This window comes from Bradyrhizobium sp. 18BD (assembly GCF_054185225.1).
On sequence record NZ_JAVAYL010000009.1, the window covers coordinates 1 to 57,320 of the forward strand.

Here is a 57,320-nt window from a genome sequence, read left to right on the forward strand (position 1 = left end):
AACCTGACAGCGCCGTTCGTCCGCACGAAGTTTTGGGCTCACGGAGAGCAATCCGCCCTGCCCAATCCTCTCGCACCCGACGCTGCCGCGTCCACCGCAGGCCCGGCTCGCGAAAATGACGACCACATGATCGCCCCTCAAGGATGAACCGGGATGGGCAACAAATACGATAAATCCGAATTCTTGTAAAGCGAAATCTTTTTGCCTGATAGCGTTGACAGCAGGACGAAACAGGCCGGGCCGCGGCGTAACGCGCCATACGAGCGAACCTGTTGCACCGCGGAACAATTTGCGACGCACCATTCAAAATGAGACTGCCCGTTAAGCCGCACATGGCTCCAACGCGTGCGCTGCATCCGAGTTCGGTTAGCCTCCATCCCAAGAACTGCACGCCTTGCCAAAACGCCGCAACGCGCGGCGATGCGCGAGCGTGCGGCGAAAAACAGCGACACGAAGGCCCCAGGGAGGAGAGCAATGTTGAAAGGCAGTCTAGGACTGATCGCGTTGAGCAGCCTGTTGTTGTCGGGCACCGCATTCGCGCAGGAGAAGATCAAGGTCGGCGTCACCGCAACGCTCGAAGGCACCTACACCGTGCTCGGCGAGGACGGCATCCGCGGCTTCCAGACCGCACTCAACGTGCTCGGCAAGAAGGTCGGCGACAAGGAGCTCGAATTCATCATCGCCTCGACCGACGCGACGCCCGATTCCGCGGTTCGCGCGGTGCGAAAGCTGATCGAGCAGGACAAGGTGCAGATCCTGCTGTCCCCGCTGTCCGGCGACGAAGGCATCGCGGTCAAGAACTTTGCAAAAACCCATCCGGAGCTGACCTTCGTCAACGCCGCGTCCGGCGCGCAGGAGACGACCTATGTCGATCCGGCCCCGAACTTCTTCCGCTACAACATGGACGGCGCGCAGTGGCAGGTCGGCCTCGGCAAATACGCCTATGACGAAAAGAAGTATCGCAAGATCGCGACGGTCGGCGAGGACTACTCCTTCATCTACACCCAGGTGTTCGGGCTCGTGCTCGAGTTCTGCGGCGCCGGCGGGCAGGTCACCAACCGGCAATGGGTGCCACTCGGGACCAAGGACTTTGCCTCGGTGATCGCCGCCCTGCCCGACGACGTCGACGCGATCTATCTCGGCCTCGGCGGCGCCGACGCCGTCAACTTCCTCAACCAGTACCAGCAGGCCGGCGGCAAGGCGCACCTGATGGGCGGCTCGATCATGATCGACCAGACCATCCTGTCGTCCAAGGGCAATGCCAAGAGCGCGCTGGTCGGCACGCTCGCCGCGAGCGGCCAGGCTGACACCTGGGAGGATCCGGGTTGGCAGAAATTCGTGAAGGACTATCAGGACGCCTTCCCACCGAACAAGCGCTTCCCGAGCCCCTCGCTGCTCGCCACAAACTATTACGGCTCGACGATGGCGCTGATCCTCGCGCTGCGTCAGGTCAATGGCGACCTCAGCGACAACCAGTCGAAGTACAAGGCCGCACTGGCGAAGATCGAGCTCGATGCGCCCAACGGCAAGATCAAGCTCGACTCCAACCGCCAGGCGATCGGCACCAACTTCGTCACCGAGGTCGTCGACGACGGCAAGGGCGCGCTGTTCTCGAAGGTCGTGAAGGTGATCCCGAACGTGAACCAGACGCTGGGTTACGACCCCGCGGTGTTCGCCAAGATCGGTTTGCCAAGCCGTACAGTACCGGAATGTAAGAAGTACTGACGTAGTCGCATCAGCGACGCCATGACTGACCGGGGAGAGATTTGCAAGGTGCGGACATTGTGCGCCCTTGCATTCTCTCCCCGGTTGTTGAACGCTATCAAAAAAGACAAGAGCTTCTGGGAGGGAAGGCATGAGCCGGGCGCTCGCCGTCTTCCACGGCCGCTTCGGCCGGGCGACGGTCTATCAGTTGAACCGCCCCTTCAACATCCACGCACATCGCGAAGGTCATTTGATCTTCCATGTCGGGGGACGTCCCGCATGCATCGACGTCAACGATGGACGTTACGAGCTCACTGAAGGTTCCGTCGTCGCGATCAATCCATGGGAACCGCATAATTTCCTGCCGTCCGATCTCGACGGCGGCGCCGTTTTCTTCGTGCTCTATGTCAACGCCGAGTGGTTCGCGCCCGATGCGCCCGGCGCCGACCGCCTTCGCTTCGGGCGCACGCAGTTTTCGCGATCGATCGCGCTGGACAAGCAGATCAGGCACGCGGCCGCCCTTGTGTGCGGCGCACCCTCGCTCAACAGCCTCGACGGCGAGCTGAGACGTCTGATCGACGTCTGCTACGACGAAAGCTGGCAGCAGGCCGAGCTCACGCGCGATCCGCGCGCCAACGGCTCGGTCACCGATTTTCGCGTACGCAAGTGCATCAAGATGATGTCGGAGAGTCCCGGCGCCGAGATCGAGCTCGACACCATCGCGCGCGAATCCGGCCTGTCGCGCCCGCATTTCTACCGGCTGTTCCGCACCCAGACCGGCGTCACCCCGCACCTCTATCTCAACACGCTGATGATGGAGCAGGCGCTGGAAGCGCTGGTGGCGAGCGAAGCACCGATCGCAGATATCGGCTTCGATCTCGGCTTCTCCTCGCAGAGCGGTTTCACCCGCTTCTTCGCCGCCAATGTCGGCATGGCGCCGACCGATTATCGTCGCGCGGCCAAGGTTTTGCGCGGCTGAGGGACGCGCGAAAAGATACTCACGATCAAATGCGCCCCCGACAGCCGCTCTAGGATGTGCGCAACGCGATCCCGACACGAGGATTGCGGTCGATAGGGAGCGCACGTTCATGGCAGGGCTTGCGGCCGGCAACGGTCTGCGTGCCCCCTCACCTCGCTTGCAGGGAGAGGGTTTGAATGACGCGACGACGGAGCGGCCATCATGACCCGCTTTGTCGAGCGCCATCCCGCCTGGGCTTTGGTCATCATCATCGCGATCGCAGTCGCGCTGTGGCTGATCTTCGCGGTGTGGCCGCCCGGCCTCGAGGAGGCGCTCGGCCGCAAGCGGGTGTTCCTCAACGCCCTCTTCAACGGCATCACGCTCGGCGGACTCTATTTTCTCGTCGCCAGCGGCTTCACGCTGATCTTCGGCCTGATGCGCAACGTCAACCTTGCGCACGGTTCGCTCTATCTGTTCGGCGGCTATGTCGGGTACGCCATCAGCGCCTCGACCGGCTCGTGGATCCTGTCGTTCATCGTCGCCTTCATCCTGACGGCGCTGGTCGGCGTACTGCTCCAGGTCCTCGTGTTCCGCCGCATGGAGGGCCAGGATCTGCGCCAGACCATGGTCACGATCGGGCTCTCGATCGTGTTCGCCGATCTGATGCTCTGGGCCTGCGGCGGCGACTTCTACCAGATCCAGACCCCAAGCTGGCTGATCGGTCCGATCGAGCTGCCGCTGCTCACGGCCGTCAAGTCTTCCGGCGAGCCGGTTTACCTGCGCTACCCGCTGGTACGGCTCGTGATCTTCCTGGCGTCCGTGATCATCGGCGTCGCGATGTGGCTCGCGCTCAACCGCACCCGGATCGGCATGATCATCCGCGCCGGGGTCGACGATCGCGATATCCTCGCCGCAACGGGTGTACGCATCCAGATCGTTTTCGTGCTCGTCTTCGCGCTCGGCGCCGGGCTTGCCGGTATCGCAGGCGTGGTCGGCGGCACCTTCCAGTCGCTCTCGCCGGGCGAGGACATCCGCTTCCTGCTTGCCTCCCTCGTCGTCGTGATCGTCGGCGGCATGGGATCGATCCCCGGTGCCGCGCTCGGCGCGCTGATCATCGGTCTCGCCGAGCAGCTTGGCTCGGTCTACATCCCGACCTACGCCATCGTCGTGACGTTCCTGATCATGGTGCTGGTGCTGGCGCTTCGGCCGCAGGGCCTGCTTGCGAGGCGCTGACATGTCGGTCACCCACGACGCTCGCATTCAGGTCCGCACCCCCGCCTCAACAGCGCAGCGCCCGGCCATGCGCGGCTGGCCCGACGTCAACAATCCCGCGGCCTGGATCGTGGCGATCATCCTCCTGATCATGCCGCTGATCGCCAACGGCTTCTTCCTGATCGAGATCTTCGCGACGACGTTGATCCTGGGCACCATCGCCCTCAGCCTGATGTTCCTGGCCGGTTATGGCGGCATGGTCAGCCTGATGCAGCTCACCATTGCCGGCTTCTGCGCCTACATGGTCGCGGTGTTCGGCGTCAGCGGCAACGCCAATATCAGCCTGGGCTGGCCGTGGTGGCTGGCGGTGCCGATGGCGCTGGCGCTCGCGACCATCTTCGGCACGCTCGGCGGCGCGCTCGCGGTGCGCACCGAGGGCATCTACACCATCATGATCACGCTCGCGATCGGCGCGGCCTTCTATTACTTCACCAACCAGAACTGGGCGATCTTCAACGGCCACACCGGCATCAACAACGTTTCGACGCCGCACTTCTGGGGCGTCAACTGGCGCGCCGACATTCCCTTCTATTACATCGTGCTCGCGGTCGCCGCGCTCTGCTATTTCGCGGTCGACTACATCTCCCGCGCGCCGTTCGGCCTGGCGCTGCAGGGCGTGCGCGACAATCCGCGCCGCATGGCCGCACTCGGCTTCAACGTCAATGCGCACCGTGTCGCCGCCTATGCGGTGGCGTCCTTCATTGCCGGCCTCGCCGGTGTGCTTCAGGTCTGGAACTATCGACAGATCTCGCCGGGCACCGTCAGTGTCGGCGCCTGCATCGACGTCCTCATCATCGCCGTCGTCGGTGGCATCACGCGGCCGATCGGGCCCTATATCGGCGCACTGGTATTCGTCCTCCTGCGCACCTTCGCGCTCGACTTCCTGGTCAAGATCGGGCTCGACGGCAACCGCTTCCGGCTGCTGATCGGACTCGGCTTCCTTGCCATCGTGTTCTGGTCGTCGGACGGCGTGATCGGCCTGTGGCAACGCTGGCGCCAGAGCCAACGTCGCGAGGCGGATCGCCCGAGCGGAGGGCGCGGCCATGGATAGCGTCGCCCGGCGCCTCTCCGCCGTCGGTGCCGGTGCAGCTTTGGAGCTGCGCGGGGTCACGCGGCTGTTCGGCGCGCTGGCGGCACTCACCGACGTCACCATCACCGTGCGCCCTGGCGAGCGCCGCGCGGTGCTCGGCTCCAACGGCGCCGGCAAGACAACGCTGTTCAACTGTATCACCGGCGACTTTCCGCCCTCTTCGGGCACGATCCGCTTCTTCGGCGAGGACGTGACGCACTTCCCGCCCTATGAGCGCATCCGCCGTGGCCTCAGGCGGACCTATCAGATCTCCGCGCTGTTCCCCGGGCTGACCGTGCAGGACAATGTCTATCTTGCCTGCCGTGGCGTCTCGCGCGGCCGCTTCTCGTTCCTGCGCCCCGGACAGAATGACGCGTTGATGCACGCCGCCGACGGTCTGGTGCAGGCCGTGCACCTCACCGCGGTGAAGGACCAGCGCGTCGCCGAACTCGCGCACGGCCAGCAGCGCCAACTCGAGATCGCGCTGGCGCTTGCCGGCGCGCCCCGCTTCGTGCTGTTCGACGAGCCCGCCGCCGGCCTCTCGCCGACCGAACGGGCCGAGCTGGTCGAGATCCTGACCTCGCTGCCCGCGCATATCGGCTACATCATCATCGAGCACGACATGGACGTGGCGCTACGCGTCGTCGAGAGCGTGACGATGATGCACAACGGCCGCATCTTCAAGGAGGGCCTGCCGGAGGAGATCCAGTCCGACTCCGAGGTGCAGGAGCTTTATCTCGGAGGCGGCCATGAGTGAGGTCCGCCGTTCCCCCGCAGCGCTCGAGGTCCGAGGCCTCGACGTCTACTATGGCCATTCGCACGCGCTGCAGGGCGTCGACCTCTCGCTCGACGCCGGTGTGTTCTCCGTGGTCGGCCGCAACGGCATGGGCAAGACCACGCTGTGCAAGGCGATCATGGGCCTTGTGCCGGTCAGCGGCGGCTCGATCCGCGTCCGCGGCGAGGACATCACCCGGCGGCCGCCAGCCCATATCGCGCGGCTCGGCGTCGGCTATGTGCCGCAGGGACGCCGGCTCTGGCGCTCGCTCAGCGTCGACGAGCATCTGCGGCTGGCCGGCGGGATGCGGCCCGGCGCCTGGACCGTCGAACGCATCTACGACACTTTTCCGCGGCTCGCCGAGCGCAAGGACCATGGCGGCGGCCAGCTCTCCGGCGGCGAGCAGCAGATGCTCGCGATCTCGCGCGCGCTGCTGACCAATCCGCATCTCCTGATCATGGACGAGCCGACCGAGGGGCTTGCCCCCGTCATCGTCGCCCAGGTCGAGGACATGCTGCTGCAGCTTGGCGAGGACGGCGACATGTCCGTGCTCGTGATCGAGCAGAATATCGGCGTCGCCACCGCGATCTCGCGCAACGTCGCGATCATGGTCAACGGCCGTATCAACCGCATCATCGATTCCGTGCGGCTCGCGGCCGATCGCGAGCTGCAGCAGCGCCTGCTCGGCGTCGGGCTGCACGCCGAGCTTGAATCCGACCTCGATGTGCCGGCGGCCGGCGGTGAAGCAAGGCCGGCCCCACAGCCTGCACGCGCGAGCGGCCCGATCCGGATCTACATCTCCAACCCCACACCGCCAACGCGCTGGTCGCAGCCGGTCCCAATCGGCCGCATTGAGGCTGCGGCCCGTACACTGTCGACGCAGGTCGCCCGCCTAGACGAAACCGCGCGGCGCAAGCGCGAGCCGATGACGGCGCAGACATCGGGCCCGCCGGTGGTGCTGGTCGTCGGCACGCTCGACACCAAGGGTACGGAACTCCGCTTCATCCGCGACATCATCGCCGAAAGCGGCCTGCGCACGCGGCTGGTCGACGTCTCCACCAGCGGCAAGCATGCGACCTGCGATGTCTCCGCGCAGGAGATAGCCCTGAACCATGGCCGCGGCGGCTCGGCCGTGTTCGGCCCGGACCGCGGCGCCGCGGTGACGGCGATGGCCGATGCGTTTGCCAATTGGATCAAGCGCCAGGGCAATATCGCCGGTGTGATCTCGGCCGGCGGCTCCGGCGCGGCCTCTCTCGTCGCGCCCGGCATGCGCACCCTTCCCGTCGGCGTGCCAAAGCTGATCATCTCTTCGGTCGCCTCGGGCGACGTCGCGCCCTATGTCGGTCCGGCCGACATCACCATGATGTACTCGGTCACCGACGTTCAGGGCCTCAACTCGATCTCGCGCGCGGTGCTGTCGAACGGCGCCAACGCCATCGCCGGCATGGTCAAGGCCCGCCTCGACCAGCGCGAGGCCAAAGAGCGAGTGGCGAGTGCAGGCCTGCCGTCGGTCGGCATCACCATGTTCGGTGTCACGACGCCTGCGGTGCAGAAGATCGCGGCCGAGCTGCGCGCTGACTTCGAATGCCTCGTGTTCCACGCCACCGGCGTCGGCGGGCGCTCGATGGAGAAGCTGGTCGACTCCGGCCAGCTCGCGGGCGTCATCGATCTCACCACGACCGAGATCTGCGATCTCCTCATGGGCGGCGTGTTCCCGGCGACCGAGGATCGATTTGGCGCGATCATCCGCACCCGCCTGCCCTATATCGGCTCGGTCGGCGCGCTCGACATGGTCAATTTCGGCGCGCCCGACACTATTCCCGAGCGCTATCGCGGCCGCAAATTCCACGTCCACAATCCGCAGGTGACCTTGATGCGGACCACGGCCGAGGAAAGCGAACGCATGGGCCGCTGGATCGGCGAGCGGCTCAACCAGATGGATGGACCGGTACGCTTCTTCCTGCCTGAGGGCGGTGTCTCCGCGCTCGACGCCCGCGGCAAACCGTTCTGGGACCCAGAGGCCGATGCCGCCTTGTTCCGCGCGCTGGAGCGCACGGTGCGTTCGACCGGCAATCGCCAACTGGTCCGCGTCAAGCAGAACATCAACGATCCCGAGTTCGCCTCGACCATCGTGATCGCGTTCCGAACGCTGTTCGGCCGCGCCGGGGCGCGCCGGAGACTAGCGAGGTGACCGATGGCCCGGTTTGAACGCACTACTCTCCTGAAACGGTTTCGCGAGATGGCGAAGCGCGGCGAGCCGATCGTCGGCGGTGGCGCCGGCACCGGCCTGTCGGCCAAGTGCGAGGAAGCCGGCGGCGTCGACTTGATCGTGATCTACAATTCCGGCCGCTATCGCATGGCTGGCCGCGGCTCGCTTGCGGGTCTGATGCCCTATGGCGACGCCAACGCCATCGTGCTGGAGATGGCCGGCGAAGTCTTGCCCGTGGTCAGCAAGACGCCGGTGCTCGCCGGCGTCAACGGCACCGATCCGTTCCGCGACATGGACGTGTTCCTCGACCAGCTCAAGACGCTCGGCTTCGCCGGCGTGCAGAACTTTCCGACCGTCGGCCTGATCGACGGCGTATTCCGCGCCAATCTCGAAGAGACCGGCATGTCCTACGCGCTGGAAATCGACATGATCGCCAAGGCACGCGAGAAGGATCTGCTGACGACGCCCTACGTCTTCAGCGAGAAAGAAGCCGCCGCGATGGCGATCGCCGGCGCCGATATCATCGTCTGCCACCTCGGCCTGACCACCGGTGGCACGATCGGCGCGCAGACCGCGCCGAAACTGAAGGATTGCCCGGCGCGCATCGACACCTGGGCCTCGGCGGCGCTCAGCGTCAATCCGGACATTCTGGTGCTCGCCCATGGCGGCCCGATCGCGGATCCAGCGGACGCCGATTTCATCATGAAGAACACCCGTTACTGCCACGGCTTCTACGGCGCGTCCTCGATGGAGCGGCTGCCGGTGGAGCGGGCATTGACGGACCAGGTACGCAAATTCAAGGCGATCGGCGCTCGCTGACGCCTGCAAGATCGAGGGAGGGAAACATGTCAGGGATCCTGGTCGGCGAGCTCATCCTCTGGCTGATCGTCGCGATCATCGTGATCGTTGTTGGCGTGTACATCGTCAACTGGCTCTACCACCGCTCCTCCAAGGAGGTGTCGTTCGTCCGGACCGGTTTCCTCGGCGAACGTGTGGTGATCAACGGCGGCGCCTTCGTGCTGCCGTTCATCCACGCCTACACCCCCGTCAACATGAACGTGCTGCCGATGGGCATCGTGCGTTCGCGGCAAGACGCTGTCATCACCCGCGACCGCATGCGCGTCGACATCGAGGCCGACTTCTATGTGCGCGTGCAGCCGACCCGCGAGGCCGTCTCGATCGCGGCCGCCACCCTGGGCCGCCGCACCATGGAGCCGGAACAGCTGCACGCACTGCTGGCCGGCAAGTTCATCTCGGCGATCCGCTCCGTCGCCTCCGAAATGACCATGGAGGAGATGCATGAGCGCCGCGGCGACTATGTCGCGCGCGTCAAGACCAATGCGGCCGAGGCCCTCGCCCAGAACGGCCTCGAGCTCGAATCCGTCGCCATCACCGATCTCGACCAGACCGACCTCGAATTCTTCAACCCCTCGAACCGTTTCGATGCCGAAGGTCTGACCCGTCTGATGGAGGACATCGAGGCCAGGCGCAAGCTGCGCAACGACATCGAGCAGGACTCGATGATCAAGATCCGTACGCGCAATCTCGAAGCCGAGCGGCAGGCGCTCGAAATCGAGCGCGAGAGCGAGACCGCGCGGCTGGAGCAGGAACGCGACATCGAGATGCGCCGCGCGCTGCAGCGCACCGAAGTCGCCCGCGAACGCGCCCTGCGCGAGACCGAGGCCGAGCAAGCCCAGATCTCGGCGCGCGAGGCCATCGAGCGCTCCCGGATTGCCAACGAGCAGGCGATCGCGGAGGCGCGCATCGCCTCCGAGCGCGAGACCCGCCAGAAGGAGATCGAGCGTACCCGTACCATCGAGGAGAAGGAGCTGCTGGCGCGCGAGGAGATCGAGAAGACCCGCATCGCCAACCAGCGCTCGATCGACACGACGCGGATCGCTTCCGAACGCGAGGTCCGCCAGCGCGAGATCGAGCGGATGCGCACGGTCGAGGAAGCCGAGATCGCGGCCCGCGAGGCCATCGAGAAGGCGCGGATCCAGCAGGACCGCGTCGTGACCGACGCCCGCATCGCCAACGAGGAAGAGACGCGCCGCCGCGAGATCGAACGCACCCGCGCCGTCGACGAGGCCGAGATCGCCGCGCGCGAAGCCACCGAAAAGGCCCGCATTGCCCAGACTTTGATCGTCAATGTCGAGCGCATCTCCTCCGATGAGCGCACCCGTGCCCTGGAGATCCAGCAGGTGCGTACCATCCAGGAGGCCGAGATCGAGGCGCAGCGCGCCGTCGAGGCGGCCCGGATCGCCCGCGAACGCACGCTCGCCGCCGAACGCATCGCCGCCGAGCAGAACACGCGGCAGCTGGAGATCGAGCGCAACCAGACGCTCGAGGTCGCCGGCATCGCCGCACGCGAGACCACCGAGGCCTCGCGCATCGCCCAGGAAGAACGCGTCCGCTCGCTGGAGATCGCCCGCAACCGCGCCGTCGAGGAAGCCGACATCGCCTCCCGCGAGGCCATCGAGGCCGCCCGCATCGCCCAAGAGAAGGCGGTCGCGGCCGAGCGCATCCAGGCCGAGCGCGCCACCCGCTCACTGGAAATCGAGCGGACCGGCATTCTGGAGGCCGCCGAGCTGAAGCGGCGCGATGCCATCGAACGCCAGCGCATTACCGTCGATCTCGCGCTGGAGGCCGAGCGGATCAATTCGTCGAAGAAGCGCGAAGTGCTCAATATCGAGCAGAAGAAGGCGATCGAAATCGCCGATGAGGACCGCGTCATCGCGCTGTCCGCCAAGAAATCCGAGCGGATCGATGCTGACCGCCAGGTCCGGCAGGCCGAGATCGTCGCCCGCAAGGAGGTCGAGACCACCGACGTCTCGCGCGAGCAGGCGCTGGAAGCCGCCCGCCTCGAACGCCGCCGCGCGATCGAGCAGCTCGAGGTCGCCCGCGTCCAGTCATTGCAGGAGGCCGAGATCTCTTCCCGCGAGGAAGTCGAACGCGCCCGCATCGCCTCCGACCGCGGCCTCGACGAGGCCCGCATCGGCCGCGAGCGCGAACTGCGCAAGCTCGAGGTCAACCGCGAGAAGGAGGTCGAGACGGTCCTGATGGAGAAGGCGATCGCCATTCACCAGAAGTCGCTCGAAGAATCAGCCGCCCGCGCAGCGGCCGAGGAAGCCCGCATACGCGCCACCGAGGCTGCCGAGCGCGTCGTCACCGCCCGAGAGAGCGAAATCGCAAAACGTCGCAAGACCGTCGAGGTGCTGCTCGCCGAGAAGCAGGCCGAGGAAACCCGTATCGCCGCCGAGGCCGAGCGCGTGCGCGCCGCCGTCGAGGCCGAGGCGCAGCGGATGCTCAACGAGGCCGAGAACGTGCTCACCGACCAGGCGCGCTACTCGCTGTTCCGCAGAAAGCTGCTCGACCGTATCGAGGGCATCGTGCGCGAGAGCGTCAAGCCGATGGAAAAGATCGAGGGCATCCGCATCCTCCAGGTCGACGGCCTCAACGGCAATGGCCATGGCGGCAATGGCGGCCGCAGCGCCACCGACGAGGTGATCGACTCGGCGCTGCGCTACCGCGTGCAGGCGCCGTTGATCGACTCCATCCTCTCCGACATCGGCGTCGAAGGCGGCAGCCTCGCGAAGATGCCGGGCCTGATCCGCGAGGCCCGCGACATGCAGGGCATCAAGGACTCCGCCCGCAAAGGCGGTGGCGACAAGCCGGCGGCGCCCTCGCCTGCGGCCGAAGGTGGCGGCGAGCCGCCGGCCGAGCGCGGTCCGCGGAAGAAGAGCTGAGGTCCGACCCATGCCCCGCGTCTACGTCTCCACCGTCGTCAACGCGCGCAACGACCGCGTTTGGGCGCGGGTGCGCGATTTCAACGGCCTGCCGAACTGGCACCCCGCGATCGCCGAAAGCCGCATCGAGGGCGGCGAGCCCTCCGACAAGATCGGTTGCGTCAGGGACTTTCGGCTGCGCAACGGCGACCGCATCCGCGAGAAGCTGCTCGGCCTGTCCGACTACGACATGTTCTGCACCTATTCGATCCTGGAATCCCCGATGGGCGTCGAGAACTACGTCGCCACCTTGCGGCTGACGCCTGTCACCGACGGCGACCAGACTTTTGTCGAATGGACCGCCGAGTTCGACTGCGCGCCGGAGCGGGAGACCGAGCTCGTCGGCAATATCGGCGGCGGCGTATTCCAGGGCGGGTTCGATGCCCTCAAGCGCGTGTTCGGAGGCTGATGTGATGATCGCAAGCGTTCACGCCGCGGCACACTGCGCCCCCTCGCCCCGCCTCCGGGGAGAGGGTTGGGGTGAGGGGGAGTCTCTCCGGGGACGGACGCAGTTGGACTCGCGGAGACTCCCCCTCACCCGCGCCTTCGGCGCGACCTCTCCCCGCAAGCGGGGCGCGGTGAAGAAAGCAACCGAGGTCTAGCGGTGCCGCATATCGTCAAAAGCACGATCCTGGACGCGCCGACCGATGCGGCGTGGGCCATGCTGCGCGATTTCAATGGACACGATCGCTGGCACCCCGCGGTCGCGACCTCCTCGATCGAGCGCGCGCACGCCTCCGACAAGATCGGCTGCGTCAGGCGGTTCAAGCTGAAGGACGGCGCGGAGCTCCGCGAGCAATTGCTGGCGCTGTCCGACCTCGAACAAAGCTTCAGCTACTGCCTGCTCGATACCCCGATCCCGATGTTCAACTACGTCGCCCATGTCCGCCTGCTGCCGGTGACCGACGGCGACCGCACGTTCTGGCACTGGGAGTCGCGCTTCACGACCAGGCCCGAGGATCGCGAGCGCATCACCCACATGGTCGCAGAAGACATCTACCAGGCCGGGTTCAGGGCGATCCGCCGGCATCTGAAGGAGGCCGCCTAGATGGCCGTGACAGTGAAGACTTTTACCAGCGCCAGCGAGGCGGCCGGCGCGCTATCCTCGGACCGCACCGCGCGCTATCTCGGCGGCGGCACGCTGGTGATGCGGGCGCTGAATGAGGGCGACGTCTCGATCTCGACCGTGGTCCGCGCCCAGGACCAGGCGCTGACCCGGATCGACGCCTCCGGCCCGCGCATCACGCTCGGCGCCGGCGTTACCTTCGCACGCGTCCTCGCGGAACGCGACCTTGGCTTCCTGCATGGCCCAGCCCGCTCGATCGGCGGCCCAGCGGTGCGCAACATGGGGACAGTCGGCGGCAATCTCTTCGCCCCAAACCCATATGGCGATTTCACCGTCGCGCTGCTGGCGCTCGATGCCACCGTTGCCGTGCAAGGCGGCTTCGGCTCGCGCGACATCCCGATCGAGGAGTTTTTGCAAGCACGCGACCGGCAGGCCGGAACATTGGTCCTCTCAATCTCGTGCACCCGGCCGGCCAGCACCGAGGCGTTTCGCTATCGCAAGATCGCCCGCATCAAGCCGAAGGGCGGCTCGGTCATCACGCTCGCCGCGCATCTGCCGATCTCCGGAGGACGGATCGCGGGCGCGCGGATCGCGCTGGGCTCGATGGCGCCGACGCAGATCCGCGCCCGCGCCGCCGAGCGGGCGCTGGAGGGACGTTCGCTCGACGCTGCGACCATTGCGGCCGCCGCATCGGCCGCCACTGAGGGAACATCGCCCTCCGACAACGCGCTCGGCAGCGCCTGGTATCGCCGAGAGATCGTGGGGGTGCATCTGCGCCGCCTGCTGTCGGGACAGGAATAAACGATCATGTCCAAAATCCCTCTGCAATTTCGTCACAACGGCCGCGACGTCGCGATCTTCGTCGATGGCGGCACCAATCTGCTGGTGGCGCTGCGCGAGTTGATCGGCGACATGACGCCGAAATTCGGCTGCGGCCAGGGCGGCTGCGGCACCTGCAGCGTGCTGATCGACGGCGAGCTGCACCTCTCATGCCTGACGCTGGCGGAGACCGTGGCTGGCCGCAGCATCGAAACGCTCGACGGCATGAAGCAGGGCCCGAACCTGCATCCGCTCCAGCGCGCCTTCGCCGACAATTTTGCCGCCCAGTGCGGCTATTGCACGCCGGGCATGCTGATGGCCGCGAAGGCCCTGCTCGACCGCAATCCATCGCCAAGCCGTGACGAGGTCATCGAGGCGATCTCCGGCAACATCTGCCGCTGCACCGGCTACGAGCCGATCATCAATGCCATCCTCGCCGCCGCCGGCGGCCGGGTCAGCGCGTAAGGGAACGCGACCATGCTGGAACTGCGCAAGGACATTTTCGCCGACGAGCGCGACGATAATCTCAAGGAGATCGGCAAGGGCACCCAGCGCCAGGACATGCTCGGCCATGTCACGGGCACGTCGAGCTATTTTGGCGATCACAAGCTGCAGGGCATGCTGCATCTGAAGGTCGTGCGCTCGACCCAGGCCCACGCCAGGATTCGCCGCATCGACACCACCGACGCCGAGCGTTCGGCGGGCGTGCGCCGGATCATCCGTGGCGCCGATGTGCCGGTCAATCTCAACACGCTTCTCAGCCTGATCAATTTCGGCAAGGACGATGAGCCGTCGCTGGCCGTCGACAAGGTCCGCTACAAGGGCGAGCCGATCGTCGCGATCGTCGCCGACAGCGAGCGCGAGGCCTTTGAGGCCGTCGCGAAAGTCAAGGTCGACTACGAGCTGCTGCCGGCGGTGTTCGACGTCGAGGAGGCGCTGAAGCCCGGCGCGCCCGTGGTCAACGAAACCTATCCCAAGAACACGTTCACCTATCACGAGACCTACGATCATCAGAAACTACGCTTCGGCGATGCCGACGCGGCGCTGGCGACAGCCGATCACGTGCTGGAGCAGCGCTACCAGATGTCGCCGATCGAGCACGCCCCGACCGAGACCAACGGGGCGATCGCGGCGCCCGACACCAATGGCCGCTATGTCGTGTACACCTCGACGCAAGCGCTGTTCTTCTCGGTCGACACCTGCGCCAAGATCCTGGACGTGCCCTCCAACACCTTCCATTTCATCGGCGGCACGGTCGGCGGCGGCTTTGGCGGCAAGGTCGACACGCTGACCGAGCCGCTCGCCATCCTCGGTGCGATGTTGACGGGCCGCCCCGTGCGCTACGTGTTCGGGCGCGAGGAGGAGATGCAATACGGGCCGCCGCGCGGCGCCGAGCGCATCTACATCAAGGACGGCGTGATGCGCGATGGCCGCATCGTCGCGCGAAAGATCCGCGCCTATTTCGACAGCGGCGCCTATACGCGGCTGTCGAGCTACGCCGCCGTGAAATGCGCTGCGCATCTGCCGGGCCCCTACACCATCCCCAACGTCTATGGCGACGTCTATTGCGTCTTCACCAACCGTACGCCGGCGACCGCCATGCGCGGCTTCGGTGTCACCGCGATGGACTTTGCGATCGAGTGCCAGATGGACAAGCTGGCGCATCTGATCAACATGGATCCGATGGAGTTCCGGATTCTGAATGCCTATCGCGACGGCGACATGAAGGCACATCGGCGCGAAGCGAAGAACACCGCGCTGATCGAATGCGTCCAGGTCGCGGCCGAGAAAGCCAAGTGGCCGCTCCGCGAAGAGTTCAAGCGGGCGTCCTCGCGCAAGGACGGCGGCGGCAGCCGCGCCGTGATCCCGCCCACTCCGACGGATGGCCGCGCACGGCCCACCGCTCCGGCGCAGCAGCGCACCAGCTACGACCGGCTTCCGCCCACCGTCACGCGCGAACCGCCGCGCGAGCCACCACCGCCGGCTCCGCCACCACCTTCGCCGCGGCCGACCGCGCCCTCGCATGGCGCGACCCGTTTCTCCTCCGTCTTCGGCACCAGGAGGCGCTAGATGACCCGGCATCGCGGACGCGGCATCGCGTCGATCAATTACCCCATCGGCATGAATCTCGGCGGCGACCCCAGCCAGGCGCTGGTGCATTCCAACCCGAGCGGCAAGTTCACGGTGGCTCTGTCGTCCATCGACTTGGGACAGGGCATGAAATCGGTGACGCGGCAGATCTGCGCGGAGACGCTCGGCGTGCCGGTCGAGGATGTCTATGTCGATACGGCAGACTCCGACACCGGCCCGCACTGCATGGGCTCGTTCGCCTCGCGCGGCACCCACCGCGTCGGCAATGCTGTGATGGCAGCGGCCCGGGAAGCGCGTGGCGTGATGATGGAAGCCGCCGCCGAGGAGCTTGAGGTCAACGCCGCCGATCTCGACACCGACGGGCGCGGCAACATCCACGTCAAGGGCGCGCCGCACCGCTCGATCTCGACCAAGGACGTCGCGATTGCGGCGCAGTTCAAGCAGGGCAAGACCATCTCCGGCCGCGGCATCTTTCTCGTGCCACTCTCGAACGTCGACCCCGAAACCGGCGAGATGTCGCCCGCGACCTGCTACGCCCATGCCTGCCTGGTCGCCGAGGTCGACGTCGACGACGAGACCGGCGAAGTCGCGATGGTACGGATGGATTCGGCCTATGAACTCGGCCGCGCACTCAATCCACGCCTGGTCGAACAGCAGCTCGTCGGCGGTGCCTGGATGGGCGTCAGCCACGCGCTCTACGAGACGCCGGAGCCTTACTATCCCGAGCCCATTCATGGCCCGCGCGACTTCGTCGAATATCTGATGCCCGGCCCCGGCGACATCTGCCCGCACGATATCGCCGTGCTGGAGCGCCCTGCCCCTGACGGCCCTTTCGGCGCCAAAGGTCCCGGCGAGATGTGCGCCAATCCGGTGCTGCCCGCCGTGGCGAACGCGATCTTCAACGCGGTCGGCGTGCGCATCGATGATCTGCCGATCACCCCGGAAAAGGTCCTGCGCGCGATAAAGGCCCAGGGCGGCGCGCGGCAGCAGGCGCGGCGCTAGAGGTTTCGGTTCATGGCGGTCCGCAGCAACATCGTCGGCATCGACAGCCCCGAGGCGCTGGAGAAGGCGCTGCGCGCGGCCTATTACCTTGCCGACGAGGGCCTTGCGACTGCGTCCTATCTTGGGTTGGCACTCGGCAAGCCGCTACTGCTGGAGGGCGCGCCGGGCGTCGGCAAGACCGAAGCCGCAAAGGCCATTGCTGCCGTGCTCGGCCGCCGGCTGATCCGCCTGCAATGCTATGAGGGCATCGACGCCTCCGCAGCACTCTATGAGTGGAACTACCCGCGCCAGATGCTGGCGATCCGCCAGGCCGGCGACGAGAGCATCGATATCTATGGCGAGACCTTCCTGATCGAGCGACCAATGCTGGCGGCGCTGCGCGCGCCTGACTCCACCGTGCTGCTGATCGACGAAGTCGATCGCGCCGACCAGGAGTTCGAGGCCTTCCTGCTCGAGTTTTTGTCCGACTTCCAGATCTCGATCCCCGAGCGCGGTACGGTGCGCGCCGCCGAGCGGCCCGTCGTCGTGCTGACGTCAAACCGGACGCGAGACCTGCACGAAGCCTTGCGCCGCCGCTGCGTCTATCACTGGATCGATTATCCCACCGAAGAACGCGAAGCACGGATCGTGATGCTGCGGGCCTCCAGCGTGGCCGAGGCGACCGCACGTGCCGTCGTCGCGGCCGTCGGCAAGCTGCGGCGCGAGCCGCTCAGCAAGGCGCCGGGTATCGCCGAAGCTGTCGATTGGGCCGAGGCCGCAACTCTTCTCAACAAAGGCGGCGCGCGCTGGCCCGACGCGTTCAAGCGCTCGATCGGCGTGGCGTTGAAAGATGAGGAGGATCTGCACTTCATCTCGCCTCGCCTCGACGCGATGCTGGCGGAGGCGACCGCATGAGCATCGAGCCCCAACTGCCGCAGGCGGCCCGCGTATTCGTCTCCTTTGTCGGTCTGCTGCGTGCCAACAGCTTTGCTGTTGCCCCCGAGCAGACCACTGCATTTCTCACCGCGATCGAGCTAGTCGGCCCGCGCGACCTCAGGGATATCAGGCAGGCGGCGCTCGCCACCCTCGCCCCGCCGCCCGAGCGCCGCGCGACTTTTGACCGCCTGTTCGACCTCCACTTCCGCGGCAGCGAGGCGATCGAGCATGCCGACGACGGCGAGGACGACGAGACGGTCCGGCTTCAGGAAGAAGGTCGCGGCGAGCAAGAGCCGCTGCTGTCCGACGAGGCCAATGAGTCGGGCCTGACAGCCACGCGCGCCGAAGCGGTGGTCGAGCGCCGTTTCGTCCAGCTTTCCACGACCGACGCACTGAGGCGTCTGACGCGCGAGGCCCCGCGGCGCCTGCCCCGGCGGCGCGGCCATCGCCGCATGCGCGCCCGACGCGGGCCGTTCGCCGACCTCCGCCGCACCTTGCGCAACAGCGTCCGCAGCGACGGCGAGATCCTGCGGCTGGGTCACATGAAGCGGCGGCAGCGACCGCGAAAATTCCTGCTGTTGATCGATGTCTCCGGCTCGATGAAGAGCCGCACCGAGGAGAACATGAAGCTGGCACACGCGCTGGTGCAGGCCGCGCCCAATGTCGAGGTCTTCACCTTCGGCACGCGCCTGACGCGCGTCACCCGCGCGCTGCGGCTGAAGCGCCGCGAACAGGCACTGAGCGCGGCCGCCCATCTCGTCAGCGACTGGGACGGCGGCACCCGTATCGGCGATGCGCTGCAGGCCTTCCTCGCGGTGCCGCGCTTCGGCGGCTATGCACGCGGCGCGGCCGTGGTCGTCGTCTCGGACGGCCTCGAGCGCGGCGAGCCGGATGCACTGCGCGACGCCGTGGCAAAATTGTCGCGGCGGGCCTGGCGCGTGAGCTGGCTGACGCCGCTCGCGACAGGCCCGGGCTTCCGTCCGCAGACCGAGGCGCTCGTCGCCATCGAGCGCTTCGTCGACGACCTCGTCGACGGCGGATCGAGCGCGTCGATCGTCGCGCATGTACTGGCACTGGGACGAAGGAGAGTTGCGTGACCGAGATTGTCGACGGCCATCACCACATCTGGCGGCAGACGGACCTGCCCTGGCTGACCGGCCCCATGCAGCCCCGCATCTTCGGACCCTACGAGCCGATCAGGCGAGACTATCCGATCGAGGAATATCTCGACGACCTCAAGGGCTCCGGCGTGACCCGCTCGGTCTACGTCCAGACCAACTGGGCCAACGACCGTTTCGAGGACGAGACGGCCTGGGTGCAGCAGACCGCCGACGAACATGGCTGGCCGCACGCCATCGTCTCCTATGCCAACTTTACCGTGGACGACGTGCGTCCGCAGCTCGACCAGCTGAAACGCTATTCCCTGGTGCGCGGCGTGCGCATGCAGCTGCACTGGCACGAGATCCCGCTCTATCGTTTCGCGGCCAGGCCCGACCTCTGCCTCGATCCCCTGGTCCGCCGCAACATCGCGCATCTCGCCGATTACGGCTGGAGCTTCGACCTCCAGGTCTTCACGCCGCAGATGCCGGATGCCGCTCAGCTCGCGGAGTCATGCCCCAAGGTGATTTTCATCCTGCAGCATGCCGGCATGCTCGAAGATCTCTCGCCCGCGGGACGCGCGGCGTGGCGCGCCGGGATGGCCCGGCTCGCGGCCTGCCCGAACGTGGTCTCGAAGCTCTCCGGGCTCGGCACCTTCATCCACCGCAACGATCCCGCGCACATCGCGGCCGTGGTCATGGATACCGTCGCGATCTTCGGCGCCGAGCGCTGCCTGTTCGGCTCCAATTTCCCGATCGAGAAATTGTGGACCAGCTATCGCGAGCTCGTCGACGCGTTTCGGGCGGCGGCAGCGCCGCTGAGTCCAGAGCAGCAGGACGCGATCTTCAGGGGCACCGCGACGCGCGTCTACCGGCTTTGACAGACAAGAATCCGATGAGGGAGGGAAACGAATGGCGCTGGAGATCAAGATCCTGGACTATGGCGATATCGAGCTGGAATCGAGCTTTCTGGTGCTTGGCCGCGACTGCGGCCGCACCCGCCGTGTCCTCACGCTGGGCTTTTTGATCCTCGGCGGCAAATATCCAGTCGTGGTCGACACCGGCTATCGCTCCAACCAGATCATGGAAACGCTGGGCATGCGCGGCTTGCAGTACCACGAGAACATGATCGAGAACCAGCTCGCCCGCCACGGCGTGCGCATGGGCGATGTCCGCTTCGTCTGCCACACCCATCTTCACATCGACCACGCCGGCAAGGACGATCTGTTCCCGATGAACACGACCGTCGTCCTCAACCGCAAGGAGCTGGAATACTCCGTCTCCGGCCTGATGCATCCGCAATATCCGGCGCCCGACATCAAGCACCTGATCGACCGTCTGCACACCAAAAGCGCGCTGCGCTTCCTCGATCTGGAGATCACCGGCCCGATCGAGCTGATGCCCGGCGTCTATTGCGACGCCGCCGGCGCCCACACCGAGGGCTCAATGAACATCATCGTCGAGACTGCGGACGGCATCGCCACCATCTGCGGCGACGTCATCTACGATTTCAACGACCAGATCGTGACGCCCTTCAACGAGATCCACGACTGGGAGCCGCGCACCACCGGCAACCATGGCACCAGCAAGCGCGCGGAGAAGGCTGCGATCAAGAAACTGCTCAGCAACTCACGTTACCTGCTGCCGGTGCACGACCGCCCTGCCAAGATCGAAGGCGGCAACGTCGTAGGTCGGCTGCACGACCAGGTCCCCGGTCCGATTGTGCAGTCCTTGCCGGCGCGCAACTGGTTTCCGGCCTAGGGCCCTTTTTGTTTGCACATGATCTTGTCGGAAAACCGCTTCACACTTTTCCGGATCATGCGCTTGAGGATCGACCGATGACGCACGTCACCTTGCGCTCCGAATTCGAGACCCTGATCGATCCCTACGCGCCCGTCGCGCAGGTCGGAACGGGTTTTGACTTCACGGAAGGACCGATCTGGCATCCGGTCGATCATTATCTGCTGTTCTCGGACATGCCGGGCGACGTGCGACGGCGCTGGGATCCGCGGCGCGGCGTCACCGAGGTCAAGCGCCCGTCGAACAAATGCAACGGCATGACCTACGATGCCGAGCTCAATCTGATCGTCTGCGAGCACGCGACCTCGTCGCTGATCCGCGAGCGGCCGGACGGGCGGCGCGAGGTGCTGGCCTCGCACTTCCAGGGACAGGAGCTCAACAGCCCGAACGACGTCTGCGTGCACTCCACAGGCGCGATCTATTTCTCGGATCCCTGGTATGGCCGCATGCCGGTCTATGGCGTCGAGCGTCCGCGCCAGCTCGGCTTCCAGGGCGTCTATCGTGTCGTGCCCGGCAGCGAGCCGAAGCTCGTGGTGGAGCGCAATCTGTTCGACCAGCCGAACGGGCTGTGCTTCTCACCCGACGAAAAGCTGCTTTATGTCAACGATACCGTGCAGGCGCTGATCCGTGTGTTCGACGTCAATGCCGACGGCGCGCTGTCGAACACGCGCGTGTTCGCAAGCGGCATCCGCTCCGAGCTGGAGGCGGGCCTGCCGGACGGCATGAAGTGCGACCAGCACGGCAATGTCTGGGTTACCGCGCCCGGCGGCGTCTGGGTCTATTCGCCGCGCGGCGAGCTGCTCGGTAAAGTTCGCGTGCCCGAGATGGTGGCGAACCTCGCCTGGGGCGGACCGGATTTTCGTACGCTGTACCTCACCGCGACGCATTCGGTCTACGCCATTCCGACCAAGGCCGGCCCCCGTCACGAGCCCTATATGAGCGGCCGGCGCGGCAGTGGCGGTGCCGCGAACGCCGGCCCCGCGGCCGCGGCACCGATCCTCGCCGACGGCGAGATGCGGCTCGAACCGGGCCGCTGCGCCATGATCATCCAGGACCTCCAGAACGACGTCATCATGGATGGCGGTGCGTTTGCTGACTCCGGTGCGCCTGGCCATGCCAAGCAACAGCATGTCGTCGAGAACGTCCGGCGCCTGGCGGAAGCAGCGCGGGCTCGCGGCGTCGCCATCATCCATGTCTGGTTCGTGGTCGAGCCTGGCGCGCCCGGCGTGACGTTGAATGCGCCGCTGTTCGAAGGTCTCGTCGACAGCAAGGCCATGGTACGCGGCAGCTGGGGCGCGGCGCCGGTTTCCGGCCTCGAACCGCGGCCCGGCGATTTCGTCGTCGAGAAAATGCGGATGAGTGCGTGGGAAGGCACGCGGCTGGAGACGATCCTGAAAGCCACCGGCCGCGACATGATCATCAACACCGGCGCCTGGACCAACATGTCGGTCGAGCACACCGCGCGCACCGGCGCCGACAAGGGCTATTTCATGATCGTGCCGGAGGACTGCTGCTCGACCATGAACGCCGACTGGCACTCGGCCTCGATCAACTTCGCCATGCAGAACGTCGCCGTCGTGACCCACGCGGACGCCGTCATCAGAGCGCTGGGATGAGCGGTGGCAAAGCTCTTCCACCTCTCCTGCTCGCCGCGCGCCGACTCCGAGTCGAGCGCCGGCGCGCGCATCTTCCTTGATGGTTTTCGCCAGGCCCGGCCGGATTGGGACATTGACGTTGTGGACCTCTGGCGCGAGCGCATGCCGGAATTTGCCGGCCCCATCGTCGAAGCCAAATATGCGCGGATGAAAGCGCAGGCCTTCAACGACGCGCAACGCGCGAGCTTCGCCGAGGCGGAGCGGATGGCGCTGCGCTTCTCGCTGGCTGATCGCGTACTGATCTCGACGCCAATGTGGAATTTCGGCATCCCCTACAAGCTGAAGCAGTGGTTCGACATCATCATCCAGCCCGGCCTGACGTTCCGCTTCGACCCGGCACTCGGCTATCTTCCGCTGCTGAAGGATCGTCCGACCATCGTCATCCTCGCCTCGGGCAGCGATTTTGCCACCGGCATGAACCGCGGCCGCGTCGACATGGCGACACCGTACCTGCGCGAGGCGCTCCGCTTCATCGGCGTCAGTGACGTGCGTTTCGTACCGATCGGACCGACGACAGGCCCCGCCGAACCGGTCCGCGCCGCCCGCGATACCGCGCACCGTCGTCTCACCGACATGGCAAAGCGGTTCTGAGCCGCATTACTCGACCCCATTTGCTTCACGCCGACTCCAATCGGTCCCCTATGCGATTGGACCGATAGAGGATTCTTATTTGACGCGCGGGATTTTACAGAATGTCCTTTCAATCCGGCGATCCGCCGCGCGCATTGACTCGCTTGGAGAGCATCATCTCAAAGCCGGGCCCGCCTTCGCGTCCACACCCGACGCATCTTCGGTCATGAACCAACCAGAATTGCGCACGTCTGCAGCAACGACAAAACAGCTGTTGCGCGCACGGCCCGGATCCCGAGGGATTTGTTGTCCATCTCACGAGAACTTTGGAATGGCCAGGTGCGCTCGTTTCGCTTCTGCTAGGCGGAAACGGCTGATCGTACCGACCATCGAGGTCGTGCCCGATCGATGCCACCAATCATCAGGGGCTGACCATGACCGCACGCTTCCCTTCGCTTTCGTTCTCCCGGCGCCGCCTGCTGGCCGCGACCTCCGTCGTCGCAGCAGCCGCCTTGACGGCCATGGCGGGCTTGTCCCCGGTCAGGAGCGCCGGCGCTCCGCAGAATGGCGGCGACATCACGTTCCTGATCGATTCACTCGGCAGCACCTGGATCCCGAACAACAGCTCCATCTCCAGCTTCCAGGGCCACATCTGGGGTCATGTGACCGACAAACTCGTCTATGTCGACGCCGACGGCAAGGTCAGTCCGTGGATCGCGGAGAGCTGGGAGCAGAACGAGGATGCCACCCAGTTCACTCTCCATCTCAAGAGGGGCGTGACGTTCTCCGACGGCAGCCCGCTCGATGCGGCGGCCGTCGTCGCCAATCTCGACATCTGGTACGCCGGCCGCAAGAACGAAGGCATCAACCCGGTCGGCCTGTTTCCGAAAACCTACACCCGTGCCGAGGCAATCGACCCGGCCACGGTCAAAGTCTTCTTCAAGGCGCCGACGCTCGGCTTCATCCCGACGCTCGGTTACCACGGCTCCATCCTCATCTCGCCGAAGACGATCGCGCAGCCCGCAGCGCAGCAGGCCGATCTGTCCAAGACATCGGGGAGCGGGCCGTTCGTGGTCGCCTCCTGGAAGGAGGGCGACTTCGTCAAGCTGGTCAAGCGCAAGGACTACAATTGGGGTCCGGCCGCGGTCGGTCATACCGGCCCGGCCTTCCTCAACTCGATCACCTACAAGCTCGTATCGGAACCATCGCTGCGGGTCGCCGCCGTGCAATCCGGTCAGGCCGAGATCGCCTACAGCCCCTCGCCCCAGGAACTGAAATCCCTCAAGGACGCCGGCTTCACCATCGCGACACCGCGCTATCTCGGCTTCGTCAACGGCCTTGCCGTCAACACCAAGCTGGAGCCGTACAACGACGTGAAGGTGCGTCAGGCCTTCCAGGCCGGCCTCAATCGCAAGGAGATCATCGAGACCGTCTACACACCCGACTGGAAGCTGGCGACGTCCTTCATCCAGAGCAATGTCCCCGGTGCGACCGACCACAGCGATCTCCTGGCCTACAATCCCGCCAAGGCCGAGAAGCTGCTTGACGAAGCAGGCTGGATCAAAGGCGCCGGCGGTATCCGCAGCAAGGACGGCAAGCCGTTGACGTTGACGCTCTATTCAAATCCGTATCTCGCGACATCGAAGGCGATCGACGAACTGATCGCCCAGCAGCTCGGCAGGATCGGCTGGAAGGTCACGATCCGCGCCTATGACGTGGTGACGTTCGGCGAGAAGGTCCGGTTCGGCGGTCCGGGCGTTGCAGCCTATGAGGTGACGCGCAGCTTCATCGACGCCGGCACGGTGGCGAGCATCCTGACCAATGCCAACAATGGCGAGGACTGGTTCGCGCTCGGCGAAAGCGACGCAAAACTCAACGATCTGCGTGACAAGATCGCGGGCGCCGGTTCTGCCGAGATTCGCGCGCCGCTCCTCGACGAGCTCCAAAAATATGTGCTGGAGCAAGGCTACTTCATTCCGCGCACGCAAATCGTCCAACGCATCTACGTGCAATCGCCGAAGCTCAAGGGCGAGGTCTACAACGGCGTCGCCTATGCCAGCTATTACACGGCGACGATCAGCGAATAGGAGCTGACCGGCATGAACAATGCCTACCTGTTCTATGCCGCCAAGCGTCTGGCGCAGGCGCTCGTCGTCATCCTGCTGGCTTATGTCTTCACCTTCGTGGTCGTCAGCATCCTGCCCGGCGATCCCATCACCAACGTTCTGCGCGATCCCCAGAACGGCTTCACCGAGGAGGAGATCAGGCAGATCATCGCCGCCCAGGGCCTGGACCAGCCGATCCCGGTCCAGCTCTGGACGTCGCTATCGCACTTCGTGACCGGCGATCTCGGCCTGTCGATGCGGTCCAACCGGCCGGTGACGACCCTGATCGCCGAGGTTCTTCCCTCGACGCTGATCCTCGCGTCCTCGGGCTTCGCCGTCGCGCTCCTGCTCGCGGTGACGATCGCCTACGGTACACAGTTCGTTCCCAGACGCTTCGGCCAGGGCCTGCTGCGCGGCTTCCCGTCGCTGTTCCTGTCGGTGCCGAACTTCGTGATCGGCCTGGTGCTGATCCACACCTTCGGCTTCCAGCTCGGCCTGTTCCGCGTGATCGAGCCCAACAGCTTCTGGGCGACCTTTTTCGCCGCGATTGCGCTCGGCATTCCCATCTCCGCGCAGATCGCGGAGGTGCTGATTGCAAATCTCGACCACGAATCCCGGCAGGAATACGCCGCCGTCGCGCGCGGCCGCGGTCTCGGGCAGGCTCGCCTGTTCGTAAAGCACCTGCTCAAGCCGTCTTCGCTCCCGGTCGTCACCATCATCGCACTCACCATCGGCGAGCTGCTCGGCGGCTCGCTGATCACCGAGACGGTCTTCGGACGCACCGGCATCGGCAGCCTGGTGCAGCGCTCGGTGAGCACACAGGATCTGCCGGTCCTGCAGGCCGTGGTGTCACTGGCCGCGGTGGTGTTCGTGCTGGTCAACCTGATCGCCGACCTCGTCTATCCCCTGCTCGATCCGCGCGTGAAGCTCTTGGGCGGCGTGAGGCAGCGCCCGAGCACGGCGCAGGACAGCTCGGCCGAAGCGACCCAGGCAGCGACATCATGAGCAGCATCCCCTCCACCCCGCGGGCTTCGGCGACCGGCTGGCTGACGGCTTTCAGCGTCCCGCCAAGCGTCGCGCTCTCGTTCGCGGTCATCGTGCTCGTAATCGCCTGGTCCCTCGCTCCAGGCTTGTTTTCGAGCCAGAGCCCGGTCAACGGCATTCCCGCTGAGAAGCTGCTCGCCCCCGGCACCGCGCACTGGTTCGGCACTGATCATCTCGGCCGCGACCTCTACACCCGCGTCGTCTATGGCACCGCGTCGTCGGTCAGGAGCGCGCTCATTGCCGTCACGATCGCCGCAATGACCGGCGGGCTCATCGGTCTGCTGGCCGGCTTCTTCGGCGGCTGGGTGGATATCGTGTTCGCCCGGCTGGTCGATGTGTTGCTGGCGATCCCGAACTTCCTGCTGGCCGTCATCGTCGTCACCGCGATTGGTTTCGACACGACCAACGCGGCGATCGCCACCGGCATCTCGGCGGTGGCCGTGTTCGCCCGGGTGATGCGCTCGGAGGTGATCAAGACGCGGCAGGCGACGTTCGTCGAGGCCTCGTTCCTGCTGGGCGGGTCGCGCTGGCATATCCTGCTGCGGCATGTGCTGCCGAACGCGTCACGCTCGGTGTTCCCGCTCGCGGTCCTGCAATTCGGTCTCTCGATCCTGGTGATCGCCAGCCTTGCTTTCCTCGGCTACGGCGACCCGCCCCCCGCTTCCGATTGGGGTCTGCTGATCTCGATCGGCAAGGACTACCTCAAATGGCCATGGCTGGTGTACGCGCCCGCCGTCGTCACGATCGGGACCGTGCTCTCTGTGAACAGGATCAGCCGATGGCTCCGCAAGACGGACTAACCTCCATATTCTCCCGCGCCGAACTGGTCGCGCCGACGCCGCTACGCTCGATTCCGCTGCTCCGCGTCGACGGCCTGTCGGTCTCCTACGGGCGGCACGAGGTCGTGACCAAGGTGGGATTCGAGCTGGGCCGCGGCGAGAGTCTCGCCCTTATCGGGGAGTCCGGCTCGGGCAAATCGACGATCGCCCGCGCGGTGCTGCGGCTGCTCCCCCGCGACGGGCACGCCACCGGCCGGATCGTGTTCGACGGCCAGGAGGTGCTGGGGATCTCAGAGCGCGGTTTCCGGCCGCTGCGGGGCCGGGCCATCGGATTTGTCCCGCAGGATCCCGCCAACTCACTCAACCCGGTGCGTACGATCGGCGCGCAGGCGCAGGAAGCCGCCGCGCTGCTCGACGAGCCCGACAGGAAGATCCGCAAGCAGCTCATCCTGGAGACATTCGCGCAGGTCGGGCTCGATCATCCGCAGCGCGTCTACGACTCCTATCCTCACCAGCTCTCCGGCGGCATGCTCCAGCGCGTGCTGATCGGCCTTGCCGTTCTTCCTCGTCCGGCGCTGCTGGTGGCGGACGAGCCGACTTCCGCGCTCGACGTCACGATCCAGAAGCGGATTCTCGACCTGCTTTCGCGGCTCCAGCAGGAGCTCGACATCAGCCTGCTGCTCATCACCCATGATCTCGCCATCGCCGCCGAGCGGGCCAAATCGCTGGTGGTCCTCAAGGACGGCGTCGTTCAGGAGGCGGGCAAGACCGCGACGGTGTTCTCCTCGCCGACCTCGTCATATGCAAGGAAGCTGCACGCCGATGTGCCGGCGCTGAACCCCGACCGCTACGCCGGGCTGCGCGACCCCGGCTTTCGTAAAACCAGCGTCGGCCAGACGCCGAAGATCGACGTCCACGCCGTCACGAAGACTTTTACCGTCGACGGCAAAAGGCTGACGGCCGTCGATGGCGTGTCGTTCAGCGTCCCCTCCGGAACGACGCACGCGCTGGTGGGCGAGTCGGGCTCGGGCAAGACGACGGCGATCCGGCTGCTGCTCGGGCTGGAGCAGCCCGAGACCGGGACCATCGCGGTCGCCGGCGAAGAGCTGACCAACCGTTCGCCGAATTCGCTCCGCGCCGTGTGGCGTCACCTTCAGCTTATCTACCAAAATCCGTTCACCTCGCTCGACCCGACCTGGACGATCGAGCGGCTGGTGCGCGAACCGCTCGATCGGTTCGAGATCGGATCCCGCAAGGACCGAGACGAGCGTGTCCACCAAGCTCTGGCCGATGTCGGACTCGGCGAGCACTTGCTCGGCCGCAAGCCCGGGGCCTTGTCGGGCGGCCAGCGCCAGCGCGTGGCGATCGCTCGCTCCCTGGTCCTCAAGCCTGACGTGATTGTGCTGGACGAGCCGACCTCCGCGCTCGACGTCACCGTTCAAGCTGACATCATCGAGGTTCTGCTCTCACTGCAAGCCGACCTCGGCCTGACCTATGTCTTCGTCTCCCACGACCTCGCCCTGGTTCGCCAGTTCGCGCACACCGTCTCGGTGATGCACCGCGGGCGCATTGTCGAGCACGGGAGCGTCACTGGGGTCTTCGACAATCCCCGGCAAGCCTATACAAGGTCACTGCTGGCCTCGATCCCGTCAGGTGGCGCCGATGTCCCGCATGCGACGGAGCGGCTGAGCATCGCCGCCGAATGATCGGAACGCAGAGCATCACTCAATTCTCGTCGTCAAGCGCAAGAACAGCAAAACTCGCCAGCCAGTGCTCGCCCATGTAATGACTGGCGAGATGGGGAAGACCTGCAGCGAGATGCTCCTGTGCCGCCTCGTGCGCAGCCCCACGCCGCACGTCGCCTGCCGGCAAGGCCTCGCCGAGAGCGCGCCAGCACCAGGCCCGGCTGAGATTGAGGCCGTCGAGATGGGCGATCTTGCCATCGGTGCGATCGGTCACTGTCGCAGGACGGAACAGCGTTGCCGGCTGCCTTTCGGCGAGACACGGCAGAAACCGGTCGAACCACGGCAAGAACTCGCTTGACGGCAGCAGGCGCCGCATGCACTCGGCCTCGATCAGGGCGGAGGATTGGAAATCGTCGCCGCTCGGCTCGCCCCAGGCCGGGCAATCGCGATCCTCGCCATACCAGCGCCACCCGGTCTCGCGCAGCAGCCCCGCCAGCCCTTCATCCTTCTTGAGGCTCGCGTAGTCCGCCGCCATGCGCAAACCGAACGCGGTGTTGAAATGGGTCCCGACGCGGACGGGATAAGTCGCTCGCGGCAGGAAATCACGAAAGCGCTGCGCGATCACCTCAGCCAGCGGCGCAAGATTGCGCGCCCAGCGATGGTCGGATTGGAGCTCGAGCTCAGCCGCCAGTTTCAGCAACCAGGCCCAGCCATAGGGCCGCTTGAAGCCGCGGGCGGTCGGGCGGGCAAAGTAGGCGCACTCCGCGGCGACCTTGTCCGGGACGAACTGCGCGTCGAACAGTGCGCGAATGTCGGATGCTCCCGCGACGTCGGGAAAGCGGCGCAGCAGCCGCGCCAGCATCCAATAGCTATGGACGCAGGAGTGCCAGTCATAACTACCGTAGAAGATCGGGTGCAGCTGGCGCGGCGTGCGGGCGTCCGCGTCTTCGGCCAACGCGTGATCGACATTGTTGGGATATTCGCGCCCGACATGGCCGAGCGCGATGGCGGCGAACTGCGCGGCGTGCTCGCGGGTGAGACGGGACGTGGTCATGCTCTGGCCTTTCGCTTGTGACGGCCGATCAAGCTCTCGATCAGGCGCGGCAGGATGTAGATCGGAAACTGGGTCGCGGCAAAGTATAACGCCATGCGTGGCGAGGCGGCAGCGCCGAGGGCCGACCAGACCAGCCCGACATTGCGATTGCCGAGAATGAGCCCGACCGTCAGGCGCTCAGGCAAAGTTCCGGGCAGCAACACGGCACCGGCCATTTGAAGGGCGATATTGCTGGCGAAGGCCAGCGCAACACAGAGCGTTGCGGCCGGCATATCCGCTGCGATCTGCACCCGGATGCCGGCCATCGTCGCCAATGCGAAGACGAGCAGCGCTGCGACGATGATGCCGTCGACGAGGCCGCCATGGGCGGCCAGAACCGGCGCCGCATGGCGGCGGAGCAGAAAGGCAACACCTTCCGCGCTGCCGATCAACACCGCCAGCCGCAGCGCGAGCTCGAGCGCGCTGATCTCGAGCCCGCCGAACCAACCGGCGAGAAGCGGCACGGTGACCGGAGCCAGCACCATGGACAACACGGTCACCACCAGCGGCACTGCACCATCAAGCCCGAGCATGCGCGCCACCGCCGCGGTCCCGCTCGATGGCGGCGCCGAGACAGCGAGCACGATCGCAAGCGCAAGCTCCGGCGCAAGGCCCAGCGCATGGCCGGCAGCGCCCATCATCAGCGGACAGGCGAGCATGACGATTGCGGGCAACAGCACGGACAGCGATGGTCGGCGCAGCGTGGCGACGACGGCCTCGCCATCGATTCGCAGCAGCGTCCCGAGCACGATCACGAAGATGGTCACCGGCATCACGGGGCGCGCCAGATCCGCCAGCGCCGGACATACAAGGCCGAGCAGAACGCCGAACACCAGCAAAGTCGGTCCGCGCGGGATGAGGCGCAGGAGGGAGGATCGCATACGCCCCGTCCAATCAGGTCTTCCGCCCGAATAGACCACTCCCAGCAACATTCTTGAAATCGATTTTTAGCATGCATATCATTGCTCAAATGAATTTGGCTTCCGTCGATCTCAATCTCCTGGTGGCCTTCGAGGCACTGATGGAGGAACGCAATGTGACCCGCGCCGGCGCGCGCGTGGGCCTCGCGCAGCCGTCCATGAGCAGCGTTCTGACGCGCCTGCGGGCGCTGTTTGGCGACGATCTGTTCGTACGATCGGCTTCGGGCATGCAGCCCACCGCCAAGGCGCTGTCGCTGGCCCGGCCGGTCAGCGAGGCGCTCGGACAGATCAGGGGGGTGCTGGCGCCTGGATCAAGCTTCGATCCCGCAACCGCCCGCCGCCGCTTCTCCATTGCGGTGACTGACTACGGCGACCTCGTCGTCGTGCCGCCGCTGGTCGCAGCACTGCGACGGGAGGCACCCGGCATCGATCTCGTGGTGCGTCCCATCATCGACACGGCCTTGAGCGTCGCGAGCCTCGAGCACGGCGATATCGACGCGCTGATCGGCGGCCATCTTCCGGCCTCCGCGCGCATCACCCGAACTACGCTGTTCGAGGAGCATTTCGTCTGCATTCGTGATACCAAGCGCGCCAGGCAGAAGGTGCGGCTCAGCAAGGACGATTACAGCCGCCTTCCGCACGTGCTGTTCTCGTCGGCCGGCGGCGACGGACTTCCCGGCGCGATCGACACCATGCTGGCCCGGCACGGGCGCAAGCGACGCATCGCGGTCACATTGGCTCATGTCGTTGCCGTGCCGTTCGCAGTCGCCGGCACCGATCTCGTGGCGACCATGGCCGAACGTATCGCCCGCCGCTTCGCCCCATCGGCGGGCGTGTCCGTCGTTCCGCTGCCCTACGAGGTCGATGCGTTCACCATCGATCTCCTCCACACCCGCCGCGCCATGGCCGACCCCGCGCTGCGCTGGTTCGTCGAACTGGTCAGTCGTGTGTGCAGGAAGCTCTGACGATCCACGAGCCGACGAAGCCGTTATTTCCGTTCAATCAGCTGAGCGATCTCCCAGACATGACCTGACGGGTCGGCAAAGGACGCGGTTCGCCGCCCCCACGGACGGTCGATCGGGCCATTGAGCAGTTCGACACCGATCTGTCGAAGGGCTGAACACACCTGATCGACGTCAGCGACCCTGATCGTCAGGAGCGCGCGCGCCCCCGCGGAGGACTGCGCCACACGCAACGGCTCGACGAGCGTCGGTGCCTGAGATACGTCAAGAAGATTGATCAGAAGTCCGCCAAATCTCAGCACGGACGAGACCGCGTCCTCCCAGACCGTCTGAGACCCAAAAACCTTGGCGTAGAACGCTTTCGACGCTGCAATGTCATCGACGAACAGCGTGATGACTTCAACTTCGTTTGGCAGTCCAATGGTCATGTCGCCCTGCTCCTCGCCGCTGCGGCGTCAGCCCGCATGAACAACACAAGCCGCGCACCGTGATATCTCACGATGTCGCGGCCTGACGCAATTCCGGCGAGCGGGGGAGCTGCCCTGCCTAGTTGAACAGGTCCGGTTCCGCCTCGGTGATCCAGTCCCACAGCGGCTGGAAACTGAAATAGCCGCCCTTGTGCGTGCCGACCTGAAGCGAGGTCAGGCTCGCGACCTCATGCGGGATCGGCTTTGGCGTGCCGGCGGCCTCGGCGAGCAACTGGGCGCGGGCGGCATTGTCCATCGCAATGTACCACCAGGCGGCGGCCTCGATGGTCGGCCCCACCGTGAGCAGGCCGTGATTCTGCAGGATCGCAGCCTTCTTCGATCCCAGCGCCTGCGCGATCTTGCGGCCCTCCTCCGCCTCCAGCACGACGCCGGAGAACGGATCGAACAGCACGTGGTCCTCGTAGAAAGCGCAGGAATCCTGCGTCAACGGATCGAGCAAGCGGCCGAGCGCCGACCAGGCCTTGCCATAGGTCGAATGAGTGTGGGCAGCCGCGATCACCTCGGGACGCGCGGCGTGGATCGCCGAGTGAATCACGAAGCCGGCCTGGTTGATCGGCTTGTCGCCGATCAGGATGTTGCCGTCGTGGTCGACGAGCTGAAGGTCGGAGACCTTGATCTGGCTGAAATGCTTCGACAGCGGGTTGATCCAGAACCGCTCGGGAAACTCCGGATCGCGCACGGTGACATGACCAGCGAGGCCCTGATCGAAGCCATAGCGCGAGAACAGCCGGAACGTCGCGGCGAGACGCTGCTTGCGGTGCAGCCTCTCCTCCTCGAACGTCGCCGCGGGCGTGCGCTCGACCAGGGAATACTTCTTGGGCTTCTCGACGACCTTGTTCATGGTTGCGGCTCCTGTTCTAGTATTCGAGGTTCTTGTCGAAGACGTCGGCCAGCGACACGCCATGCGCATAGGCGTCGAGATTGACCAGCGTCTTGTCGGCCAGCCGCTTGACGTCCTCGCCTCCCGTCCACGAGACGTGCGGGGTCAGGACGATCTTGGGGTGATCGTAAATCGGATCGCCATCCAGCGGCGGCTCGGGGTCTGTGACGTCGAGCGTGGCGCCGGCGATCCGCCCCTCATCGAGCGCCTGCAGCAGGGCGGATTGATCGACAATCCGGCCGCGCGCGACGTTGATCAGATGCAGCGATGTCTTGGCCCGCGCCAGCACGTCGGCGTTGATGAGGTGTGCCGTCTTCGTCGTCGCCGGCAGCGCCAGGACGAGATGATCGGAGACCTCGACCAACTGCTCGATGCTGTCCACGGGCTGAATGCCCGGAAGAGCGTATGGCCAGGCCGACCGCCTGAGCACTTTGATGTTGACGCCGAACGGCTTGACCCGCTCGGCAACGGCGCGGCCGATCGCGCCAAAGCCTGCGATCCCGACCGTCTTGCCGCCGAGCGAGCCCAACGGGACGATCTTCCATTGCTCGCGACTGCGCGGCCGGATCTCGTGGATGCGCTTTTCAAAGCCGAGGATTGCCGCGACCACATATTCCGCGATCGGATCGGCCGAGATGCCGCGGCCGACCGTGACCACGGGACCGTCGAGCAGCCACGACGGAAAAAAATCGACGCCGGTCGACGCGGTCTGGATCCAGCGCAGGCCGAACGGCCAACCCGCAGGCTTCTGCGCAGGCGCCTTGCTCCAGCCCGCCAGCGGCCGCGTCAGCAGCACGTCGGCCTCCGGCGCGACCTCCCACGCCGCACGATCGGCGGGATGATCTATAATCAGCGGGCGCGACCAGTGATCGACGAGCGCGGCGCGAACCTCCGCGCCGAGCTGATTGACAATGATCGGCGATCGCACGCTGGTGGAGGTGCGCTTGCTTTCAATTCGGGGAGTGTTCATGTCACGCGTTCATGATGGCCTTGATGCGGACATGCTAGGCGCACGAGGCAAGATAGTCTTTTCAAAGATCATCGGCATCGGGCAACAACAGGACGACGCTTCCGACCGAAGCATAACGATTCATCTCTGCGCGCAGAGCTGCTATTTCCTGCCGACGACATCAGGCTTCTGCGCCTTCGATTGCGCCGCTGCCTCGCCGGCACGACGGAATACGGTCTCCATCAGCCATTGCTCGTTGGGAAACTGCTCCGCCCATTCATCCCAGCCGGAGTGCTTGCGGTACTGGCCAAGACGTCCGGACGCCAGCACGTCCTCCTGCTCACGGAGACGCGGCGGTCGCAATCGGGCGCGACATAGATCGCGTCAGCACGGCAATAGAGCTCGCACATGAAGCAGGTCTGGCAATCCGCGACGCGCGCGAGAACCGGCAAGCCGTCGCGGCCCGGATCGAGCACGTTCGCCGGGCAGACCTCGACGCAGGCTCCACAGTCCGTGCAGCGCTCTGCGATGATGAGTTCGATCATGACACCGCCTCGAGTTGACCCGGCCGGGCGTTTTCTGATGGTCGATCCGGCGCAACCCAAACCCGGTCCAATCCGCCGCTGAGCAGGCGCGCGGCCAATCGCGGATCCTGCGCCGGATAATCCTCTCGGCGGTGCAGTCCCCTGCTCTCCTTGCGCGCAGCCGCCGTGGCCACCGACCAGCGCGCAGTCGCCAGCAGCGCAGCCGTCTCGCGCAAAGCGATCGAGCTCGCCTGTCCGTGGTCGGCCACCTCACGCCACAGATCTTCAAGTGCTTGCGAAGAGGCCGCGAGCCCTGCTTCGGTGCGGAACAGGATCTTGTCGAACGGATGCATCTCGGCGCGCACGCCGTCCCTGGCTGCGGTCACATCAACGGCCTTTGCCCCGCTGCGCGGGCGAAGCCCAGCCTGTCCAAGCGGTGTGAGCTCCGTGATGCGACTTTTCGTACTGCGCGCGACCCGCGCGGCATCGTTTCCCGCGAGCACGCCCGACGATAGCGCCCAGGCCGAATTGACGTTGCCGCCGCCGGAAATCGCGCCTGCGACCTTCTCGCGCGATGCGTTGTCACCGGCAACGAACAGTCCCGGCACCGATGTCGCGCCAGTCACGTCAAGGACGCGCACACCGCCAATGCCGCGGATCGTTCCGTCGTTGTGCAGGGCGACTTCGAAACGGTCGCGATAGGGATCGATGCCCCAGCGGTCGAACACCAATGGCACGTTGGGCGAGATCGTATGCATCCGCGCTTTGATGTCGTCGGGTAGACGATGCAATGAGCAAGTGACCGGTCCGCGCTGGAGCGCCCGGGCGAGACGAACGGTCTGATCGGGGCCAAACGGAAGATCCAGCTCGTTTCCGTCCTCGTCGTAGTAAGTCGCAAACGAATAGGCCATGCTGCGCGTCATCGTGGAATGCGCCGGCGCAATCGTGTAGGCGGCGGTGAATTCCATCCCGGAGAGTTCTGCGCCCGCCTCGGCCGCCATAAGGTAGCCGTCACCGGTGTTGGTTTGCGATCCCAGCAGATGCGACAGAAAGCTGGTTCCGCCCGCCGCAAGCACCACCGCGCCCGCCACGATCCGATACGCGCGCCCGCCGTCCTGACGGCGCTGGCCGCGTGCGCCGCCGATAGAGCCATCGGGACGCGCCAGCAGCTCGATGACGGGGGAATGATCGAGAATGGTGACGCCGTGGCCCAGCACATGCTGCCGGAGCGCTCGCATGTATTCCGGCCCGCGCACTGCGCGGTAGTTCGTCCTCCCCTCGTCGTCTACGCCAAACTTGTAACGCCCGGCGAGCGTCGGCAGCGTGCGCCAGGTCTGGTCGAGGATGCGATACATCCATTCTGCCTCGCCAAGACCGAGGCCGGCGGCAACGCGATTGGCGACGGCCGCATCGCGCGCCGCGGGAGGGTCCGGCGGCACCCACCAATGGCCCGGCCCCGCCGCGGCCGTCACGCCACTGGTGCCGCAATAGCCCTTGTCCGCGAGAACGACGCGCACACCGGCCTGAGCCGCCGAAACCGCGGCCCATGCGCCGGCCATTCCGCCGCCGACGATCAGCACGTCGGTCGTGATCGACAGCTCATCGAGCGACGACGAAGCCATTGTCTCTACCTCCAGCACTCCCGGCCTAAAACGCGGGTATCTGCCCCGGCAGCTTGTCCTTGATGAGCTGGCGGACAGTGTCGTTCTGATAGGCGTGCACCAGCTTCCCGACCCAGGGCGCGTCCTTGTCCTTTTCGCGAACGGCGATGAAGTTGTTGTAGGGATTGTTGACGGAGGACTCGATTGCGATGGAATCCTTGCCCGGGATGAGGCCGGCCGGAACGGCGTAGTTCGTGTTGATGACGGCGGCATCGACGTCGTCGAGACTGCGCGGTAGCTGGGCGGCATCGATTTCGCGAATTCTGAGCTTTTTGGGATTAGCGGTTACATCGAGCGCAGTCGGCAAGATCCCTACGCCGTCCCTGAGCTCGATCAGCTTCTCGGCCTGAAGCAGGCGCAGGGCCCGGCCACCGTTCGATGGATCGTTCGGGATCCCGATCGAGGCGCCGTCCTTGATCTCGGCGACCGACTTTGCCTTCCGGGAATAGAGCCCGATCGGGGCGACGATCGTCTCGCCGACGGCAACGATCTTGTATCCCCGCGTCTTGATCTGGTTGTCCAGGAACGGCTTGTGCTGGAAGGCATTGGCGTCGAGATCGCCGACATCAAGCGCGGCATTGGGCAGCAGATAATCGTTGAAGACGACGACCTGAACATCGAGACCGTCCTTGGCCGCGATCTCCTTGACCTTGGCCCAGATGATCTCGGCATCGCCGCCGGATATCCCGACCTTGATCTTCTGATCCGCAGAGGCCGGCGCGGTGAACAGAGCAAGGGCGGCCATCACCAGAAACAAGCGGCGCGTCATGATCTACGATCTCCTATTCAAGCTTCATGTCTGATTGAGAAGGACTACCCGACACGGGCAACCAGGATGTCTGCCGTGGCATCTGCGAATTCGGCCGACATGTCGTGAAAGACAATACGTTCCTGAACGGTCGCGACGCGCGGCCGATGGTTTGAGGTCGCCGCGCCTTGTCGATCCGGACCGGCCGATCGCGACCGGCCGATCGCGCGGGCAAACCGCCGCGAGCCCGCAATCTCTGCGGCCTGCGTCGCGCTGCCGGCCGCGAACGCAAGGCTCATGTGATCGACGTCGACGACATAGATCATGGCGCTTTCTTAGCTGCCGAAACCGGCCGGAATGAACGCCGGCAGCTTCTCCTCGATGAACTGCTTCACCTCCGGCGAATTGAATACCTGGATGAAGGCCTTCAGCCGCGGATCGTCCTTCTTGTCCGGCCGGGCCGTGAAGCGCAGCACCAGGCCCTCGTCGACGGTGCGATCGATGATCAGTGCGGACTTCGGATCGCCGCCGGCTGGAATGAGATAGGTGATGTTGACCAGCGCCAGCGTCACATCGTCGAGCGACCGATAGGTCTGCGCCGGGTCGAGCTCGACGATCTTGAGGTTCTTGGGATTATCGGTGATGTCGAACTTGCTGACCGAGAAACCCTTGCCTGGCGCGAGCTTGATCAGCCCGGCCCGCTCCAGCAGGATCAGGCCGCGCGCGCCGTTGAGCGGCTCGTTCGGGATGGCCACGCTGTCGCCGGACTTGATCTCGTCGAGCGTCTTGACCTTCTTCGAAAACAGCCCGACCGGCGCGATCACACCGACCTTGTCGGCCTGCACCAGGTTGAAGCCGCGCTGCTTGTTCTGAAGCGCAAGATAGGTCGCATGCTGGAACAGATTGGCATCGACCTCGCCGCTGTTCACGACCTCGTTCAACGCCACCCAGTCCGACAGCTCGACGATCTTGACGTCCTGCCCTTTCTCCTTGGCGAGCTTGGCGGCAAAGGACGCCAACTGCCCGACAGGGCCGGCGCTGGTTGCGATCTTCAGGGGTTCGCCGGCAAAGGCGGCGGCAGTGAATGCAAGCCAAAGACCGGCGGCCTGGGCGGTACGACGAAGGATCTTCATTGTCTCAAGTTCCATTTGCAGTTCAGGTAAACCGTCTCAAGCGGCCTTGCGCGCACCGGCGTCGGCCTGCCCCAGCGCCTGGCCGAGATCCGCCAGGATATCGTCGGGATGCTCGATCCCGACCGACAGGCGGACGTAGCCGGGGGCGACGCCCGCGGCGAGCTGCTCGGCCGGGCTGAGTTGCTGATGCGTCGTCGATGCCGGATGAATGGCCAGCGAGCGGGCGTCGCCGATATTGGCGACGTGGTAGAACAGCTTGAGCGCATCGATGAAACGCCGCCCGGCTTCGACGCCGCCTTTCAGCTCGAAGCCGACCAGCCCGCCATAGCCGCCCTTCAGATAGACATCGGCCCTGCGCCGGTTCTCCCCATTCTGCAGGCCGGGGAAGATCACGTTCGAAACCGAGGCATGCTTGGACAGGAAGTTCGCGACCTTGACCGCGTTCTCGTTGTGCTGGCGGATGCGCAGCGGCAGGGTTTCGAGGCCCTGAATGAACTGGAAGGCATTTTGCGGCGCGATTGATGCGCCGAGGTCACGGAGCAGCTTGACGCGGGCCCGCAGGATGTAGGCGATCGGACCAAGCGGCTTCGCCGCCTCGGTCCAGATGGCGCCGTGATAGGCCTCATCGGGCTTGTTCAGCAGCGGGAAGCGCTCCGCATGCGCGGCCCAGTCGAAATTGCCGCCGTCGACAATGGCGCCGCCGATCGCGGTGCCGTGGCCACCGATATATTTGGTCGTGGAATACACCACCACCGCGGCACCATGCTCGAACGGGCGTGCGATCAGGGGCGACGCCGTGTTGTCGAGAATAAGCGGTACGCCCAGGGAGCGGCCGATATCCGCGACCTCCTTGATCGGGAATACGTTCAGCTTGGGATTCGGAAGCGTCTCGCCGAAATAGGCCCGCGTCTTCGCATCGGTCGCACGGCGGAAGTTCTCTGGGTCGGCCGGATCGACAAACCGGACCTCGATGCCGAACTGCTTCAGGGTCTGCGACAGCAGTGTCCAGGTGCCGCCATAGAGATCGGTCGAGGACACGATGTTGTCGCCGGCCTGGGCGATGTTGAAGATCGCGAAGGCGGAAGCCGTCTGTCCTGAGGCAACGGCGAGCGCGGCCGCACCTCCCTCGAGCGCAGCGAGCCGATCCTCAAACGCCTGCTGGGTCGGATTGCCGATACGGGTGTAGATCGGACCAAGCTGCTCGAGCGCGAACAGGCGCGAGGCGTGATCGGTATTTTCGAACTGGAATGACGTGGTCTGGTAGATCGGAACTGCCACCGCGCCAGTCGCGGGGTCGATGCGGTACGATCCACCATGCAACGCGAGCGTCTCGAAATTCCGGGTCTCCAACGCCATCTGCAAATCCCTTTCGATCTCGAGAACGCGCATCGTGCGCGGCAAGCCGTGCTTGTCGACGAAAATGATGCGGTCGGATTCCGCGGCTGTCGAGCGGGTCGGAGAAATAGCGATGCGCGTGCTGCAACGACGCCGCTTCGTAATGCGTTTGTTTCCGGTCCTTCGCTGAATTGGAAACAAACTCGCCCGCGCAAAATGATAAAAAATCGTCACGCGAAGCGGATGGGCTTCGCAATTGACGATCGGGCCCAAATCATGACGAGACCGCGCGAGCTGCGCTTCAACGCTTTCAACATGACCGCGCCGAGCCACAATTGGGCCGGCCTATGGTCTCATCCGCGCGATGCGTCGATCGACTACAACACGCTCGAATATTGGGCTGACTACGCCAGAACTGCGGAGCGCGGGCTGCTCGACGGCATCTTCCTGGCCGATGTGTTCGGCGTATACGACGTCTATAGCGGCAATGCCGATGCCGCCGCGTTACATGCCGTGCAGCTTCCCAACGCGGATCCGACGCTGCTGGTGTCCGCTATGGCGCTCGTCACCCACCATCTCGGCTTCGGCATCACCTCGAACCTGACCTTCGAGCACCCTTATCAACTGGCCCGCACGTTTTCGACGCTCGACCACATCACCAATGGCAGGATCGGCTGGAACATCGTCACCGGCTATCTCAATAGCGGCACGCGCGGCATGGGCCTCCCGGCCAACCGCGCCCATGACGACCGCTATGACGCGGCCGAGGACTTTCTCACCGCGACCTACAAGCTGTGGGAGTGCAGCTGGGAGGACGACGCCGTTCGCCGCGATCGCGACCGCCGCATCTTCACGGATCCTGCGAAGCTGCATCGGGTCCGGCATGACGGCCCATATTTCAAGGTCGACGGCATCCATCTCGCCGAGCCCTCGCCGCAGCGAACGCCGCTGCTGTATCAGGCCGGCACCTCGAAGCGCGGCCGCGCCTTTGCGGCCCAGCATTCGGAAGCGATCTTTCTCAATGGCCAGACCAAGCCCATCCTTGCGCGCGCTGTCCGCGAGATACGGCAGGCAGCCAAGAACTATGGCCGCGATCCCTACGACATCCGCCTGTTTGCCGGCGCGACCGTGATCGTGGCGCCGACCCGTGCCGAAGCGAACGATCTGCTCGAGGACTACGCGCAGCATGTCGACCAGACCGGCCAGCTCGCCCTTTTGTCGGGCTGGACCGGCATCGACTTCTCGACCTATCGGCCCGACCAGCCGATCGAGTACGTCGAGAGCAATGCCATCCAGTCGATGGTCGAGAATTTTACGGTACGGAGCGACCGGCCGGTTAGTGTCGGCGACCTCGCGAGGCTAAGCCGCGCCGGCGCCCGGTCGCCCTTCGTGGTCGGCTCGCCGCAGGACGTCGCCGACGAGCTGATCGCCTGGGCGGATGAGACCGACGTCGACGGCTTCAACCTGTTCCGCCTGGTCGCGCCGGAGTCGCTGAACGCCTTCGTCGATCTCGTGGTGCCGGAGCTGCAATCGCGCGGCGTCTACAAGACCACCTATCGCGAGGGAACGCTGCGCGAAAAGCTGTTTCCGGAGCGTGGCCCGCGGCTGCACGCGACGCATCCCGGCGCAAGTTTCCGGCGCCTGCCGACCGGCACGGCAGACGTGCGCCAAGTCGACGCTGCCGAATAGCCGCCTGATCGACGCGAGGCGCTGCCACGCATCGACCGTCGCAAGCAGAACGGTTCTTCACGACAGTATTTTCTGATCGAGATATGGCTTGCCGCCCCGTGATGATGGGATCGGCGAGGCTCTCCCAGACCACGGCAAGGAAGCGGCCTTCGGCATGGTCCCGCGCGCCGGCCCGAAATGGGTCGGCATCCGGTAGATGCGTCCGGGTTCGAACCGATAGCTCATCGGGCGCCCACCGACGGCAACGCATCCAGCAGCGGCTTTGCCAGGTGCAGAACCTCGTAGGCGACCCCATCGTCCCCACCGGCCGGCTCGCGCTCGGAGAGCAGGATACGCGTGAACGTCCAGCTCTGCGGGTCCACGCCGACGATCGCGGCCACCGTTCCATGCTGCTCCGCCACCTCCCGGTTGCGCGCAATCTCGGCAGCGAAGGCCGCGGTCAGATCGGCATCGATCGGGATGCTTAGCTCCTGCTTGTAGATGAAGCGTGCGTCGCTGGCCCGGCCACGCCGCGCGTCGAGCGAGAAACGCGTTTGGATATCCGCCCGGCCGAAGCTGTCGGTGACGACCTTGTAACGGCCATTCACCAGGAAATTGCGGAAGGCTTCATCCGTCCGCCAGAGATAGAGCGACGAATAGCTGCTTGCGATCGCGCCGTAGCGGCCGCGCTCGCGGAGCAGAAAACCCTTGAAGTGCAGTTCGGGAACGTCGTTCCACAACGCCCCACGCTCCTTGGCGCGGCTGCGGATGATTCCGATGTCGTAATCGGCAGGAAGCCGGTGAATGTAGTGAGCAATCGTCATCTGGCATGCCTCATCGTTGACCTTCAGCCCGAGGGAAAAGATAGCCGGAGGTTGATCATATAAAAACGATATGAAACTATGTCTCAGTGATTGATAATTGGAATGACTGGGATGAAGACGCTGGACATCGAAGCGGTGCAGGCCTTCGTGCTCACCGCCGATCTGAAGAGCTTTACCCGCGCCGCCGAAGCAATGGACACGACGCAGTCGACGATCAGCCTGAAGATCAAGCGGCTCGAGGATGAACTCGGGCGAAGGCTGCTCGATCGCACGCCGCGACTCGTTCGCCTGTCCGTCGACGGCGATGCCTTCCTCGCACCCGCGCGGACGCTGCTTGCCGCTCACCATGGCGCACTCGGCAGCTTTGGTCTGGAGCGGCGGCGCCTTGTCGTCGGCATCAGCCACCACATCGTGGGCGCGGAGCTGCCGGTCCTGCTGCGTCGGATGAAGAGCGCAGAGCCGGGCCTCGTGCTCGAGATTCGCGTATCGACCTCGCGCCAGGTGCTGGACGAGTTCGACCGCGGCGCCATCGACGCTGCGATCGTGCTGCGCCACGACAATCGCCGGCGCGGCGGCGAGGTCATCCTGAAAGAAACCTTCGGCTGGATGGCGTCCGCCGATTTCGAGCATCATGACGGAGAGCCGCTGCGGATCGCCACGCAGGCCGATCCTTGCAGCGTGCGCAGCATGGCCGTCGACGCACTCAACAAGGCCGGCATTGCCTGGACCGAGGTCTTCGTCGGCGGCGGCGTCGCCACCATCGGCGCGGCGATCTCGGCGGGTCTTGCGGTCGCGGCGCTCGGGCGGCACGTCGCCCCTGGCGACACGATCGATGTCGGGGCGCAGTTGGGATTGCCTCCGCTTCCGTCGCGCGACGTGGTGCTGCATGCAAGTCCCGGGGACCAGCAGACCAAGCATTCCCTGAGAACCCTGACGGCTGCGATCCGGGCTACTGCGGCCAAGCACTAGCTGCAATCTGCCGCGCAGCCGCGGTCCTGCCGGGCAGACAACTCCATTCTTCATGCGCAGCGCATAGGAGAATGTTCGTTCCTTTCTGCGCCACATTCCGAAATTGCCAGGCGACCTCGATCGTCGGCACATTGCGGACGCTCGTCTCCCCACACAGAGGTCGAGACGGCAACGCAGCTCGTTGAACAGGATATTCGAAATGCACCATCCAACATCGCGCCTGCGGGTCCTCGCCGCGGCTGCGCTCAGCTTCTTAGCCCTCGCGTCGAGTCAACCCGCGATGTCCGAGGAGCTCCGCATCGGCTACCAGAAATCCTCGACGCTGACGGCGATCCTGAAGACGAATGGAGAGCTCGAGAAGGCGCTGGCGCCGCTCGGCATCACCGTCTCCTGGCACGAGTTCACCAGTGGCCTGCCGCTGCTGGAAGCGATCAACATCGGCAGCGTCGATTTCGGCGCCGACGTCGCCGACACGGTGCCGATTTTCGCGCAAGCCGCGGGCGCCAAGCTTGCCTATATAGCGGAGGAAGCCGCCTCGCCGGCGGCCCAGGCGATCGTCGTGCCGCAGTCGTCGACCATCAAGACCATCGCTGATCTCAAGGGCAAGAAGATCGCCGTCACCAAAGGCGCCGGCAGCCACTATCTCCTGCTCGCGGCGCTGTCCAAATCCGGACTGAACTTCAAGGACATCACGCCTGCCTATCTGACACCGGCCGACGGCCGCGCAGCCTTCGTCAGCAACAATGTTGATGCCTGGGTCGCGTGGGATCCGTTCCTGACCAGCGCCCTGCGCCAGACGAAGGGCGGGATCCTCACCGACGGCAGCAATGGCCTTGCGAGCTATAAACGCTACTACCTCGCTTCAGCCCCTTATGCGGACAAGCACGATCAGGTTCTCAACGTGATCTTTGCAAAACTCTCGGAGACCGGCAAATGGGTGAAGGCTCAGCCCAAGGACGCCGCCACGCTGCTCGCTGGGCTCTGGGGCATCGACGCGGCAACTGTCGAGGAGGCCAATAGCCACCGCTCCTACTTGGTGGGCGCGGTCACCGGCCCGGGCCTCTTCGAGCAGCAGCGCATTGCCGGTGCTTTCCATGCCGAAGGTTTGATCCCCGTGAAGATCGACACAACGGGGATCAAGATCTGGTCGCCAAAGGGATCGTGATTCAGGCAGCCTGCGGCTCACACCACGGCATCACTGCGCATCCTGACTCGACAACACGCTGACTCCGGAATTCCCATGCCGCCACGCCAACTGCATCTGAACGTCAACCTGCTTCACTCCGGCGTCTATCCGTCGGCCTGGCGCCTGCCGGACAGCGATCCAAGCGCCTTTTTTGACCTTGGTCATTATGTGCGCGTGGCGCAGATTGCAGAGCGTGGGAAGCTCGACGCGATCTTTCTCGCGGATTCCCCCGCTGTGAACGACCGAATCGACTACCGGTCGTTCACGTCGCTGGAGCCGACCATCATTCTGGCGACGGTCGCAGCTGCGACCAAGCATGTCGGGCTGATCGGAACAGTATCGACGAGCTACAACGAGCCCTACAACATCGCGCGCCGCTTCGTGACGCTCGACCATGCCAGTGGCGGACGCTCGGGGTGGAACGCAGTCACGACCGCAGATGCCGCTTCAAGCCGCAACTTCGGCCTCACGGGTGCGCTGGAGCACAAGGCCCGCTACGAACGCGCCAAGGAATTCACGGAAGTCGTCCACGCGCTGTTCGACAGTTGGGAGGACGACGCCTTCGTCGGCGACAAGGCGAGCGCCAGGTTCGTCGATATTTCGAAAGTGCATCCGATCGCCCACCGCGGCCCGCATTATTCGGTCGCCGGCCCCCTGAACGTGCCGCGCTCACCGCAGGGACGGCCGGTCACGGTGCAGGCAGGCGGGTCCAACGACGGCCGCGACTTCGCCGCCGCCTATGCGGAAGCCGTATTCACGCTGGCGCAGAGCATCGAGGAAGGCGTCGCGTACGCGCGCGACCTGCGCACGCGGGCAGTGGCTTACGGCCGCTCAGGCGATTCCATTGTCATTCTGCCGGGCCTTGCCACCGTCATCGGCAGCACGGAAGCCGAAGCGAAGCGCCGGCAGGACGAGCTCTGGGAGCTGGTGCCGATCGAATACAGCCTGGCGCGTCTCGCCGGCACGCTTCAGATCGACCCTACTTTGCTCGAACTCGACAAGCCGCTTCCCGATCCGCTGCCGCTTCCAGCGAACGCCAATCACACCATGTTCCAGGGCACTGTGAACATCGCCCGCCGCGGCAACCTCACCGTCCGTCAACTGATCCGGGCGCTCGGCGGCGGCGTCGGCCATCGGATCGTCGTGGGCACGCCGGAACAGATCGCCGACGATATCGAGGCCTGGTTCAAGGCCGGCGCCGCCGACGGCTTCAACCTGATGCCAGATGTTCTGCCCACAGGGCTGGAGTCCTTCGTCGATACCGTCGTCCCTATCCTGCAAAAGCGCGGCCTGTTCCGGACCGAATACACGGGCACGACATTGCGCGACCATTTGGGTCTGGCGCGGCCGGCGAGCCGCTTTGCGAAGCGAGCGCCGGAGGTCGCGTCGGCCTGATTTATCCCAGGGACCGGGCGAACCTCTCGGAAAGACCGGTCGCCTGTCTCGCCCGGACACGGGGGATAATCTCCTCCGCGAACCGCCGCATCTCGGCCTCGAAAGGCTGGAATTGCAGCATAAAGAGCTCTATGCCCGCGGCATGAAACGCCTCGATCCGCGCGGCGACCTCGTCATAGCTGCCGACCAGCCCCGCGGCCGTGCCGCCGTTGCTGCCGACCCGCGGCGTCTTCTGCATGGTCTGCATCATCACGACTTTCGGATCCGTGTTCTGCTTCTGGATGGCCTTCATCGGCGCATCCTTCGCCGCGAGGCTAAGCAACCGCTCATAGGCGCTCTGTGCCTCTTCCCGGGTCTCGCGCGCGACCACAAAGGCGGACAGACCGAAACGCAGTGGCGGCGCGGAGCCGCGCGGTCGCGCCGCGACATCAACGATCAGACCGGCGACATCGTCGAGCGGTTGGCCGTTGATGAACCAGACGTCGCCATGGCCCGCGACCAGGTCGCGCGCCGGCTCGGATTCTCCACCGACATAGATCGCGGGCCGCTTGCGGTAGAGGCTGGTCGGACGCAGCGCATAGTCCGAGACGTTGAAGTGATCGCCAATGAAATTGAGGCGTTCCCCCTCCATGAGACGGGACACCACGGATATCCATTCCTTGCCGTAGGCATAGCGCGCATCATGCTCCGGAAAGCCGATGCCGGCCTTCTCCAGCTCTGGCCGGTTCCAGGAGTTGACCAGATTGATCGCGAACCGGCCGCGGCTGATGTTCTCGATCCCGAGTGCGAGTTTTGCCAGCACCACGGGATGATAGAGATACGGCTTGATCGCTGCGATGATCTCGATGCGCTTCGTCAGCGCCGCGATTGCAGCCGCGGCACTCCAGGCTTCGAGCTGATCGAGATCCTCCTGGTGCGGATTGATCGTATGCTGCGCGATCAGCGTCGAATCATAGCCAAGCTCCTCGGCTGCGAGGATGAGATCCCGGTTGCGCTCCCAGGAGGCATCGTAGGGCTCTTCCGGATCCTGATGCGCGGCGCGCGGCCCATGCACCAGCGCCCAGATGCCAAAGCGAAGCGGTGCGGTCGTCATCATACTCTCCCATGACTCTCCCAACTTCGCGGGTTCTCGCCAATGCCTGGCGCAAGATCAAGCAGACCGGTATCAAAAGATTTTCTTTGTCGCGCATCGGCGCTGCGACGACAGCGGATCACTCCAGAGCGAATGACAATTGAAATACCGGTCTATTTCTGTCGGCCCGATTTCGTGGGACATTTTGCAGAGACGGCAAGTCATTGGCGTCACATAACCTGCTTCGCTTGCAGTGCGTGAAACGAGGTCTGTTGTCTTGAGCAATATCGAATTGAGCGGCATCGACCGCGCGGCAATCGTCGCGGACGCCGGGCCATCGTCGCGCAGCGATGAAAGCCCACGCGCCCCGGCTGCTGCAAAAGGCAAGCTTGGCGCACGCGGGCTTCAGCTTCTGTCGTGGCTTGCGCCGGTGGCGTTGGTAGTCATCTGGGAATGGCTTGCGCAGGCCGGATGGCTGTCGCCACACGTGCTTCCCGCACCGAGCAAGGTGATCCGGACCGCGTTCAAGCTTGCGACCACCGGAACACTTTTGAACGATCTCGGTGTCAGCCTGTTGCGCGCGGCGTCGGGTTTTGTGATCGGCACAGTGGTCGGCGCGACGCTTGGCATTCTCGTCGGCTTCTCCAGGATCGCAGAAGCCGCGATCGACCGCAGCGTGCAGATGATCAGGGCCATTCCGTTCCTCGCGGTCCTGCCGCTGGTCATCGTCTGGCTCGGCGTCGGCGAGACACAGAAGATCTTCCTTGTCGCGCTCGGCGTCACCTTCCCGATCTACATCAACACGGTGCTCGGCATTCGCCAGGTCGACCCAAAGCTGCTCGAGCTCGGCCGCGTCCAGGGCCTCAGCGCCATTCAGCTGATCCGCCGGATCATCCTTCCAGGCGCGTTGCCCTCGATTCTGACCGGCGTCCGCTACGCGCTGGCGACGGCGTGGCTCGCGCTGGTCGTGGCCGAAACCATCGGCGCGCAGTCCGGAATCGGCTTTCTTGCCATGGACGCGCGTGAATTCCTGCGCACGGACGTGATCGTGCTGACGATCGTGATCTACGCCCTGATCGGCGTCGCGGCCGACGGTATCGCCCGTTTCCTCGAACGGCGCCTGCTCGCCTGGCATCCGAACTACGGGGCGGCACGATGAACGTTCACACCGCTCCGCTGTCGCCATCTGCATTCGAATCCGGGCCGGCCGTCGTCGTCAACAACCTCACACGCAGCTACGGCAGCCGCATCGTCATCGAAAAGCTGAACCTGCGCATCGAGCGTGGAGAGTTCGTGGCATTGCTGGGTGAGAGTGGCTGTGGCAAGACCACCCTGCTGCGGGCACTCGCCGGTCTCGATTCCATTCAGGGCGGGCGCATCGTGGCGCCCCGCCGCCCGGCCGTGGTGTTCCAGGAGCACCGGCTGCTGCCGTGGGACAGCCTCTGGCGCAATGTCTCGCTTGGCCTGCAGGTGCCCAATGCGCGCGATCGCGCGGCCGAAGCGCTGACCGAAGTCGGTCTTGGCGACCGTCTCGACGACTGGCCACGCAACCTCTCCGGCGGACAGGCCCAGCGTGTTGCCTTGGCCCGAGCGCTGGTGCAGCAGCCCGAGCTTCTGCTGCTCGACGAACCATTCGCCGCACTGGATGCACTCACGCGCATCCGCATGCGCGAGCTCGTTCGCGAGCTCGTCGCCAATCATCAGCCGGGCGTCCTGCTCGTCACCCACGACGTCGACGAAGCCATTGCGCTGGCCGACCGCATCCTGGTGATGCGGAACGGCGCCATTGCGTTCGAGCATCGCGCCGTGCGCGACGGCTCGACACCTATTTCGCGCGCCGAACTGCTCGGCGAGCTCGGCGTGAACTCTCATTCCTCCCACTAGACGACCGGAAGGCCCATATGTCTCGTTCCTCCATCGCCAAGCCGTCCCGGCGCAGCTTCCTCGGCACCGCCGCCTTCGGCATTGGCGCCCTCGCCGGCATGAACATCGGCGATTTCGCCGAGGCCGCGACCGGCCGCACCACCGACACGGTCCGCCTGACCTGGGGTCTCAGCGGCCTCAATCTGATCGCCAAGGAACGCGGCGAGTTCGAGAAGCTGCTGGCCAAGGACGGCATCAAGGTCGAGTGGCTCGGCCCATTCCCGAACCATGCGCCGACCCTGCAGGCGGTGACCGGCGGCAGCGCCGATTTCAGCTTCGGCGGCAGCACCACGCCGGCACTGGCCGCGATCATCGCCGGCTCGCCGCTGGTGTTCACGCAGTTCGTAGTCTATGAGCCCCGCACCACGGCGATCATCGCCAAGGACGGTTCCGGCATCGACCGGATCGAGGATCTCGCCGGCAAATCGGTCGCGGTCAATCGCTCGGGCCTGGGCGAATTCCTGCTGGTCGCAGCGCTCGAGAAGCACAAGGTCGACCGGTCCGCGGTCAAATTCGTCTATCTCAATCCGCCCGATGCAGCGCCCGCACTCGCCTCCGGCAAGGTCGACGCCTGGTCGATGTGGAGCCCCGGCGTCGACATCGCGCGGCTCGAATACAAGGCGCACGACATCTTCCTGGAAGGCCGTGACCTCGATTTCCAGATCGACTACACGTCCTACCTCACCACACGCAAATTCGCGACCGACTATCCCGCGCTGGTGCGCGCCGTCAACGATGCGTTCCGTGCCGAAGGGAAGTGGATCTCGGAGAACGGCAAGGACGCCGAATACATCGCCCAGAAGGCCGGCAAGTACAGCGACGAGGTCCGCGACCAGTTCATCGCGCTGAAGCGCCAGTACCGCTACTTCGCTGTGAATGACGAGCGCTTCATCAGCGAGCTGCAAAAGGCCGCCGACTGGCTGGCCGCCCGCAAGGTTCTGCCCGAGCCGGTCAAGGTGACCGACCATCTTGCCCAGCTCTGAAGATACCTGACCAACAGGCCCTGACAATGAACAAGACCGTATCCACGCCCTCCCTGACCACATCCGAGCCGCTCAAGACCGGTTCGCCGGAACTGGAGGCGCTGCTCAACCAGATCGCGGAAGGCGCGAGCGCACGGGAACGCGACCGCGTGCTACCCTTCGAGGTCATCGATCTCATCCGTCGCGCACGCCTTGGCGCGTTGCGGCTTCCCGTGAACGCCGGCGGCGCCGGCAGCACGATCCGCGATCTCTTCGCCTTCGTCATCCGTCTCGGCGAGGCCGATGCCAATGTCGCGCACATCCTGCGCAACCATTTTAGCGTGGTCGAACGCCTGGTGCGCACGCCCAAGGACGAGCAGAGCCGCGACTGGCAGAAGGCCGTCGCAGAAGGCGCGATCATCGGGCTCGCCACCACCGAGCTTGAAAGCCCCCGCGTCGGCAATGTCACGCCGGGCACGACTTTTACGCCTGACGGCCACGGCGACTATCTGCTGAACGGCACCAAATATTACAGCACCGGCACGCTGTACTCCGACTACGTCCTGGTGCGCGCGGCGGATCCGTCCGGAGCCACCGGCGCCACGATCGTTCCGATCAAGCGTGAAGGCATCGAGCTGGTGGACGACTGGGACGGGGTCGGACAGCGGCTCACCGCCACCGGCACAACGCACTTCCGCAACGTCAAGGTCAAGCGCCAGGAGGTGGTGTTCGACGAGCCGGATTCCGGCTATGGCGTGCCCTACTCCAACACGTTCGCCCAGCTGTTCCTGACCGCGGTCGTCGCCGGCATCGCGCGCGCGACCCTGCGCGACGCCACAGCCCTGATCCACTCGCGCAAGCGCACCTTCTACTACGCGCCGACCGAGATCCCGACCGACGATCCCCTCTTGCAGCAGACCGTCGGCCAGATCGCCAGCGGCGCCTTCGCCGCCGAAGCCGTGGTGCTGGCGGCGGCCGAGGCGCTCGACGTCGCGACTGACGCATTCGACGCCGGCGCAGCTGATGCGGCGGAAGCAGCCCATACCGCCGCCTTGCTCTCGGCCAAGGCCAAGATCATCGCGGACGATTTCGCCATCCGCGGCGGCAGCCTGCTGTTCGACGTCGGCGGCGCGTCGGCCACCAAGAAGGTCACCAATTTCGACCGGCACTGGCGCAACGCGCGGACCCTGTCCTCACACAATCCAACCACCTACAAGGCGCGCTCGATCGGCCAATACGAGATCAACGGCACACCGCTGCCGGCGAAGGGCTTCTTCTAGACAGGAAGACGCCTACGGTCCGACACAAGGAGAATCGGACATGGGAAAATCGGACATCCATCTCGTCACCGACAGTAACGAGATCGAACATCAATTCCGCGCCGTGATGCGCCGCCTCGCCGGCGGCGTCAGCATCATCACAGCCGGTCGCGACGACGACATCACGGGGATGACGGTGACGTCGCTGACCTCACTCAGCGCGAGCCCGCCGCGCGTGCTGGTCAGCGTCAACCGGCAGGCATCGTCCTTTGCGCTGATCGAGCGCCTCGGTACGTTCGGCGTCAACATTCTCGGCTCCGACCAGCAGGAGCTGGCGGACCGCTTCAGCAACACCCGCCTGAAGGGTCTCCAGCGCTTCGAAGGCGTTCCGTGGTCCGCCGGGACATCCGGCGTGCCGCTGCTCGGACACTCGCTCGCCACCATCGAATGCCGGGTCGAGGAGATCATCGAGCGCTATTCGCACGGGATCATCGTCGGCAGCCTCCTCAGTTTCGATCTGTCGCGCGAGCTCTCCGGCCTGGTTTACTGGAACGGCCAGTACATCGAGATCAAACACGATTTCGATCTCGACCTGCTCGCCGAGATCAGCATTCCCCTGGCCCATGTCAGGTGACGGCATGAAGCACGAACTCCCCCGTGATCCCTCCGACGACAGGGGTCCCGAGAGTCCGCCCAAGAAGCGCTGGCAGCTGGAGCAACTCGTCGCCGCGCTCCGCGTCTCCCGCGAGGAGACCCATAGCATCCGCCGGGATGGCGAAGCTCGCCGTGCGCCGTCGCGCGAGGCGCTTCAGGCGATCCTGGATGGCCTGACCGAGGCGCTGTTCCCGCGCCATTACGGCCAGTTCGATCTCGACGGGGAGAATATCGACTATTTCGTCGGCAACCGCCTCAGCACCGCGCTCGACAGCCTGTGCGACCAGGTTCATCGCGCCGCGCTCTTCATCGGCGACGAACTCACGGCCGGCTTCCGGCGCGACGACGCGATCGAGCTGACGCGCCAATTCGCCTCCAGGCTTGCCGACGTGCGCGGCCTGATCATCAGCGATCTCCGCGCCGCCTTTGTCGGCGACCCCGCGGCCCGCAACTTTCCGGAGATCCTGATCGGCTATCCCGGCATGACCGCGATCATCCACCACCGGCTGGCGCACATTCTGCATCAGCTCGGCGCTCGGCTGATTGCGCGGCTGGTGGCCGAGATCGCGCACACCAGGACCGGCATCGACATCCATCCGGGCGCGAGCATCGGCTCCGGCTTCTTCATCGATCACGGCACTGGCGTCGTGATCGGCGAGACCGCGATCATCGGGGACAACGTCCGCATCTACCAGGCCGTGACGCTCGGTGCGCGTCACTTCCCAACTGACGACGACGGCCATCTGATCAAGGGCGACGCCCGGCATCCGATCGTGGACGACGACGTCGTGATTTATGCCGGCGCCACCATCCTCGGCCGGATCACGATCGGCCGCGGCTCGACCATCGGCGGCAATGTCTGGGTGACCCGAGACGTGCCGCCGAACAGCGTGGTCACGCAGGCCACGGCCGGAACGCGATCGATCTAGCCGTGCTGTAACCTTTGCCACCAGTTCGCGGCATCATCTCCATTCATCGACATCGCCGCTAGATTCATGCTCGCATCGTGCGCAACAACGCAATTCCATTTCATCGACTTTGCGCATCCTGCCGCAATAGAGTCCGATAAGATCTCGCTGTATTGACGGCCTCTATCCGGACCTCCGCATCATGAGCAACCAGCGCCAGCTTGCCCTCAACCTCTTCATCTATCCCGGCGGTCATCACGAGGCCGCGTGGCGCTACAAGGGATCGTCGGCCGAGCGGATTCTCGACATCACCTACTATCAGGAGCTGGCGCAGCGGGCCGAAACCAGCAAGTTCGACGCCATCTTCTTTGCCGACGGACCGGCGCTGGCAGACAACGTCCGTTATGCCCAGCGCTTTCGCTTCGAGCCAATCACCTGGTTAGCTGCGATCGCGGCCGTTACGAGCCGCATTGGGCTGATCGCCACCGCGTCGACCACCTATACCGAGCCCTACAATCTGGCGCGCCTGTTTGCCTCGCTCGATCATCTCAGCCGCGGCCGCGCCGGCTGGAACATCGTCACCACCAGCGCGCCCCAGGCCGCGCAGAATTTTGGTCTGCCCGAACACCCGCCGCACCATGAGCGCTACGAGCGGGCCCGCGAATATCTCGACGTGATCTCGCGCCTCTGGGATAGCTGGGAGGACGACGCACTCGTCAACGATCCCGCCTCAGGGATCTTTGCCGATACCAGCAAGATCCATACGCTCGACCATGTCGGCAAACATTTCCGCGTTCGCGGTCCGCTGAACATCTCCCGCACGCCGCAGGGCCGCCCCGTCTACGTGCAGGCCGGCGCCTCCGACGACGGCCGCGCCTTCGCCGCACGCTATGCGGAGGCGATCTTCACGGCGCATCAAACCCTGGACTCGGCGAAGGCTTTCTATGCCGACATCAAGCGCCAGGCCCGCGGCTTCGATCGCGGCCCCGACGAAATCAAGATCCTGCCGGGCATCAACCCTTTCATCGGCAGCACGCAGGCTGAGGCCGAGCGGCTTCAGGACGAGTTCAACGAGCTGATCCAGCCTGAATATTCGCTGACCCAGCTGCGCCAGATGATCGGCCTCGACCTCACCGGCTACGATCTCGACGGCCCCGTTCCCCGCCATCTGATCGACACCGCAAGCGCGCGCGGCGTCGCCAGCCGCTTCAAGCTCGTTGTCGAGATTGTCGATCGCGAAAAGCCGACCATTCGGCAACTCGTGCAGCGCCTTGCCGGCGCACGCGGCCATTGGGTCATTGCCGGCACGCCCGAGAAGATCGCGGACAACATCCAGACCTGGTTCGAAACTGGCGCCGCCGACGGCTTCAACGTGATGCCGCCATGGCTGCCCGGCGGCTTCGATGTCTTTGCCGATCAGGTCGTCCCGATCCTGCGCAAGCGCGGCCTGTTCCGCGAGGACTACACCGGCACGACCCTGCGCGAGCATTACGGACTCGCACGCCCGGCGAGCGTCTACTCCACCGCAGTCAAGGCGATAGCCTGACCGCATCCGCAACGACATCAAAACTCAAGCTCAGCAAGTGAATATGAAGACAGCGTTGTTTCTCCTCTCCGGACTTCTGGCTCTTTCTCCCCTCGCCGCCGGAAATGCCTCGGCCCAACAACCCGCAAAGCCGGAACTGAGGGTCGGCTTCGTGCCGGGGCCGTATATCGACGAGTTCAAGATCGGCGTCGAGCCGGAGCTGAAGAAGAAGGGCTACAAGATCCGCTACGTCGAGTTCTCGACCGGCCTTGAAGCCAACAATGCCGTCTTCAAGTCCGAGATCGATGCCAATGTGATGCAGCACACGATTTTTTTCGACTCCTATAATGAACGGCAGAAGACCGATCTCGTCGGCATCGTCCACGTCCCCACCCCGCCGATGGGCCTCTATTCGAAGAAGCACCCACTGGGCACGCCGATCAAGCCGGGCTCGAGCGTCGCGGTGCCGAACGATCCGGTCAATCTGCAGCGTGCGCTGTGGGTGCTGCGCGATCTCGGCCTGATCGAGATCCGCGACAGCAAGCCGGTCGACGTCACCGAACTCGATGTCATCAAGAATCCCGGCGGCATCAAGCTGGTTCCGCTCGAGGCCGCGCAAGCGCCGCGGGCACTCGACGACGTCGACTTCGCCGCCATCCAGGGCAATTTCGCGATCTTCAGCGGCCTCAAGCTGACCAACGCCTTCGCGCTGGAGAAGATGACGACGCCCTACATCAACGTGCTGGCCGTGAAGAAGGCCAACGCAACCGCCGAATGGGCACAGGACATCGTCGCCGGCTACAAATCGCCGACGTTCAAGACGGCGATCCTGGCTGACCGGTTCTATGACGGCTTCACCCTGCCCGACTACATGAAGTGAGCGGAACGTATGTTCGAGTTCACGCTGGAATGGGCCAGCCGCCGTTCCGTTGCCCAGCGCGCGATCGACGCGCGGGCGGTGACGGACCGGCTCCGCATCCGCGAGGCCTTTATCTTCCCGGGAGTCCTGCTGCTCACCTTCCTCTTCGCACTGGGCGTCATGACGGGCGCGCATTTGCACGGGCAGACGGAACGGGCGCTGCTATCTGCAGCGTTCGCAGGCATGAGCGTAGGGATGGGCATGCCCATGCTTTATCCAAAATCGGCATCCTGTCGCAGGCCACCGAACCTCGGTTCCGTAGCGCAGCTCCGGCATGCCGACGTGCTCGCGCTCCTGACGGCCGACTAGCAGCCCAACCATGCCTTTGTCCCGAAAACGGACATTAAAATCATCCATCGCCGCCAAACGCTGTGGAATTTTCCAACCGCGCTGGCGACGAGGCCAGCACGATTCAACCAAACTGATTCCGACGAGCGTGTAGCAATGTTCAACGCCATCCCCGCCGTGATAGCTTTTCGGGGTTCTCGCCCTACACCGTTGTCCGGAGTGAACATGAGCTACGTCATCTCGCTGCAGTCAGGCGTCGTTCGTTTGATCGAACAGGCACGCGGATGGTTCCAGCGCTCGCTGCGGCCGCAGACAGGCGGCCCGGACACCCCGCAGGACGACCTTTACGAGATCTTCCTGTTCGGGCCTCACGGCTGAAAATTCCGCGCAAGTGCCAGCCCTGCGCCTTCCCTGACACAAAGGTAACAAGACATGACCGACGCTGCGCTGCAGCTCGCCGAGACCGGCCGCCGCCTCGATGCCATCGACCGCAAGATCCTGACGGTGCTACAGGAGGACGCCTCGCTCTCGGTGGCCGAGATCGGCGACCGGGTCGGTCTGTCGTCCACCCCGTGCTGGAAGCGCATTCAGCGGCTGGAAGCCGACGGCGTCATCCTCAAGCGCGTTGCGCTGGTCGACCAGAACAAGATCGGGCTTGGCCTTTCGGTGTTCGTTTCCGTGGAGAGCGCGGATCACTCCGATGCGTGGCTGAAGCGTTTCGCCGAGGCGGTCCGCGCCATGCCCGAGGTGATGGAATTTTACCGAATGGCCGGCGATGTCGACTACATGCTGCGCGTCGTGATCCCCGATATGCAGAGCTACGACGTGTTCTACAAGAAGCTGATCCACGCCGTCCCGCTCAAGAACGTCACTTCGCGCTTCGCGATGGAGAAGATCAAATCGATCACGGCGCTGCCGATCCCACCGGTCGCGGTGGAATAAATGCCAACGCACGGCGAGCCAACATCACGCGACGAATTTACCGATAGCGCGGCCAAGGACGTGTCCGATCGTTTCGGCCTGCGATGCGTTGCCGCGCCAGGCCACGATCTGGTCGGGACGTATCAGGGCGAGGTCGGCCTCATAGAGCGCGCGCAGTGATCCCGGCAGCGTGACGAGCTTCACCTCGGCCCCGAGCGTGCGAGCGGCCTCGGCAAGCGGAGCGTGAGCCGACGCGACCTCGCCGAACTGGAGCAGCGTCCATTCGAACCCGAACAGATCGTACAAGGACACGCCGTCCTCCAGCCACGCATGCGGCGCGCGGCCGCCGGGACAGGCGCTCGGAACGTAGACGTTCGCGGCATCGGGCGGCGGCGTGCTGCCATCGGACACGATGATCGGCGAGCCGTCGTAACGTCCGCCGAAAGTGACGCCGGGGATGTTGAATTCGGCGCGGGCGTGTTGTTCGAGATAGACGCCTGCCGCCCGCCGCGCCTCGCGGCCCTCGTCAGTGTCGTGCTCGATCTCCGGCGCGGGCGCGAACAGACCAAGGGAGTCGGCAAAGCGCCGCGCATAATCGGTGTTGCGCAGCGCCACCGGACGCCGCTCGACCTCGTAACTGTCAAGCAGCGCGGCCGGGCTGATGCCCTTGACAACACTTGCAAGCTTCCAGCCCAGGTTAACCGCATCCTCGATCGCGGTGTTGTAGCCGAGCCCGCCGGTCGGCGTGAACAGATGCGCTGCATCGCCGCCGAGGAAGACCCTGCCCCGCTGCATGCCGTTCGCGACCAGCGCGTGGCCGGCGGTCCAGGTCAGGAATGACAGCACCTCGCAATCGATCGGCGCGCCGCAGGCACGCTGGAACGCGGCCCTGGCCTCGTCGACCGTGATCGCGCTCTCGTCTTCACCCGGCCGAAGCTGGGTGTGGAAGGCGAATTCATCGCGGCCGTTCACCGATGCCATGAAGGCGCGGCGGTCGCCGTTGAAGCAATTGTACATCCACGCCTTGGCGTGCGGGATGCTCACATAGAAATCGGACGCACGGAGATAGACGGCCAGCATGCGACCACCCATGAAATCGCGCTGCGTGCCCGTCTCGCCGCCATAGACCATGCCGAGCGATTGCCGGACCATCGAGCGCGGCCCGTCGGCGCCGACCAGGAAGCCGGCCCGGACCTGGAAGCGATGGCCATCATCGAGACGTTCGATCTCGGCAACGATGCCGTCATCGCCTTCAACGTAGCCGTGCAGCCGATGGCCGTAGTTGAGGCCTATTCCGGAAAGCCGCTCGGCATGCCGGCGCAGCACCGCCTCGACATATTTCTGCGAGACCCGATGCGGCAGCTCCGCCGCGCTCCAGGAGCCGGACATGCCCTTGATGAGCTCGCCCGCGCGTGACGATGAGGGCAGCGCAAAGCGCGCCAGCTCGTAACCAGCATAACGGGCGAAGTACGCGACGTCGGTCGGATAATCGGCGGACAGGCCTTCGCGCCTGATCTCGTCGGCAAAGCCCAGCCGACGATAATGCTCCATCGAGCGCGCCTGGGTCGCGTTGGCTTGCGGATTGAATGCGGTGCCCGGCTTCTCGTCGACCAGGATCGCGGAGACGCCGCGACGGCCGAGCTCGTTGGCCAGCATCAGCCCGCATGGCCCCCCGCCCACGATGAGCACCGAGGCGGTCAGACGGTTTTCCACGACGCTTCTCCCTACCAGCATTATCCTGCATGGTAAGGTTC

General features: G+C 65.1%; 55 protein-coding genes and 1 pseudogene. 40 read left to right on the forward strand and 16 right to left on the reverse strand.

Features of this window, described 5'->3' with window-relative positions; translation table 11 throughout:
* A partial coding sequence (locus RAD16_RS17525) for a hypothetical protein (protein WP_458159146.1) occupies positions 1-303 on the reverse strand: 303 nt, incomplete at its 3' end.
* Positions 304-474: 171 nt separating this feature from the next.
* Here RAD16_RS17525 and RAD16_RS17530 point away from each other — a divergent pair.
* The 24 genes from RAD16_RS17530 to RAD16_RS17645 all read left to right on the forward strand — a co-directional run bounded on the left by RAD16_RS17530 (position 475) and on the right by RAD16_RS17645 (position 28,421).
* Positions 475-1,725 (forward strand): ABC transporter substrate-binding protein, encoded by a 1,251-nt coding sequence (locus RAD16_RS17530; RefSeq protein WP_458159147.1) that lies wholly within the window; start codon positions 475-477, stop codon positions 1,723-1,725.
* 130 nt (positions 1,726-1,855) lie between these two features.
* Positions 1,856-2,683: a helix-turn-helix domain-containing protein gene (locus tag RAD16_RS17535; RefSeq protein WP_458159148.1), complete on the forward strand. Its 828-nt coding sequence runs from the start codon at positions 1,856-1,858 to the stop codon at positions 2,681-2,683.
* 201 nt (positions 2,684-2,884) lie between these two features.
* A complete protein-coding gene (locus RAD16_RS17540) occupies positions 2,885-3,895 on the forward strand; it encodes a branched-chain amino acid ABC transporter permease (protein ID WP_458159149.1) in 1,011 nt (336 codons plus the stop codon).
* A gap of 1 nt (position 3,896) precedes the next feature.
* Positions 3,897-4,985 (forward strand): branched-chain amino acid ABC transporter permease, encoded by a 1,089-nt coding sequence (locus RAD16_RS17545; RefSeq protein ID WP_458159150.1) that lies wholly within the window; start codon positions 3,897-3,899, stop codon positions 4,983-4,985.
* Positions 4,978-5,760, forward strand: coding sequence for an ABC transporter ATP-binding protein (locus tag RAD16_RS17550; protein ID WP_458159152.1), 783 nt, complete (start codon positions 4,978-4,980; stop codon positions 5,758-5,760). Before RAD16_RS17545 ends, RAD16_RS17550 begins: the two co-directional genes overlap by 8 nt.
* Entirely contained in the window at positions 5,753-7,969 is a 2,217-nt protein-coding gene (locus RAD16_RS17555; RefSeq protein ID WP_458159153.1) for a Tm-1-like ATP-binding domain-containing protein, read from the forward strand. The genes RAD16_RS17550 and RAD16_RS17555 overlap by 8 nt, the downstream gene beginning before the upstream one ends.
* A gap of 3 nt (positions 7,970-7,972) precedes the next feature.
* On the forward strand, positions 7,973-8,806 hold the full coding sequence (locus tag RAD16_RS17560) for a phosphoenolpyruvate hydrolase family protein (protein ID WP_458159154.1): 834 nt from the start codon (positions 7,973-7,975) through the stop codon (positions 8,804-8,806).
* 26 nt (positions 8,807-8,832) lie between these two features.
* Entirely contained in the window at positions 8,833-11,733 is a 2,901-nt protein-coding gene (locus tag RAD16_RS17565) for a flotillin domain-containing protein (protein ID WP_458159155.1), read from the forward strand.
* Positions 11,734-11,743: 10 nt separating this feature from the next.
* A complete protein-coding gene (locus tag RAD16_RS17570; protein ID WP_015686997.1) occupies positions 11,744-12,181 on the forward strand; it encodes an SRPBCC family protein in 438 nt (145 codons plus the stop codon).
* Between the two features lie 195 nt (positions 12,182-12,376).
* On the forward strand, positions 12,377-12,820 hold the full coding sequence (locus tag RAD16_RS17575; protein ID WP_458159156.1) for an SRPBCC family protein: 444 nt from the start codon (positions 12,377-12,379) through the stop codon (positions 12,818-12,820).
* Complete coding sequence (locus RAD16_RS17580) at positions 12,821-13,639, forward strand: FAD binding domain-containing protein (RefSeq protein WP_458159157.1); 819 nt, start codon at positions 12,821-12,823, stop codon at positions 13,637-13,639. It begins immediately after the preceding gene.
* 6 nt (positions 13,640-13,645) lie between these two features.
* Positions 13,646-14,122, forward strand: a complete 477-nt coding sequence (locus tag RAD16_RS17585) for a (2Fe-2S)-binding protein (RefSeq protein WP_209958648.1) — start codon at positions 13,646-13,648, stop codon at positions 14,120-14,122.
* 12 nt (positions 14,123-14,134) lie between these two features.
* Positions 14,135-15,727: a xanthine dehydrogenase family protein molybdopterin-binding subunit gene (locus RAD16_RS17590; protein WP_458159158.1), complete on the forward strand. Its 1,593-nt coding sequence runs from the start codon at positions 14,135-14,137 to the stop codon at positions 15,725-15,727.
* Positions 15,728-16,750, forward strand: a complete 1,023-nt coding sequence (locus RAD16_RS17595; RefSeq protein ID WP_458159159.1) for a xanthine dehydrogenase family protein molybdopterin-binding subunit — start codon at positions 15,728-15,730, stop codon at positions 16,748-16,750.
* A 12-nt stretch (positions 16,751-16,762) separates the two neighbouring features.
* The gene (locus RAD16_RS17600) at positions 16,763-17,644 is read left to right on the forward strand and encodes an AAA family ATPase (protein WP_458159160.1); all 882 of its coding nucleotides are present in this window, start codon (positions 16,763-16,765) and stop codon (positions 17,642-17,644) included.
* Positions 17,641-18,762, forward strand: coding sequence for a vWA domain-containing protein (locus tag RAD16_RS17605; RefSeq protein WP_458159161.1), 1,122 nt, complete (start codon positions 17,641-17,643; stop codon positions 18,760-18,762). The genes RAD16_RS17600 and RAD16_RS17605 overlap by 4 nt, the downstream gene beginning before the upstream one ends.
* Complete coding sequence (locus tag RAD16_RS17610; protein ID WP_458159162.1) at positions 18,759-19,643, forward strand: amidohydrolase family protein; 885 nt, start codon at positions 18,759-18,761, stop codon at positions 19,641-19,643. The genes RAD16_RS17605 and RAD16_RS17610 overlap by 4 nt, the downstream gene beginning before the upstream one ends.
* A 31-nt stretch (positions 19,644-19,674) precedes the next feature.
* Positions 19,675-20,523 carry an MBL fold metallo-hydrolase gene (locus RAD16_RS17615; RefSeq protein ID WP_212300604.1) on the forward strand — a complete coding sequence of 283 codons (849 nt, stop codon included), beginning with the start codon at positions 19,675-19,677 and terminating at the stop codon, positions 20,521-20,523.
* Between the two features lie 77 nt (positions 20,524-20,600).
* On the forward strand, positions 20,601-22,178 hold the full coding sequence (locus RAD16_RS17620; RefSeq protein ID WP_458159163.1) for an isochorismatase family protein: 1,578 nt from the start codon (positions 20,601-20,603) through the stop codon (positions 22,176-22,178).
* A 3-nt stretch (positions 22,179-22,181) separates the two neighbouring features.
* Positions 22,182-22,808 (forward strand): FMN-dependent NADH-azoreductase, encoded by a 627-nt coding sequence (locus tag RAD16_RS17625; RefSeq protein ID WP_458159164.1) that lies wholly within the window; start codon positions 22,182-22,184, stop codon positions 22,806-22,808.
* A 413-nt stretch (positions 22,809-23,221) separates the two neighbouring features.
* On the forward strand, positions 23,222-24,874 hold the full coding sequence (locus RAD16_RS17630; RefSeq protein WP_458159165.1) for an ABC transporter substrate-binding protein: 1,653 nt from the start codon (positions 23,222-23,224) through the stop codon (positions 24,872-24,874).
* Between the two features lie 12 nt (positions 24,875-24,886).
* The gene (locus tag RAD16_RS17635) at positions 24,887-25,897 is read left to right on the forward strand and encodes an ABC transporter permease (RefSeq protein WP_458159166.1); all 1,011 of its coding nucleotides are present in this window, start codon (positions 24,887-24,889) and stop codon (positions 25,895-25,897) included.
* Positions 25,894-26,736 (forward strand): ABC transporter permease, encoded by an 843-nt coding sequence (locus RAD16_RS17640; RefSeq protein ID WP_458159167.1) that lies wholly within the window; start codon positions 25,894-25,896, stop codon positions 26,734-26,736. Before RAD16_RS17635 ends, RAD16_RS17640 begins: the two co-directional genes overlap by 4 nt.
* The gene (locus tag RAD16_RS17645) at positions 26,715-28,421 is read left to right on the forward strand and encodes an ABC transporter ATP-binding protein (protein WP_458159397.1); all 1,707 of its coding nucleotides are present in this window, start codon (positions 26,715-26,717) and stop codon (positions 28,419-28,421) included. Before RAD16_RS17640 ends, RAD16_RS17645 begins: the two co-directional genes overlap by 22 nt.
* A gap of 19 nt (positions 28,422-28,440) precedes the next feature.
* On the opposite strand, the gene RAD16_RS17650 is transcribed toward RAD16_RS17645, so the two are convergent.
* Positions 28,441-29,454: a DUF2891 domain-containing protein gene (locus RAD16_RS17650; RefSeq protein WP_458159168.1), complete on the reverse strand. Its 1,014-nt coding sequence runs from the start codon at positions 29,452-29,454 to the stop codon at positions 28,441-28,443.
* Positions 29,451-30,374 carry a hypothetical protein gene (locus RAD16_RS17655; protein WP_458159169.1) on the reverse strand — a complete coding sequence of 308 codons (924 nt, stop codon included), beginning with the start codon at positions 30,372-30,374 and terminating at the stop codon, positions 29,451-29,453. The genes RAD16_RS17650 and RAD16_RS17655 overlap by 4 nt, the downstream gene beginning before the upstream one ends.
* 89 nt (positions 30,375-30,463) lie before the next feature.
* On the opposite strand from RAD16_RS17655, the gene RAD16_RS17660 reads away from it, so the two are divergent.
* On the forward strand, positions 30,464-31,378 hold the full coding sequence (locus RAD16_RS17660) for a LysR family transcriptional regulator (RefSeq protein ID WP_458159170.1): 915 nt from the start codon (positions 30,464-30,466) through the stop codon (positions 31,376-31,378).
* Between the two features lie 23 nt (positions 31,379-31,401).
* On the opposite strand, the gene RAD16_RS17665 is transcribed toward RAD16_RS17660, so the two are convergent.
* From RAD16_RS17665 to RAD16_RS17710, 10 genes and pseudogenes are all read right to left on the reverse strand, one after another.
* Positions 31,402-31,803, reverse strand: coding sequence for a VOC family protein (locus RAD16_RS17665; RefSeq protein ID WP_458159171.1), 402 nt, complete (start codon positions 31,801-31,803; stop codon positions 31,402-31,404).
* A gap of 118 nt (positions 31,804-31,921) precedes the next feature.
* Complete coding sequence (locus RAD16_RS17670; protein WP_458159172.1) at positions 31,922-32,704, reverse strand: class II aldolase/adducin family protein; 783 nt, start codon at positions 32,702-32,704, stop codon at positions 31,922-31,924.
* 16 nt (positions 32,705-32,720) lie between these two features.
* Positions 32,721-33,713 carry an NAD(P)-dependent oxidoreductase gene (locus RAD16_RS17675; protein WP_458159173.1) on the reverse strand — a complete coding sequence of 331 codons (993 nt, stop codon included), beginning with the start codon at positions 33,711-33,713 and terminating at the stop codon, positions 32,721-32,723.
* A 141-nt stretch (positions 33,714-33,854) separates the two neighbouring features.
* Positions 33,855-34,022 carry a hypothetical protein gene (locus RAD16_RS17680; protein ID WP_458159410.1) on the reverse strand — a complete coding sequence of 56 codons (168 nt, stop codon included), beginning with the start codon at positions 34,020-34,022 and terminating at the stop codon, positions 33,855-33,857.
* Between the two features lie 107 nt (positions 34,023-34,129).
* Positions 34,130-34,237: pseudogene (locus tag RAD16_RS17685) on the reverse strand (4Fe-4S dicluster domain-containing protein); the annotation flags it as partial.
* Positions 34,234-35,838: an FAD-dependent oxidoreductase gene (locus RAD16_RS17690; RefSeq protein ID WP_458159174.1), complete on the reverse strand. Its 1,605-nt coding sequence runs from the start codon at positions 35,836-35,838 to the stop codon at positions 34,234-34,236. The pseudogene RAD16_RS17685 and the gene RAD16_RS17690, both read right to left, overlap by 4 nt.
* A gap of 25 nt (positions 35,839-35,863) precedes the next feature.
* Positions 35,864-36,646, reverse strand: coding sequence for a MetQ/NlpA family ABC transporter substrate-binding protein (locus RAD16_RS17695; protein WP_458159175.1), 783 nt, complete (start codon positions 36,644-36,646; stop codon positions 35,864-35,866).
* 44 nt (positions 36,647-36,690) lie between these two features.
* Positions 36,691-36,951, reverse strand: a complete 261-nt coding sequence (locus tag RAD16_RS17700; RefSeq protein WP_458159176.1) for a hypothetical protein — start codon at positions 36,949-36,951, stop codon at positions 36,691-36,693.
* Between the two features lie 9 nt (positions 36,952-36,960).
* Entirely contained in the window at positions 36,961-37,758 is a 798-nt protein-coding gene (locus tag RAD16_RS17705; RefSeq protein WP_458159178.1) for a MetQ/NlpA family ABC transporter substrate-binding protein, read from the reverse strand.
* 36 nt (positions 37,759-37,794) lie between these two features.
* Entirely contained in the window at positions 37,795-39,114 is a 1,320-nt protein-coding gene (locus RAD16_RS17710) for an O-acetylhomoserine aminocarboxypropyltransferase/cysteine synthase family protein (protein ID WP_458159179.1), read from the reverse strand.
* Positions 39,115-39,369: 255 nt separating this feature from the next.
* Here RAD16_RS17710 and RAD16_RS17715 point away from each other — a divergent pair, with 255 nt between their 5' ends.
* A complete protein-coding gene (locus RAD16_RS17715) occupies positions 39,370-40,782 on the forward strand; it encodes an LLM class flavin-dependent oxidoreductase (RefSeq protein WP_458159180.1) in 1,413 nt (470 codons plus the stop codon).
* A 221-nt stretch (positions 40,783-41,003) separates the two neighbouring features.
* On the opposite strand, the gene RAD16_RS17720 is transcribed toward RAD16_RS17715, so the two are convergent.
* Positions 41,004-41,585 (reverse strand): DUF4865 family protein, encoded by a 582-nt coding sequence (locus tag RAD16_RS17720; protein ID WP_458159181.1) that lies wholly within the window; start codon positions 41,583-41,585, stop codon positions 41,004-41,006.
* Between the two features lie 111 nt (positions 41,586-41,696).
* On the opposite strand from RAD16_RS17720, the gene RAD16_RS17725 reads away from it, so the two are divergent.
* From RAD16_RS17725 to RAD16_RS17735, 3 genes are all read left to right on the forward strand, one after another.
* On the forward strand, positions 41,697-42,554 hold the full coding sequence (locus RAD16_RS17725) for a LysR family transcriptional regulator (protein ID WP_458159398.1): 858 nt from the start codon (positions 41,697-41,699) through the stop codon (positions 42,552-42,554).
* A 199-nt stretch (positions 42,555-42,753) separates the two neighbouring features.
* On the forward strand, positions 42,754-43,719 hold the full coding sequence (locus tag RAD16_RS17730) for an aliphatic sulfonate ABC transporter substrate-binding protein (protein ID WP_458159182.1): 966 nt from the start codon (positions 42,754-42,756) through the stop codon (positions 43,717-43,719).
* Between the two features lie 75 nt (positions 43,720-43,794).
* Positions 43,795-45,135, forward strand: a complete 1,341-nt coding sequence (locus tag RAD16_RS17735) for an LLM class flavin-dependent oxidoreductase (protein WP_458159183.1) — start codon at positions 43,795-43,797, stop codon at positions 45,133-45,135.
* 1 nt (position 45,136) lies between these two features.
* On the opposite strand, the gene RAD16_RS17740 is transcribed toward RAD16_RS17735, so the two are convergent.
* Entirely contained in the window at positions 45,137-46,228 is a 1,092-nt protein-coding gene (locus RAD16_RS17740; RefSeq protein WP_458159184.1) for an LLM class flavin-dependent oxidoreductase, read from the reverse strand.
* A 391-nt stretch (positions 46,229-46,619) separates the two neighbouring features.
* Between RAD16_RS17740 and RAD16_RS17745 the strand changes: the two genes are divergently transcribed.
* The 11 genes from RAD16_RS17745 (at position 46,620) to RAD16_RS17795 (ending at position 55,587) form a co-directional block, all read left to right on the forward strand.
* Positions 46,620-47,366, forward strand: a complete 747-nt coding sequence (locus tag RAD16_RS17745) for an ABC transporter permease subunit (RefSeq protein WP_458159399.1) — start codon at positions 46,620-46,622, stop codon at positions 47,364-47,366.
* Positions 47,363-48,091, forward strand: coding sequence for an ABC transporter ATP-binding protein (locus tag RAD16_RS17750; RefSeq protein WP_458159185.1), 729 nt, complete (start codon positions 47,363-47,365; stop codon positions 48,089-48,091). Before RAD16_RS17745 ends, RAD16_RS17750 begins: the two co-directional genes overlap by 4 nt.
* 17 nt (positions 48,092-48,108) lie before the next feature.
* A complete protein-coding gene (locus RAD16_RS17755) occupies positions 48,109-49,113 on the forward strand; it encodes an NrtA/SsuA/CpmA family ABC transporter substrate-binding protein (protein ID WP_458159186.1) in 1,005 nt (334 codons plus the stop codon).
* A 26-nt stretch (positions 49,114-49,139) separates the two neighbouring features.
* On the forward strand, positions 49,140-50,372 hold the full coding sequence (locus RAD16_RS17760) for an acyl-CoA dehydrogenase family protein (RefSeq protein ID WP_458159187.1): 1,233 nt from the start codon (positions 49,140-49,142) through the stop codon (positions 50,370-50,372).
* 40 nt (positions 50,373-50,412) lie between these two features.
* Positions 50,413-50,985, forward strand: a complete 573-nt coding sequence (locus tag RAD16_RS17765) for a flavin reductase family protein (RefSeq protein ID WP_458159188.1) — start codon at positions 50,413-50,415, stop codon at positions 50,983-50,985.
* Positions 50,986-50,989: 4 nt separating this feature from the next.
* Positions 50,990-51,934, forward strand: coding sequence for a serine O-acetyltransferase EpsC (epsC, locus tag RAD16_RS17770; RefSeq protein WP_458159189.1), 945 nt, complete (start codon positions 50,990-50,992; stop codon positions 51,932-51,934).
* 181 nt (positions 51,935-52,115) lie between these two features.
* A complete protein-coding gene (locus RAD16_RS17775; protein ID WP_458159190.1) occupies positions 52,116-53,459 on the forward strand; it encodes an LLM class flavin-dependent oxidoreductase in 1,344 nt (447 codons plus the stop codon).
* A 43-nt stretch (positions 53,460-53,502) separates the two neighbouring features.
* The gene (locus RAD16_RS17780; protein WP_458159191.1) at positions 53,503-54,318 is read left to right on the forward strand and encodes a MetQ/NlpA family ABC transporter substrate-binding protein; all 816 of its coding nucleotides are present in this window, start codon (positions 53,503-53,505) and stop codon (positions 54,316-54,318) included.
* 9 nt (positions 54,319-54,327) lie between these two features.
* Positions 54,328-54,666, forward strand: coding sequence for a hypothetical protein (locus tag RAD16_RS17785; protein WP_458159192.1), 339 nt, complete (start codon positions 54,328-54,330; stop codon positions 54,664-54,666).
* A gap of 204 nt (positions 54,667-54,870) precedes the next feature.
* The gene (locus tag RAD16_RS17790; protein ID WP_458159193.1) at positions 54,871-55,023 is read left to right on the forward strand and encodes a hypothetical protein; all 153 of its coding nucleotides are present in this window, start codon (positions 54,871-54,873) and stop codon (positions 55,021-55,023) included.
* A 54-nt stretch (positions 55,024-55,077) separates the two neighbouring features.
* Complete coding sequence (locus tag RAD16_RS17795; protein WP_458159194.1) at positions 55,078-55,587, forward strand: Lrp/AsnC family transcriptional regulator; 510 nt, start codon at positions 55,078-55,080, stop codon at positions 55,585-55,587.
* A gap of 24 nt (positions 55,588-55,611) precedes the next feature.
* On the opposite strand, the gene RAD16_RS17800 is transcribed toward RAD16_RS17795, so the two are convergent.
* Positions 55,612-57,300 carry an FAD-dependent oxidoreductase gene (locus RAD16_RS17800; RefSeq protein WP_458159195.1) on the reverse strand — a complete coding sequence of 563 codons (1,689 nt, stop codon included), beginning with the start codon at positions 57,298-57,300 and terminating at the stop codon, positions 55,612-55,614.
* Between the last annotated feature and the right edge of the window lie 20 nt (positions 57,301-57,320).

Bases quoted from the DNA above. Each gene is read 5' to 3' on its own strand.
- RAD16_RS17530 (WP_458159147.1), top strand. From the start codon at position 475: ATGTTGAAAGGCAGTCTAGGACTGATCGCGTTGAGCAGCCTGTTGTTG.
- RAD16_RS17535 (WP_458159148.1), top strand. From the start codon at position 1,856: ATGAGCCGGGCGCTCGCCGTCTTCCACGGCCGCTTCGGCCGGGCGACG.
- RAD16_RS17540 (WP_458159149.1), top strand. From the start codon at position 2,885: ATGACCCGCTTTGTCGAGCGCCATCCCGCCTGGGCTTTGGTCATCATC.
- RAD16_RS17545 (WP_458159150.1), top strand. From the start codon at position 3,897: ATGTCGGTCACCCACGACGCTCGCATTCAGGTCCGCACCCCCGCCTCA.
- RAD16_RS17550 (WP_458159152.1), top strand. From the start codon at position 4,978: ATGGATAGCGTCGCCCGGCGCCTCTCCGCCGTCGGTGCCGGTGCAGCT.
- RAD16_RS17555 (WP_458159153.1), top strand. From the start codon at position 5,753: ATGAGTGAGGTCCGCCGTTCCCCCGCAGCGCTCGAGGTCCGAGGCCTC.
- RAD16_RS17560 (WP_458159154.1), top strand. From the start codon at position 7,973: ATGGCCCGGTTTGAACGCACTACTCTCCTGAAACGGTTTCGCGAGATG.
- RAD16_RS17565 (WP_458159155.1), top strand. From the start codon at position 8,833: ATGTCAGGGATCCTGGTCGGCGAGCTCATCCTCTGGCTGATCGTCGCG.
- RAD16_RS17570 (WP_015686997.1), top strand. From the start codon at position 11,744: ATGCCCCGCGTCTACGTCTCCACCGTCGTCAACGCGCGCAACGACCGC.
- RAD16_RS17580 (WP_458159157.1), top strand. From the start codon at position 12,821: ATGGCCGTGACAGTGAAGACTTTTACCAGCGCCAGCGAGGCGGCCGGC.
- RAD16_RS17585 (WP_209958648.1), top strand. From the start codon at position 13,646: ATGTCCAAAATCCCTCTGCAATTTCGTCACAACGGCCGCGACGTCGCG.
- RAD16_RS17590 (WP_458159158.1), top strand. From the start codon at position 14,135: ATGCTGGAACTGCGCAAGGACATTTTCGCCGACGAGCGCGACGATAAT.
- RAD16_RS17595 (WP_458159159.1), top strand. From the start codon at position 15,728: ATGACCCGGCATCGCGGACGCGGCATCGCGTCGATCAATTACCCCATC.
- RAD16_RS17600 (WP_458159160.1), top strand. From the start codon at position 16,763: ATGGCGGTCCGCAGCAACATCGTCGGCATCGACAGCCCCGAGGCGCTG.
- RAD16_RS17605 (WP_458159161.1), top strand. From the start codon at position 17,641: ATGAGCATCGAGCCCCAACTGCCGCAGGCGGCCCGCGTATTCGTCTCC.
- RAD16_RS17615 (WP_212300604.1), top strand. From the start codon at position 19,675: ATGGCGCTGGAGATCAAGATCCTGGACTATGGCGATATCGAGCTGGAA.
- RAD16_RS17620 (WP_458159163.1), top strand. From the start codon at position 20,601: ATGACGCACGTCACCTTGCGCTCCGAATTCGAGACCCTGATCGATCCC.
- RAD16_RS17630 (WP_458159165.1), top strand. From the start codon at position 23,222: ATGACCGCACGCTTCCCTTCGCTTTCGTTCTCCCGGCGCCGCCTGCTG.
- RAD16_RS17635 (WP_458159166.1), top strand. From the start codon at position 24,887: ATGAACAATGCCTACCTGTTCTATGCCGCCAAGCGTCTGGCGCAGGCG.
- RAD16_RS17640 (WP_458159167.1), top strand. From the start codon at position 25,894: ATGAGCAGCATCCCCTCCACCCCGCGGGCTTCGGCGACCGGCTGGCTG.
- RAD16_RS17645 (WP_458159397.1), top strand. From the start codon at position 26,715: ATGGCTCCGCAAGACGGACTAACCTCCATATTCTCCCGCGCCGAACTG.
- RAD16_RS17650 (WP_458159168.1), bottom strand. From the start codon at position 29,454: ATGACCACGTCCCGTCTCACCCGCGAGCACGCCGCGCAGTTCGCCGCC.
- RAD16_RS17655 (WP_458159169.1), bottom strand. From the start codon at position 30,374: ATGCGATCCTCCCTCCTGCGCCTCATCCCGCGCGGACCGACTTTGCTG.
- RAD16_RS17660 (WP_458159170.1), top strand. From the start codon at position 30,464: ATGAATTTGGCTTCCGTCGATCTCAATCTCCTGGTGGCCTTCGAGGCA.
- RAD16_RS17665 (WP_458159171.1), bottom strand. From the start codon at position 31,803: ATGACCATTGGACTGCCAAACGAAGTTGAAGTCATCACGCTGTTCGTC.
- RAD16_RS17670 (WP_458159172.1), bottom strand. From the start codon at position 32,704: ATGAACAAGGTCGTCGAGAAGCCCAAGAAGTATTCCCTGGTCGAGCGC.
- RAD16_RS17675 (WP_458159173.1), bottom strand. From the start codon at position 33,713: ATGAACACTCCCCGAATTGAAAGCAAGCGCACCTCCACCAGCGTGCGA.
- RAD16_RS17690 (WP_458159174.1), bottom strand. From the start codon at position 35,838: ATGGCTTCGTCGTCGCTCGATGAGCTGTCGATCACGACCGACGTGCTG.
- RAD16_RS17695 (WP_458159175.1), bottom strand. From the start codon at position 36,646: ATGACGCGCCGCTTGTTTCTGGTGATGGCCGCCCTTGCTCTGTTCACC.
- RAD16_RS17700 (WP_458159176.1), bottom strand. From the start codon at position 36,951: ATGATCTATGTCGTCGACGTCGATCACATGAGCCTTGCGTTCGCGGCC.
- RAD16_RS17705 (WP_458159178.1), bottom strand. From the start codon at position 37,758: ATGAAGATCCTTCGTCGTACCGCCCAGGCCGCCGGTCTTTGGCTTGCA.
- RAD16_RS17710 (WP_458159179.1), bottom strand. From the start codon at position 39,114: ATGGCGTTGGAGACCCGGAATTTCGAGACGCTCGCGTTGCATGGTGGA.
- RAD16_RS17715 (WP_458159180.1), top strand. From the start codon at position 39,370: ATGACGAGACCGCGCGAGCTGCGCTTCAACGCTTTCAACATGACCGCG.
- RAD16_RS17720 (WP_458159181.1), bottom strand. From the start codon at position 41,585: ATGACGATTGCTCACTACATTCACCGGCTTCCTGCCGATTACGACATC.
- RAD16_RS17725 (WP_458159398.1), top strand. From the start codon at position 41,697: ATGAAGACGCTGGACATCGAAGCGGTGCAGGCCTTCGTGCTCACCGCC.
- RAD16_RS17730 (WP_458159182.1), top strand. From the start codon at position 42,754: ATGCACCATCCAACATCGCGCCTGCGGGTCCTCGCCGCGGCTGCGCTC.
- RAD16_RS17735 (WP_458159183.1), top strand. From the start codon at position 43,795: ATGCCGCCACGCCAACTGCATCTGAACGTCAACCTGCTTCACTCCGGC.
- RAD16_RS17740 (WP_458159184.1), bottom strand. From the start codon at position 46,228: ATGACGACCGCACCGCTTCGCTTTGGCATCTGGGCGCTGGTGCATGGG.
- RAD16_RS17750 (WP_458159185.1), top strand. From the start codon at position 47,363: ATGAACGTTCACACCGCTCCGCTGTCGCCATCTGCATTCGAATCCGGG.
- RAD16_RS17755 (WP_458159186.1), top strand. From the start codon at position 48,109: ATGTCTCGTTCCTCCATCGCCAAGCCGTCCCGGCGCAGCTTCCTCGGC.
- RAD16_RS17760 (WP_458159187.1), top strand. From the start codon at position 49,140: ATGAACAAGACCGTATCCACGCCCTCCCTGACCACATCCGAGCCGCTC.
- RAD16_RS17765 (WP_458159188.1), top strand. From the start codon at position 50,413: ATGGGAAAATCGGACATCCATCTCGTCACCGACAGTAACGAGATCGAA.
- epsC (WP_458159189.1), top strand. From the start codon at position 50,990: ATGAAGCACGAACTCCCCCGTGATCCCTCCGACGACAGGGGTCCCGAG.
- RAD16_RS17775 (WP_458159190.1), top strand. From the start codon at position 52,116: ATGAGCAACCAGCGCCAGCTTGCCCTCAACCTCTTCATCTATCCCGGC.
- RAD16_RS17780 (WP_458159191.1), top strand. From the start codon at position 53,503: ATGAAGACAGCGTTGTTTCTCCTCTCCGGACTTCTGGCTCTTTCTCCC.
- RAD16_RS17785 (WP_458159192.1), top strand. From the start codon at position 54,328: ATGTTCGAGTTCACGCTGGAATGGGCCAGCCGCCGTTCCGTTGCCCAG.
- RAD16_RS17790 (WP_458159193.1), top strand. From the start codon at position 54,871: ATGAGCTACGTCATCTCGCTGCAGTCAGGCGTCGTTCGTTTGATCGAA.
- RAD16_RS17795 (WP_458159194.1), top strand. From the start codon at position 55,078: ATGACCGACGCTGCGCTGCAGCTCGCCGAGACCGGCCGCCGCCTCGAT.
- RAD16_RS17800 (WP_458159195.1), bottom strand. From the start codon at position 57,300: ATGCTGGTAGGGAGAAGCGTCGTGGAAAACCGTCTGACCGCCTCGGTG.